Source organism: Micromonospora sp. R311 (assembly GCF_056780015.1).
This window is the reverse complement of the sequence record NZ_JBSWCE010000029.1, coordinates 55,585-106,668: the sequence shown is the minus strand read 5'-3', so window position 1 is coordinate 106,668 and position 51,084 is coordinate 55,585. Positions and strand designations below refer to the sequence as shown.

51 protein-coding genes, 1 pseudogene and 1 riboswitch (1 of these 53 only partly in view) are annotated in these 51,084 nt (G+C 74.5%); of the genes and pseudogenes, 25 read left to right on the top strand and 27 right to left on the bottom strand.

Annotated elements, in window-relative coordinates; all coding sequences use genetic code 11:
* Positions 1–87 precede the first annotated feature (87 nt).
* Together AC1WTP_RS24030 and AC1WTP_RS24025 are read left to right on the top strand one after the other, a co-directional pair.
* Positions 88–891 carry an ABC transporter ATP-binding protein gene (locus AC1WTP_RS24030; protein ID WP_481651527.1) on the top strand — a complete coding sequence of 268 codons (804 nt, stop codon included), beginning with the start codon at positions 88–90 and terminating at the stop codon, positions 889–891.
* 389 nt (positions 892–1,280) lie between these two features.
* Positions 1,281–1,498 (top strand): annotated as a pseudogene (locus AC1WTP_RS24025) (transposase); the annotation flags it as partial.
* A 132-nt stretch (positions 1,499–1,630) separates the two neighbouring features.
* Here AC1WTP_RS24025 and AC1WTP_RS24020 read toward each other — a convergent pair.
* From AC1WTP_RS24020 to AC1WTP_RS24005, 4 genes are all read right to left on the bottom strand, one after another.
* Positions 1,631–2,614: a hypothetical protein gene (locus tag AC1WTP_RS24020; RefSeq protein WP_481651526.1), complete on the bottom strand. Its 984-nt coding sequence runs from the start codon at positions 2,612–2,614 to the stop codon at positions 1,631–1,633.
* Entirely contained in the window at positions 2,608–4,011 is a 1,404-nt protein-coding gene (locus AC1WTP_RS24015) for a M48 family metalloprotease (RefSeq protein WP_481651525.1), read from the bottom strand. Before AC1WTP_RS24015 ends, AC1WTP_RS24020 begins: the two co-directional genes overlap by 7 nt.
* A 257-nt stretch (positions 4,012–4,268) precedes the next feature.
* Positions 4,269–5,060 carry a potassium channel family protein gene (locus AC1WTP_RS24010; protein WP_481651524.1) on the bottom strand — a complete coding sequence of 264 codons (792 nt, stop codon included), beginning with the start codon at positions 5,058–5,060 and terminating at the stop codon, positions 4,269–4,271.
* A 403-nt stretch (positions 5,061–5,463) separates the two neighbouring features.
* Positions 5,464–5,928 carry a hypothetical protein gene (locus AC1WTP_RS24005; RefSeq protein ID WP_481651523.1) on the bottom strand — a complete coding sequence of 155 codons (465 nt, stop codon included), beginning with the start codon at positions 5,926–5,928 and terminating at the stop codon, positions 5,464–5,466.
* 82 nt (positions 5,929–6,010) lie between these two features.
* On the opposite strand from AC1WTP_RS24005, the gene yidD reads away from it, so the two are divergent.
* Entirely contained in the window at positions 6,011–6,298 is a 288-nt protein-coding gene (yidD, locus tag AC1WTP_RS24000; protein WP_481651522.1) for a membrane protein insertion efficiency factor YidD, read from the top strand.
* Between the two features lies 1 nt (position 6,299).
* Complete coding sequence (locus AC1WTP_RS23995) at positions 6,300–6,458, top strand: hypothetical protein (RefSeq protein ID WP_481651521.1); 159 nt, start codon at positions 6,300–6,302, stop codon at positions 6,456–6,458.
* Between the two features lie 79 nt (positions 6,459–6,537).
* Here the strand turns inward: AC1WTP_RS23995 and AC1WTP_RS23990 are convergent, their stop codons facing one another.
* Positions 6,538–6,951, bottom strand: a complete 414-nt coding sequence (locus AC1WTP_RS23990; RefSeq protein ID WP_481651520.1) for a four-helix bundle copper-binding protein — start codon at positions 6,949–6,951, stop codon at positions 6,538–6,540.
* Positions 6,952–7,130: 179 nt separating this feature from the next.
* Between AC1WTP_RS23990 and AC1WTP_RS23985 the strand changes: the two genes are divergently transcribed.
* Both AC1WTP_RS23985 and AC1WTP_RS23980 read left to right on the top strand, forming a co-directional pair.
* Positions 7,131–7,634: an ATP-binding protein gene (locus tag AC1WTP_RS23985; RefSeq protein WP_481651519.1), complete on the top strand. Its 504-nt coding sequence runs from the start codon at positions 7,131–7,133 to the stop codon at positions 7,632–7,634.
* 60 nt (positions 7,635–7,694) lie between these two features.
* On the top strand, positions 7,695–8,219 hold the full coding sequence (locus AC1WTP_RS23980; RefSeq protein ID WP_481651518.1) for a DUF421 domain-containing protein: 525 nt from the start codon (positions 7,695–7,697) through the stop codon (positions 8,217–8,219).
* Positions 8,220–8,227: 8 nt separating this feature from the next.
* Here AC1WTP_RS23980 and AC1WTP_RS23975 read toward each other — a convergent pair whose 3' ends face one another.
* Positions 8,228–9,136 (bottom strand): LLM class flavin-dependent oxidoreductase, encoded by a 909-nt coding sequence (locus AC1WTP_RS23975; protein WP_481651517.1) that lies wholly within the window; start codon positions 9,134–9,136, stop codon positions 8,228–8,230.
* Positions 9,137–9,365: 229 nt separating this feature from the next.
* Here AC1WTP_RS23975 and AC1WTP_RS23970 point away from each other — a divergent pair, with 229 nt between their 5' ends.
* From AC1WTP_RS23970 to AC1WTP_RS23955, 4 genes are all read left to right on the top strand, one after another.
* Positions 9,366–10,484, top strand: coding sequence for an L-dopachrome tautomerase-related protein (locus AC1WTP_RS23970; protein WP_481651516.1), 1,119 nt, complete (start codon positions 9,366–9,368; stop codon positions 10,482–10,484).
* A gap of 104 nt (positions 10,485–10,588) precedes the next feature.
* Positions 10,589–11,422 carry an MEDS domain-containing protein gene (locus AC1WTP_RS23965; protein ID WP_481651515.1) on the top strand — a complete coding sequence of 278 codons (834 nt, stop codon included), beginning with the start codon at positions 10,589–10,591 and terminating at the stop codon, positions 11,420–11,422.
* Positions 11,419–12,381, top strand: coding sequence for an anti-sigma factor RsbA family regulatory protein (locus AC1WTP_RS23960; RefSeq protein ID WP_481651514.1), 963 nt, complete (start codon positions 11,419–11,421; stop codon positions 12,379–12,381). The genes AC1WTP_RS23965 and AC1WTP_RS23960 overlap by 4 nt, the downstream gene beginning before the upstream one ends.
* A 71-nt stretch (positions 12,382–12,452) precedes the next feature.
* A complete protein-coding gene (locus AC1WTP_RS23955) occupies positions 12,453–12,974 on the top strand; it encodes a hypothetical protein (protein ID WP_481651513.1) in 522 nt (173 codons plus the stop codon).
* On the opposite strand, the gene AC1WTP_RS23950 is transcribed toward AC1WTP_RS23955, so the two are convergent.
* The 5 genes from AC1WTP_RS23950 to hflX form a co-directional block, all read right to left on the bottom strand.
* Positions 12,914–13,741, bottom strand: a complete 828-nt coding sequence (locus AC1WTP_RS23950) for a cytochrome c oxidase assembly protein (protein ID WP_481651512.1) — start codon at positions 13,739–13,741, stop codon at positions 12,914–12,916. The genes AC1WTP_RS23955 and AC1WTP_RS23950 overlap by 61 nt on opposite strands.
* Positions 13,738–14,178 carry a DUF2243 domain-containing protein gene (locus AC1WTP_RS23945; protein WP_481651511.1) on the bottom strand — a complete coding sequence of 147 codons (441 nt, stop codon included), beginning with the start codon at positions 14,176–14,178 and terminating at the stop codon, positions 13,738–13,740. The genes AC1WTP_RS23950 and AC1WTP_RS23945 overlap by 4 nt, the downstream gene beginning before the upstream one ends.
* A gap of 164 nt (positions 14,179–14,342) precedes the next feature.
* The gene (locus tag AC1WTP_RS23940; protein ID WP_481651510.1) at positions 14,343–14,663 is read right to left on the bottom strand and encodes a TraR/DksA family transcriptional regulator; all 321 of its coding nucleotides are present in this window, start codon (positions 14,661–14,663) and stop codon (positions 14,343–14,345) included.
* Between the two features lie 487 nt (positions 14,664–15,150).
* Positions 15,151–16,398, bottom strand: a complete 1,248-nt coding sequence (locus AC1WTP_RS23935) for a PucR family transcriptional regulator (RefSeq protein WP_481651509.1) — start codon at positions 16,396–16,398, stop codon at positions 15,151–15,153.
* Between the two features lie 95 nt (positions 16,399–16,493).
* Positions 16,494–17,645, bottom strand: a complete 1,152-nt coding sequence (gene hflX / locus AC1WTP_RS23930) for a GTPase HflX (protein ID WP_481651508.1) — start codon at positions 17,643–17,645, stop codon at positions 16,494–16,496.
* A gap of 178 nt (positions 17,646–17,823) precedes the next feature.
* Here hflX and AC1WTP_RS23925 point away from each other — a divergent pair, with 178 nt between their 5' ends.
* The 4 genes from AC1WTP_RS23925 (at position 17,824) to AC1WTP_RS23910 (ending at position 21,426) form a co-directional block, all read left to right on the top strand.
* The gene (locus AC1WTP_RS23925; RefSeq protein WP_481651507.1) at positions 17,824–19,062 is read left to right on the top strand and encodes a DUF2786 domain-containing protein; all 1,239 of its coding nucleotides are present in this window, start codon (positions 17,824–17,826) and stop codon (positions 19,060–19,062) included.
* A gap of 104 nt (positions 19,063–19,166) precedes the next feature.
* A complete protein-coding gene (locus AC1WTP_RS23920; protein WP_481651506.1) occupies positions 19,167–19,532 on the top strand; it encodes a YciI family protein in 366 nt (121 codons plus the stop codon).
* Positions 19,529–20,794: an RNA polymerase sigma factor gene (locus tag AC1WTP_RS23915; protein ID WP_481651505.1), complete on the top strand. Its 1,266-nt coding sequence runs from the start codon at positions 19,529–19,531 to the stop codon at positions 20,792–20,794. The genes AC1WTP_RS23920 and AC1WTP_RS23915 overlap by 4 nt, the downstream gene beginning before the upstream one ends.
* The gene (locus AC1WTP_RS23910; RefSeq protein ID WP_481651504.1) at positions 20,791–21,426 is read left to right on the top strand and encodes a dihydrofolate reductase family protein; all 636 of its coding nucleotides are present in this window, start codon (positions 20,791–20,793) and stop codon (positions 21,424–21,426) included. The genes AC1WTP_RS23915 and AC1WTP_RS23910 overlap by 4 nt, the downstream gene beginning before the upstream one ends.
* A 183-nt stretch (positions 21,427–21,609) precedes the next feature.
* Here the strand turns inward: AC1WTP_RS23910 and AC1WTP_RS23905 are convergent, their stop codons facing one another.
* From AC1WTP_RS23905 to AC1WTP_RS23890, 4 genes are all read right to left on the bottom strand, one after another.
* Positions 21,610–21,783 (bottom strand): CsbD family protein, encoded by a 174-nt coding sequence (locus AC1WTP_RS23905; protein WP_481651503.1) that lies wholly within the window; start codon positions 21,781–21,783, stop codon positions 21,610–21,612.
* Between the two features lie 75 nt (positions 21,784–21,858).
* Positions 21,859–24,114, bottom strand: a complete 2,256-nt coding sequence (locus tag AC1WTP_RS23900) for a heavy metal translocating P-type ATPase (RefSeq protein WP_481651502.1) — start codon at positions 24,112–24,114, stop codon at positions 21,859–21,861.
* A gap of 10 nt (positions 24,115–24,124) precedes the next feature.
* Positions 24,125–25,117: a hypothetical protein gene (locus AC1WTP_RS23895; protein WP_481651501.1), complete on the bottom strand. Its 993-nt coding sequence runs from the start codon at positions 25,115–25,117 to the stop codon at positions 24,125–24,127.
* A 34-nt stretch (positions 25,118–25,151) separates the two neighbouring features.
* The gene (locus AC1WTP_RS23890) at positions 25,152–25,361 is read right to left on the bottom strand and encodes a heavy-metal-associated domain-containing protein (protein ID WP_447136453.1); all 210 of its coding nucleotides are present in this window, start codon (positions 25,359–25,361) and stop codon (positions 25,152–25,154) included.
* Between the two features lie 148 nt (positions 25,362–25,509).
* Between AC1WTP_RS23890 and AC1WTP_RS23885 the strand changes: the two genes are divergently transcribed.
* Positions 25,510–25,806: a metal-sensitive transcriptional regulator gene (locus tag AC1WTP_RS23885; protein ID WP_088997186.1), complete on the top strand. Its 297-nt coding sequence runs from the start codon at positions 25,510–25,512 to the stop codon at positions 25,804–25,806.
* A gap of 87 nt (positions 25,807–25,893) precedes the next feature.
* Here the strand turns inward: AC1WTP_RS23885 and AC1WTP_RS23880 are convergent, their stop codons facing one another.
* The 3 genes from AC1WTP_RS23880 to AC1WTP_RS23870 all read right to left on the bottom strand — a co-directional run bounded on the left by AC1WTP_RS23880 (position 25,894) and on the right by AC1WTP_RS23870 (position 29,250).
* Positions 25,894–26,520, bottom strand: coding sequence for a DUF305 domain-containing protein (locus AC1WTP_RS23880; protein WP_481651500.1), 627 nt, complete (start codon positions 26,518–26,520; stop codon positions 25,894–25,896).
* 75 nt (positions 26,521–26,595) lie between these two features.
* Positions 26,596–27,108, bottom strand: a complete 513-nt coding sequence (locus tag AC1WTP_RS23875) for a hypothetical protein (RefSeq protein ID WP_481651499.1) — start codon at positions 27,106–27,108, stop codon at positions 26,596–26,598.
* 9 nt (positions 27,109–27,117) lie between these two features.
* On the bottom strand, positions 27,118–29,250 hold the full coding sequence (locus AC1WTP_RS23870) for a heavy metal translocating P-type ATPase (RefSeq protein WP_481651498.1): 2,133 nt from the start codon (positions 29,248–29,250) through the stop codon (positions 27,118–27,120).
* 325 nt (positions 29,251–29,575) lie between these two features.
* Here AC1WTP_RS23870 and AC1WTP_RS23865 point away from each other — a divergent pair, with 325 nt between their 5' ends.
* Complete coding sequence (locus AC1WTP_RS23865; protein ID WP_481651497.1) at positions 29,576–30,934, top strand: YibE/F family protein; 1,359 nt, start codon at positions 29,576–29,578, stop codon at positions 30,932–30,934.
* A gap of 166 nt (positions 30,935–31,100) precedes the next feature.
* A riboswitch (cyclic di-AMP (ydaO/yuaA leader) is annotated at positions 31,101–31,231 on the top strand.
* A gap of 4 nt (positions 31,232–31,235) precedes the next feature.
* The gene (locus AC1WTP_RS23860) at positions 31,236–32,252 is read left to right on the top strand and encodes a coiled-coil domain-containing protein (protein ID WP_481651496.1); all 1,017 of its coding nucleotides are present in this window, start codon (positions 31,236–31,238) and stop codon (positions 32,250–32,252) included.
* 242 nt (positions 32,253–32,494) lie between these two features.
* On the opposite strand, the gene AC1WTP_RS23855 is transcribed toward AC1WTP_RS23860, so the two are convergent.
* On the bottom strand, positions 32,495–33,202 hold the full coding sequence (locus tag AC1WTP_RS23855) for a carbonic anhydrase (protein ID WP_481651495.1): 708 nt from the start codon (positions 33,200–33,202) through the stop codon (positions 32,495–32,497).
* 307 nt (positions 33,203–33,509) lie between these two features.
* Here AC1WTP_RS23855 and AC1WTP_RS23850 point away from each other — a divergent pair, with 307 nt between their 5' ends.
* Both AC1WTP_RS23850 and mycP read left to right on the top strand, forming a co-directional pair.
* Positions 33,510–33,848 (top strand): helix-turn-helix transcriptional regulator, encoded by a 339-nt coding sequence (locus AC1WTP_RS23850; protein WP_481651494.1) that lies wholly within the window; start codon positions 33,510–33,512, stop codon positions 33,846–33,848.
* Between the two features lie 127 nt (positions 33,849–33,975).
* On the top strand, positions 33,976–35,223 hold the full coding sequence (mycP, locus tag AC1WTP_RS23845) for a type VII secretion-associated serine protease mycosin (RefSeq protein WP_481651493.1): 1,248 nt from the start codon (positions 33,976–33,978) through the stop codon (positions 35,221–35,223).
* A gap of 189 nt (positions 35,224–35,412) precedes the next feature.
* On the opposite strand, the gene AC1WTP_RS23840 is transcribed toward mycP, so the two are convergent.
* From AC1WTP_RS23840 to eccCa, 7 genes are all read right to left on the bottom strand, one after another.
* Positions 35,413–36,717, bottom strand: coding sequence for a WXG100 family type VII secretion target (locus AC1WTP_RS23840; protein WP_481651492.1), 1,305 nt, complete (start codon positions 36,715–36,717; stop codon positions 35,413–35,415).
* Between the two features lie 16 nt (positions 36,718–36,733).
* A complete protein-coding gene (locus AC1WTP_RS23835; RefSeq protein WP_481651491.1) occupies positions 36,734–37,288 on the bottom strand; it encodes a hypothetical protein in 555 nt (184 codons plus the stop codon).
* 33 nt (positions 37,289–37,321) lie between these two features.
* Positions 37,322–38,920: a S8 family serine peptidase gene (locus AC1WTP_RS23830; protein WP_481651490.1), complete on the bottom strand. Its 1,599-nt coding sequence runs from the start codon at positions 38,918–38,920 to the stop codon at positions 37,322–37,324.
* Between the two features lie 82 nt (positions 38,921–39,002).
* Positions 39,003–39,281 carry a WXG100 family type VII secretion target gene (locus tag AC1WTP_RS23825; RefSeq protein WP_250796035.1) on the bottom strand — a complete coding sequence of 93 codons (279 nt, stop codon included), beginning with the start codon at positions 39,279–39,281 and terminating at the stop codon, positions 39,003–39,005.
* A 28-nt stretch (positions 39,282–39,309) separates the two neighbouring features.
* Positions 39,310–39,618: a WXG100 family type VII secretion target gene (locus tag AC1WTP_RS23820; protein WP_447136465.1), complete on the bottom strand. Its 309-nt coding sequence runs from the start codon at positions 39,616–39,618 to the stop codon at positions 39,310–39,312.
* A gap of 179 nt (positions 39,619–39,797) precedes the next feature.
* Positions 39,798–40,049, bottom strand: a complete 252-nt coding sequence (locus tag AC1WTP_RS23815; protein ID WP_481651489.1) for a hypothetical protein — start codon at positions 40,047–40,049, stop codon at positions 39,798–39,800.
* Positions 40,050–40,099: 50 nt separating this feature from the next.
* The gene (gene eccCa / locus AC1WTP_RS23810; protein ID WP_481651488.1) at positions 40,100–44,062 is read right to left on the bottom strand and encodes a type VII secretion protein EccCa; all 3,963 of its coding nucleotides are present in this window, start codon (positions 44,060–44,062) and stop codon (positions 40,100–40,102) included.
* A 168-nt stretch (positions 44,063–44,230) separates the two neighbouring features.
* Between eccCa and eccD the strand changes: the two genes are divergently transcribed.
* Complete coding sequence (gene eccD, locus AC1WTP_RS23805; protein ID WP_481651487.1) at positions 44,231–45,628, top strand: type VII secretion integral membrane protein EccD; 1,398 nt, start codon at positions 44,231–44,233, stop codon at positions 45,626–45,628.
* A 40-nt stretch (positions 45,629–45,668) separates the two neighbouring features.
* Here the strand turns inward: eccD and AC1WTP_RS23800 are convergent, their stop codons facing one another.
* Positions 45,669–46,847, bottom strand: coding sequence for a type VII secretion protein EccE (locus tag AC1WTP_RS23800; protein WP_481651486.1), 1,179 nt, complete (start codon positions 46,845–46,847; stop codon positions 45,669–45,671).
* 152 nt (positions 46,848–46,999) lie between these two features.
* Here AC1WTP_RS23800 and eccB point away from each other — a divergent pair, with 152 nt between their 5' ends.
* The 5 genes from eccB to AC1WTP_RS23775 form a co-directional block, all read left to right on the top strand.
* Positions 47,000–48,475, top strand: coding sequence for a type VII secretion protein EccB (gene eccB / locus AC1WTP_RS23795; protein WP_481651485.1), 1,476 nt, complete (start codon positions 47,000–47,002; stop codon positions 48,473–48,475).
* 98 nt (positions 48,476–48,573) lie between these two features.
* A complete protein-coding gene (locus AC1WTP_RS23790; RefSeq protein WP_481651484.1) occupies positions 48,574–48,942 on the top strand; it encodes a hypothetical protein in 369 nt (122 codons plus the stop codon).
* Positions 48,935–50,173: a WXG100 family type VII secretion target gene (locus AC1WTP_RS23785; RefSeq protein ID WP_481651483.1), complete on the top strand. Its 1,239-nt coding sequence runs from the start codon at positions 48,935–48,937 to the stop codon at positions 50,171–50,173. Before AC1WTP_RS23790 ends, AC1WTP_RS23785 begins: the two co-directional genes overlap by 8 nt.
* A gap of 160 nt (positions 50,174–50,333) precedes the next feature.
* Positions 50,334–50,711, top strand: a complete 378-nt coding sequence (locus AC1WTP_RS23780) for a hypothetical protein (RefSeq protein ID WP_481651482.1) — start codon at positions 50,334–50,336, stop codon at positions 50,709–50,711.
* A 161-nt stretch (positions 50,712–50,872) separates the two neighbouring features.
* Positions 50,873–51,084, top strand: partial view of a hypothetical protein gene (locus AC1WTP_RS23775; RefSeq protein WP_481651481.1) — the 5' portion only. The gene runs 589 nt beyond the window's last position; the window shows 212 of its 801 coding nt (coding positions 1–212); the start codon lies at positions 50,873–50,875; the stop codon falls past the right edge of the window.

The window sequence follows — 51,084 nt, the reverse complement described above, 5'->3', positions numbered from 1 at the left end:
CAACAAGACCGGCGCACCCGTCACCCGGTCACTGATCGCCTACGACCACTGACCGGGATTCGGAACTACTCGTCTAGGAGGTAGGCAATGCTCGAGGTGCGCGGCCTGCGAAAGGTCTACGGCGGCCACGGCCGAACCGTCGAGGCTGTCCGAGACCTGACGTTCGAACTGAAGGCGGGGGAGCTGGCCTGCCTGGTCGGCCCGTCCGGCTGCGGCAAGACGACGTTGCTCAAATGCATCGCCGGCCTGCTGGCGCCAACGTCCGGTGAGGTGTCGGTGCACGGGCAGCGGGTCGCCGGGCCGCCGGCCGACATGGCGGTGGTGTTCCAGGAATACGGACGTAGCCTGTACCCGTGGATGACGGTGGGAGCGAACGTCGAGCTTCCGCTGAAGGAGAAGCGGCTTGTTCGTGCCCGACGACGTCAGCTCGTCACGGAGTCGCTAGCAGCGGTGGGCCTGCACGACGTCGAGAACGCGTACCCCTGGCAGCTGTCGGGTGGAATGCAGCAGCGTGTCGCGATCGCACGGGCGTTGGCCTACGAACCGCAGGTGCTGCTGATGGACGAGCCGTTCGCTGCGGTCGACGCCCAGACCAGGGCGGATCTCGAGGACCTTGTCCGCTCGGTGTGGCAGCAGTTCGGAATCACGCTTCTTTTCGTCACCCATGACATCGACGAGGCGGTCTACCTCGGAGAGCGGGTTATCGTGTTGTCCGCCTCGCCCACGGTAGTGCAACACCAGGTGACGGTTGACCTGCCCATCGAACGTGACCAGTTGGCGACCCGGTCACTGGCGCGGTTCGCCGAATTGCGCGCCGAGATCTACCAGCAGATCCACCAGGCCAAGGCAGCGAGCACAGCGGACCGTCTTGCAGCAGAGGCGCTCGCCTGAGGTCAAGGAGCCGGGAGGGTTCCCCCTCCCGGCTCCGAAAGACCGCGCGTAACAGCTCCCTTACCCAGCTCTTGTCATCCTGGCCGCCGAACGCCGGACCCAGGCGCTGTAAGACGATGGTCTACCTCCTGATCAAGGAGCCGCACCTCACGTCCGAACACTCGGCTGCCGCCATTGCTACCGAGACCGCCCCACGACCGGGACGGTCATTCACTCCTCAGATCCCTCGCATGCATCAGCCGCAGATGTCCGGCGTGGACGGCATGGAAAGCTGCCTGTCCGCAACGGGCCTGACCACCGGCGAGATCCGGGGTCTGTCTGGCCGAGGTCGATGGCGCTGACGTGTCGCGGTAGGGCATCTGCACGATCACCGATGAGGTCGTCGAGGGCGCTGTGCCGAGTTCACCGATGCATGGCGCGACAGGTGCAGGTACCCGGCGACAGTCAGGTCGTGGGAACAGGCGTGGCTGAGTTCGTGCCGTTTTTCGCGTTCGATGCCGAGATCCGTACCCTCGTCCTCGGCTCCACCAACGCCATCGAGTCCGTTAACGCCCGTGTCCGCCGCGCCGTCCGAGCCCGCGGCAACTTGCCAGCAGACAAGATAGCGTGAGGTCAACTCATCGGCCCTGTCCGTCGAAACGGGTCAACACCAGAGCGTTATGACCGCGCTCCGCGGCCACCCTCGGACTTCCCTCCCGCCTCGTCTGTCACCGGCGTCGATGTGACCGAGGACCAGGGTTCAGGGCTCGGCTCCGGTAAACGCCCAGACGTTGACCAGCAGTGCCGCGCCCACGACGGCGGCCAGCGGGACGGCCGTGCCGCCGCCGAGGAACAACATGCCGCATATTCCGCCGAAGGCTGCTCCTACCAGGGCGAAGCCCGCGGCGCGCCACCACCATGGCCGAGCCCGGGGCAGCGACGCCCCGGCCGGGAGGATGACGAGGTCGTCAAGCGTGTCACTGACATCGGCTCGTTCCTCCAGCACCACTCGCTTCGGCGGCCGGTGTCGTAGCCGGCCGATGGGCACCAGCCGCACCTGGCCCGGCAGTTCGATGACCACCCGGCGCTTCGACGAGACGTCACCGTGGACCGTGACGGGAACGGTGCCGCTTACCGAGTCCACGACCGGGTGCCACATGACCCGCTGCCAGCGGTCGGGACCGTGGCGTCTGTCCTTCGCGAGCGCGATCCAGGTGCTGTTGCCGACCGAGATCGGCGGGCCGTCCGGTCTGTCGCCCGCGAGCACTGACGCCACCATGGGAGAACTCGACCGGCCCGCGGCGCGTCGGAACAGGAAGCCGCGTAGCGCCCAGGCCAGCACGACGAGTACGGTCACGAAGCCCGCGATCAGGATCGGAACCAACAGGTCGTCCTCGGCGCTGGTCTCGTCCGGGTCGGCTGGGAAGCCGCGGGGTTCGGGTTCGGCCGGGTCGTACGCGACCGGAAACGGCCGGCCCTTCGTGTACCGGTCGGTGTCGTAGATCCCGAAGCGCTGCACGTGTTCCCGGCCCGCCTGGTCCACCCATCGGACACGGATGTCGTCGAGGTCCCCGATGCCGTCCTCGACGACGATGCCCTCGACCACCGCGGTGGCTCGTTCCTGCGCGCTGGCGTACCGGTACGCCTGCCAGGCGAGGACAGTCCCGAGGACGGCGAACGCGAGCATGGTGGCGGCGAGCGCCAGCAGCGCGACGCGCAGAACCGGCCGTTGTCGATTCAACACACGGCCCGCTCGGTGAAGTGCGGGAGCAGTTCCCTGATCCGGGTCGGGTCGCCGCTGTCGATGGCGTGCTCCACCAGTTCCTCGACGTCGAGCAGCGCACCGGCGGGGCCGACCAACACGCTCGCTGTCCACCGGCTGGCACGTGCCCACCCGGCCTCCAGGAGCGTCCCACTGATCACACGGTCGAGGTAGCCGACCAGAACGGCGCGTGCGGCGGCGGCCCGCATCGGTGGTGGCAGCTTCCCCGTCTCCCGGTCGAGCGCCCGAGCCAGTTGCATCCAGGTGCCGTCCGCCACCGCATCGGCTGCGGCGGCCATCGCTGCGCGTACCGAATCCTGACCTGTCACCTGTACGAGACACGACGCGACCTCCCGCGTGCTCGCTTCGAAGCGTTCCGGGGCGAGGTCGAGGAGACGAACCGGCCGAAGCTCGTCCGGAACCTCCTGCGCGCTGACGGGGTTCCGCACGCACCGTCGCTCAAGCGTGTCGGCGTCCCGCAGGGGCACCGGCGTGCTCGCGTCCCAGCCGAGGCCGAGGTGCTCGGGTAGCGCGGCGAGACGGACGGCCAGCGGAGGCTCGATCGCGATGCCCATCGGGTCCTCCTCGTCGGCGACAGCAGCAGCGGCCAGGCGGGGCGCGACGTACGGGTCGGCGAGTGCCGCGTCGAGGGCTTCGTACAGGTCCTCCGGGTAGCTTCCGTCCTCGCCCAGCACCTCCGTCCAGGTGTCACCGAGCACGTGGAAGGCCGCGTCGACGATGCCAACCTCGACGAGGACACCGCGCACGGCCGGCGTGCCGGCAACCGCGGCGGCATCGGCATCCGCAGCCAAGGCCAGCGGCCAGATGTGAGCCTGGCTCGCCCGCAGCAACCGCTCAACCAGGGCGGCCGGCGCCCGGAAGCGGTCCTCGAGGCTGGCTACCAGGGATCCCCGCGCCCGACGCAGCAGTTGGGTCCGCCGGTCCCCGGCATGCTGTTCGTCAGCGAACTCGCGCGCCACGACGGCGGCGAGCTCGGCAGCGGTGAGCCGGCGCACCAGCGGCAAACCCAGGAATAGGGTGAAGGTGCGGAATCCCGACGTCCTGGTGGGCAGGAGAGCGACATCCGGCTCGGCCACGATCCGCACGAGCAGCGGAAAGCGGAAGCCGAGGCCCTCGGCAACCTGCCGCACCAGGGTAGTCAGCTCAGGCTCATCGGCCGGACGCACGGCGTGACCGGTGAGTCGTGGCCGGTGCGTCACCAGGGGGATCACCGTGAACGCGAGTACGGGGAGCACGATCCACGCGAACGGCACCCAGGCGCGGAAGACCACCACAGCGGCGAGCACCGCCATACCGATGAGGAGGACGGCCGGATGCGCAAGGGCGGTCATGGCCGCGATGAACACCCAGTCGCGCACGGCAGACGGGCCAGCGGTGGTAGGGCTCGCGGTTGTTCCCATCTCACCCCTTGCCTTCATGGGGCGTCGAGAATACGCGGCCCGCCGCCATCGGTAAAAGGCCGCTGAGGGGCGCTCTCATCGCCTTTCAAAGCGGACCGGAGGCGGTGTGCACTGCGGGGGCCCACGCGGCCAACCGGGCCAGGCTCGTTTGTCCGGCCGACCATCTCAATGGGCAGCCGACACAGTACGGCGGGCCCCGGTAAGCAGTCGAGCGGTCATGGCGAGGGCCTCGGCGCAGGTGCTCGCCCGTCCGCATCCGTCGCTCGCGCGTCCGGAGCAGCCATGATGTGTTGGCGCAGCGCCGCGATCTCCGCCCGCAACGCCGCAACGTCCGCACTCGTCGCCGCGGTCGGCTGGTCGGAGGCTGCGGAGACCCGCTCCACGATCCAGGTCGCCAGCGAACCCGTGACGAAACCGATCAGACCGATCCCACCGATCATCAACCCGAGCGCGACGAACCGTCCCATCGTGGTCACCGGGTAGTGGTCACCGTAGCCGACGGTGGTGATGGTGACCGTCGCCCACCAGAGAGCCTCGTCGAACGACGTGATGTTCGCGTCGGGCCCCGACCGCTCGGCGTCCAGCGCCGCCAGCGCGGACACCAGCACGAGCAGCGCGGTGGTGGTGGCGACGTAGACAGCGAGCCGGCCCCGCGCCCAGACCTCCGTGCGCCGGCTGATCGTCAACACCACCATGACCAGCCGTACGGCGCGCAACGGCCGGAGCACCGGAAGCACCAGGACGGCAAGGTCGAACAGATGGCCACGCAGGAACCGACGCCGGTCGGTGGCCAGCTTGAGGCGCACCAACATGTCGACCCAGAAAAGCAGCCAGATCACGACGGACGTCACGGCGCACACGTCCCGCCACACCGGCGCCAGATCAGGACGCAGGATCGGCGCCGCGTACACCGCCAGGAAGACCACCGACAACACCGTCAGCGGCAGCGCGGTGAGCCGCTCCCAGTTCGCCGACCGGTCCACTCGCTGGACTGCTTCACCCTGCATCTTTAGCTCCGCCCGAAGATCCTGCCCGCTGCGCCGCGGCAGTGGTCACCCACCCGGCTCCGGCGAGGGTAGGTTGAGCAGGCCCGACGGTCCACCTGCTGATCTGCGGCGAACGACCACAGCAGTCGGCCGGCGCGACCGGCGCACAGAACGTTGAAATCGAGAAGCCGCAGGTCAACCGGCCTTCGGACACGGACAGGGCACCGTCTTAGGAAACCGTTGCTCTATCCCCTGAGCTACGAGGGCGCGAGGCCTCAGCGTACCTGGCAGCCGATGCGCCGGAGCGTCCAGGAGTGCCCCCTGCCGCCCCCACCCACCGGCGCTTTCCTCCGTCGCGTCGACGATGCCGTACGTCCCGGGGCGGGTGGCAGGGCCGCACGGCGATGGCCCGGCGGTCGTTCGCTCAGCCCCGGACGGGACGGGTCGCCCGGGCGTAGGACCAGCTCGTCGCGGTCAACAGTCCAAGCACGACGATCCCGAGCAGGCCGTGCTGCCACTGCCAGCCCACGCCGAGGCCGACGAACCCGTCCGCGGCCATGACGACCGCGCCGGCACCGGCCGAGGCCATCGCGCCGGCGAGCGCCAGCAGCATCAGCACCCGGGGCACCCGGCGCCCCAGGCTGGTCACCGTGGCCAGGGCGAGCAGGGCGCCCAGCAGGCCGGTCGCGACCGCGAGCCACTGCGCCAGGGCCACGTCCATCATGTCGCGGGCGTAGCGCTCGTGCTCCTCTACCGGCACCACCGGTCCACCCGGGAACCCCAGTCTGCCCTGGGCCGCGAAGACGGCCTTGCCGGCGGCGTAGCCGAGGAACAGCACGGCCATCGCGTACCCGGGCCAGCGCACCTGCCGATCGGATCTGGTTGCCATGCCCCGACCGTAGGCGGCGGGTGGCCGGCGACCGTCCCGCCGCGGAGGGATCCCGCTCCCCGAGCGGAGGGAGACCGCAGGGGTGGCGGCGACGACCCGGGCGCCGGTGCTGGACCGGGCGGGGTTGGCGGCCATCCAGGGCTACCGCCGATGGCTGTCGCCGCACTGGCCCGGCCGGTGCCGGTTCACGCCGACCTGCGGAGCGTGCGCGTTGACGGCGGCGCAGCGGTACGGGCTGGCGGTGGGGTGGCCGGATCGCCGTCTCCCGCCCGCACCGCTCGGCCACCGGGTTTGCTCCGGACGAGCCCGGGAAGCCAGCGGATTCGACGGCGTGGGCAGCGCCTCGCGCCGTGCTCGAGAGGGAGGTTGACATGGCTGACCGTACCCAGCTTCACGACCTGCGTCAGCAAGCCCACAACGCGGGTATTCAGGGCAACTCGAAGATGACCGAGGGCCAGCTGCGCAATGCCCTGAAGAAGGTCGAAAAGGGCACCGACCCGCAGACCGCCAAGCGGCAGGCCCGCAGCTGACGCGCGCACGGCGGCGCCAGCACCCGTCCGGGCGCTGGCGCCGTCGGCGTTCCGGATCCGCCGGTGGCCGAGCGTTCGGTCAGCTCATGCTGGCGAGGAGGTCCCGGCACGCCTGCTCACAGGCCCGGCAGGCGTCGGCACAGATCCGGCAGTGCTCGTGCTTGTCCGCGTGGCGGGCGCACTCGTCGCCGCAGGACCGGCAGGCCGTCGCGCACGCCTCCAGCAGACTCCGGCTGATGTTGGCGTCGTAGCCGGTGTGCCGGGAGAGCACCCGGGACGTGGTGGTGCAGATGTCCGCGCAGTCCAGATCCGTCCGGATGCACTTGGTCAGCTCGCTCACCATGTCCTCGCTGAGGCAGGCGTCGGCGCAGGCGGTACAGGCCTGGGCGCAGGCGTTGAGCGCGTCGATCGCCGCCGCCAGCTTCGCCCGGTCCAGGTTGATCGACTTCGGGTACGCCTCCAGCATGGGCTTGGTGGTGCTGGGTATGGACACGATGGTCTCCTCTCGTGGCTCGTCCTGTCGCCCTACCCGCCGGCCCGGCGGCCATGCCCGGCGGCGCGCCCCGCCCGCCGCTCGGCCGGCCCCAGCCGCCGTCCGGTCCCCGCGGCCGGATGAGCTGCTTGCCATCGCGCAACGGTCGCGCCCGGGCGCATCCCCCGTATCCTGCCCGTATGCGGCCTGGGCAGGGGGAAGGCGCCGACCTGACGGACGGCGCGCCGGTGGCGAACCGGTCGGTGCCGCTGTGGGCGCGTGCGTTCACCGCCGAGACGGCGACCGAGGTACGCCACGCGCTGACCCGCCACGTCACGGAGGCGGGACTCGCCGGTGACGACGCCGAGGACTTCGTCCTGGCCGTGCACGAGCTGGTGACCAACGCGGTGCGGCACGGCGGCGGGTCGGGCCGGGTCGAGCTGCTCCGCCAGGACGACGCGCTGGTGTGCGAGGTGCACGACCACGGCGTCGGCACGGACGCCGACGCGGTGCAGCTGCCCGCGGCGGACGTGCCCGGTGGGCGCGGCCTGTGGCTGGCCCGCGAGCTGACCGGCGCGCTGATGCTGACCCGGCGTCCGGACGGCCTGACCGCCACGGTGAGCGTCTGCCTGACCGTCGAGGACCGGTCCGCGTCACCGACGACGCCGGCCAACGCCGACCCGGCGGGCCCGCCGCACCCCTGACCGTCCGCCCGGGCGGCGGCCGCCGGGGATTGCGCACCGTCCCGGCGGGTAGGTGCCGCCGTGACCGACTGGGAAACCGTGTTCCGCCCGGACACGCCGCTGCCGGAGATCTTCGCCCGGGGCAGTGTGATGTACCTGTCGCTGTTCGTCCTGCTCCGGGTCATTCTCAAGCGGGAGAGCGGCACCACCGGCGTCACCAACCTGCTGGTCATCGTGCTGCTCGCCGACGCCGCGCAGAACGGCATGTCGGACGACTACCGCTCCGTCACCGACGGGGTGCTCCTGGTCGCGGTGATCATCGGCTGGTCGTACCTGCTCGACGCGCTGGCCTACCGGTGGCCGCTGGCGGCCCGGCTGATCCGGCCCAGCTCGCTGGTGCTGGTGCGGGACGGGCGGATCCTGCGCCACAACCTGCGCCGGGAGTTCATCACCGACGAGGAGCTCCGCGCCGAGCTGCGGGAACAGGGCATCGCCGAGCTCAGCGAGGTACGCGAGGTCCGGATGGAGCCCGACGGCCAGTTCAGCGTCATCACCGCCACCGGTCACAAGCCGCAGAAGAAGCCGGGCCGACGCCGCGCGATGTGAGGCCTCCGTCAGCCGGCGCGGCGGGCGCGCTCCCCGGCGACCAGTTCCCGGGTGGCCGGGGCGACCTCGGCCGCGAACCGCTGGATGGTGGCGGCGTCGTCGGCGGCGAGGATGAAGGCGCTGACACCGTGGTCGAGGGTCAGCCCGGCGAGGTCCTCCGCCCACTGCTCCGGCGGCCCGTCGAGCAGCGCCCGTCCGGTCTCGGCGAACCGTCCCGCGATGTTGAGCAGCCGGCGTACCGCCGCGGGCTCGCGGCCGGCGGCGGCGGCGCTGTCGTCGATGGCCCGGTTCATCTCGACCAGGTCGGCCGGCCCACCCGGCAGGTACGCCAGGCTGGGCAGCCAGCCGTCCGCGAGCCGCCCGGTCAGCCGCAGCATCCGCGGCTTGTACGCGCCCACCCAGACGCCGATCCGGTGGGCCGGCGCCGGTCCCCGCTTGGCACCGTTGACCTGGTAGTACTCCCCCTTGACCCGGACCGCGCCGGGCTGGTCCGCGGCCCAGATCCCACGGATGACCTCGATCGCCTCGCCCAGCGCGCCGATCGCCTCACCCGGCCCGAGTCGCCGGCCGCCCATCGCCTCGATGGCCTCCCAGAACGCGCCCGCCCCGATGCCGAGCTCGAACCGGCCGCCGCTGAGCAGGTCGAGGCTCGCGGCGCTGCGGGCGAGCACCGCCGGCTGGCGCAACGGCAGGTTGATCACGTTGCCGCTGAGCCGGACCCGCTCGGTCCGCGCGGCCACGTAGCTCAGCAGGGTCCAGGTGTCGTGGAACCGGGGCTGGTACGGGTGGTCCTGGAAGGTGACCAGGTCGAGCCCGGCCCGGTCGGCCACCACGGCGAGGTCGACGGCCTGGTGGGCGGGGTGCGCGGTGGGCGTGATGAAGGTGCCGAACATCAACTCGTGCCCGTAGTCGGTCATGACGCCATCCTCGCGCGCGGACCGGTCGCGGCGGGCCGGCATGCCGCGGGGACCCGGCGCACCGGCGCCCGCGCGCTCCGCCGGCCCGCGCCCGCCTCCCACCCCCGCCCGGCGGCGGGTTTCGCCCGGGCGGCGCCGGGAAGTCGCCCCGGAACCTGCAGCGGGCACCCGGAGGGATCACCATGCGGATGGGGCAGGACGGTGGAGGACCGAAGGCACCGGCGGGTGGGTGGCCGGACGGTACGGCGTGAACGGCCCGGTCGGCGACGAGCCGGTCGGCGTGCTGGAACTGGTGCACACGTTCACCGGGCCGATGCCGACCGGGGTGACGGTCTCGCACACCGGCCGGATCTTCGTGAACTTCCCGAAGTGGGGCGACGAGGTCCCGGCCACCGTGGTGGAGTTGCGCGGCGGGCAGGAGGTGCCCTTCCCCGACCAGCAATGGAACAGCCCGGCGGGGACCGCCGACGCCGAGGCGTTCGTCTCGGTGCAGAGCGTGGTGGTCGATCCGGCCGACCGGCTCTGGGTGCTCGACACCGGCAGCCCGATGTTCCAGCCGACCGAGCCGGGCGGACCGAAGCTGGTCCGGGTGGACCTGGACACCGACACCGTCGCCCAGGTGATCACCTTCCCGGCGGACGTGGCGCTGCCGACCACCTACCTGAACGACGTGCGCTTCGACCTGCGCCGTGGGGACGGCGGCGTCGCGTACATCACCGACTCGTCGGACTCCGGCCCGAACGGGATCATCGTGGTGGACCTGGCCAGCGGCGCGTCCTGGCGGCGGCTGCACGAGCACCCCTCCACGAAGGCGGAACCGCTGGCGACGTTCCGGCCGGTGGTCGAGGGCCGGCCGTTCCTGCAACGGCCGCCCGGCGGCCCGCCGACGCCGGTGGCGATGGGCTCGGACGGCATCGCGATCTCGGCCGACGGCTCCCGTCTGCACTACTGCCCGCTCGCGTCCCGCCGCTGGTACAGCGTGGCGACCGACGCCCTGGTCGACCGCACGCTCCCGGACGCCGACGTCGCCGCGACCGTGGTGGACGAGGGCGACAAGGGCGGCGGCTCGGACGGTCTGGAGACCGACGACGCCGGGCGGTTCTACCTCACCTCCTACGAGCACAACGCGGTGCTGCGCCGCCGCCCGGACGGCGGGTACGAGACGCTCGTGCACGACCCCCGGCTGCTCTGGCCGGACACCATGTCGGTGGCCGGCGACGGGTACCTGTACGTCACGGCCAACCAGTTGCACCGGCAGCCCCCGTACCAGGGCGGCCAGGATCTGCGCCGCAGGCCGTACGCGCTGTTCCGCACCCGGATCGACGCCGGACCGGTCCGGCTGCGGTGAGCCTCGCCGGCGCGCCGCCGGCGCCCGCCACCCGTCCGGGCCGTCCGCGCACCGATGGCCGTCGTCCACGGTCGGCCTAGACTGGGCGGCGTGGGGCGACCAGCATGATCGTGAAGGAGCGGCCGGCCGGGCCGTACGGTCACGTGTGCTGGGCCTACGACGATCCCGCGGCCTTCCGCGCGTACGCCGAGGCGTACCTCGCCGAGGGCCTCGCGGCCGGCGAGCGGGTCTGGTACGTCACCCGCGACGAGCCGCAGTCCGCGCTGGCGCGGCTGCGCCGCAACCGGGGGATCGCCGACGCGCTGGGCCGCGGCGCCGCCGAGGTCGTCGCGCTCGACTCGACCTACGCCAGCGGCCGCACCGTGGACGCGGCGGCCCAGGTGGCCGCCTACGCCGCCGCCACCGACCGGGCACTGGCCGCCGGCCACACCGGGCTGCGCGTGGTCGCCGAGGCCACCCCGCTGGTGCGCACCCCGGCTCAGCTCGACGCGTTCGCCCGCTACGAGCACCAGATCGACCGCTACATGCGCACCCGACCGTTCCGGGCGATGTGCGCCTACCATCGGCCCGAGCTGGGTGACCGGGCGGTCGCCGAGCTGGCCTGCCTGCACCCCGAGAGCAACGTCGAGGACCTGCTGTTCCAGCTGTACGCGGCCGCCCCGCGCGACGGGCACGCCGCCCTCGTCGGTGAGCTGGACCCGTCCCAGCACGAGCTGTTCGGCACCGCCCTGGAACGGGCCGACCTGCGCCCGACCGACGGTGAGCTGGTGCTGCGCGCGACCGGCCTGCGGTTCATGGACCACCGCTCGCTGGTGCACCTCGACGAGTACGCGCACCGCCGCACCGCGACGGCGGTGCTGCGGACCCCGCGCCCGGCCGTGGCCCGGCTGGCCGGGCTGCTGGACCTGGCCCACCTGCGGGTGGAGGTGACCCGGTGAGGACCGGAGCCGCCGCCGGCCACCAGGGCTACTACCACGAGGCCGTCCGCTACGACACCGACGACGAGTTGCTCGCCGTCGTGCTGCCCTTCCTGGTCGGCGGCGTCGAGGCGGGCGAGCCGACCTTCGTCGCCCTCGGCGCGCGCACCGGCGGGCTGGTCCGGTCGGCGTTGCCCCCCGGGCTGAAGGTCGAGTTCCTGCCCGGCGGCGACGTGTACGCCCGGCCGACCGCCGCGATCCGGTCCTACCGACGGCTGCTGGCCGAGCAGGTGGCCGACGGCGCCGGCCAGATCCGGATCATCGGCGAGCTGCCGCGGACCGCGTTCGGCGCGACGTGGGACTGGTGGGCCCGGTACGAGGCGGCGATCAACCACGCGTACGACGAGTTCCCGCTCTGGAGCATGTGCGCGTACGACACCCGTATCACCCCGGCGTCGGTGCTGGCCGACGTCGCCCGGACCCACCCCCGGTTCGCCGCGCCCGACGGGCGGCACGTGCCCAGCGGGGCGTACACCCCGCCGGCCGCCTACCTGCTGGAGAACCGTCCGGTGACGCCGGACCCGCTCCAGGCGGGGCCGCCGGCCGTCGAGCTGGCCGACCCCACGGCGGCCCGCGCCCGCGCCGCCGTGCACGCCGTCGACCAGGGCCGGTTGCCGGCGGACGACCTCGAGGACCTGGTGGTCGCGGTGAGCGAGACGGTCACCAACGCCCAGCGCCACGGCGTTCCCCCGGTCCGGGTCCGGATCTGGCCGGGCGACGACCGGATCGTGGTGACCGTCAGCGACGGCGGTACCGGGCCCCGGGACCCGTTCGCCGGGCTGCTGCCGACCGGCGACGGCGGCCCGGGCGGGCTCGGGCTCTGGATCACCTACCAGTCCTGCAACCACGTGACCGTGCACCGGGACGGTACCGGCTTCACCCTGCGACTGACCGCCGGCAACCCGCACCACGGCGGCTGACCCCCGTCGCGAAGCAGCGCCGAAACGATCGGGCGGGTGTGCGCGTCGATTCCGGGGGTAGAGGCTCCGACATGCTGCTCCGTGCCGTACCGCAGGGTCTGCTCGCCGGTCTCGTCGGGGCGGCGGTGATGACCGCCGGGGAGAAGCTGGAACAGCGGGTCACCGGCCGGCCCGACTCGTACGTCCCGGCCCGGACACTGGAACGGCTGACGGGGCTGCCGGAGCGTCCCCGCGAACAGCCGCCCGGGCTGAACCTGCTCATGCACTACGGTCAGGGCGCGCTGCTGGGTGTGCTGCGGGCGGTGATGGCCAATGCCGGGCTGCGCGGCCCGGTCGCCTCCGGGATGTTCACCGTGATCCGGCTGACCAGCGACCAGATTCTGGAGAACGCGACCGGCACCGGCGCGCCGCCGCAGACCTGGCCACGCCGGGAACTCGTGATCGACGTGCTGCACAAGACCGTCTACGCGCTCGCGGCCGGCATGGTGGCCGACGTCCTGGCGGCGCGGCACGGCCCCGCCCCCGGCCAGCGTCACGCCGCGGTGCGCCCCGGCCGGCACAGCGACGTCGGCCCGCTTCCCCGGACCGCCTGAGCGGGCGCCGTCGGGCGGCCGGCGCGCCGGCGGTACCAGCCGGCGAAGAGGGCGGTGGCCAGCAGCAGCTCGGCCAGGTCACCCCCGTGGTACATCAGCCGGGCCGCGGCCCGCAGCGCGTCGACGTCCCGGTCGTCCAGGCCCGGCGGCAGGGTGGCGGCGTGCGCGTAGAGGTACTTGGCGAGCACGGAGTGCCCGGCCGCCGCGCCGAGCAGGGCGCCGACCCGCACGGCCAGTCCCGGCCGGCGGGGTGCCGGGTCGGGTCCGGCGATCGCCCAGGCGAGCAGGTAGCCGGCGGCGAGGTAGTGCCCGTGCAGCCCGAGATGCAGCCAGGTGTGCCGCTCGGCCGCCGCGTAGAGCGGGGTGAGCAGCACCAGGGCGAGCCCGCCGGTGCTGATCAGCGCGGCCGTCACCGGGTGGCCGAGCAGGTGCGGCGGCCGGGACCGCAGCACCCGGCCCACCGCCCGGCGTGCCCGGGGCGGGGCGACCCGCAGCAGCAGCGTCACCGGGGCGCCCAGCACCAGCGCGAGCGGGGCGAACATGCCCAGCAGCAGGTGCTGCGCCGCGTGGGCGCGCGGACCGCCGCCCGCCACCGGGCCGAGGGCGACCGCCAGCAGCGCGCAGCCGGCCAGCCAGGCGACCGTACGCCGGCGGCGCCAGCCCCGCCGGTCCCGGCCGACCGCGTAGAGGTAGCCGGCGGCGAGCAGGGCGACCGCGGCGAGCGGCAGCACCTCCGCGCCGGACCCGGCGGGCTGGGGCGTCGTCACCGGACCCGGACCGGCCGCGCCCGCCGGAGCACCACGGCGCCGAGCAGCAGCAGCACCACGGCGGCGGCGTTCCACACCAGGTCGTACGGGAGCAGGTGCACCCCGTACCGGATCTGGTGCAGCCGCAGCACCTTGTGGTCGACGATCCCGTCGAAGAGCTGGAACGCCCCGGCTCCCAGCAGGAACCCGCCCCACGCGGCGCGGCCGACCAGGACGCCCCGGCGGCGCAGGTCGGCGTACCAGAAGAAGCCGCCGACCAGGGCGAGCAGCTCGGCCGCGTGCAGCAGCCCGTCGGAGAGCAGCGCGACCGACGGGGTGGACCGGTCGTAGAAGTGGTGCCAGCCGAGCAGCTGGTGGAACACGATCTCGTCGACGGCGGCCATCACCGCGACGCCGATCAGCGCGCCGGCTCCCGCCGACCGGCGGTCGACGTTCACCGCGGTTCCGCCATCACTGACCTCGCCTACCTCGGGTGTGTCCTCCCCTACCCGGAAACCGCCGAGGCATGCCGCCTCGGGGCGTGGTGTCGGTGCCGGGCGGCCGGCCGGGCGATCCTCGCCGGCGCCCGGAACCACCCCGGCCCGGGGCGCGGCGGGTGCGGTCAGTTGCCCTGCCGCTGCTGGCAGGGCACGCAGAAGCGGGCCCAGGGCAGGATCTCCAGGCGGGCCAGGGGGATCTCTTCCCCGCACCGCTCGCACAGGCCGTAGCTGCCCTCGGACATCCGCCGCAGCGCCTGCGCCGTGTCGGCGACCCCCTGGCGGGCGGTCTCCATCAGGCCGCGCAGCGTGTCGGGGTCGTGGCCGCCCCGCTCGGGCTCCCGGCTGTGGATGGTCAGTTCCGCTAGCTGGTCGGTGTGGCTCTGGAACTGCCGTTCCAGGAGTTCGCGCAGGGCCTCGGTGCGGTTGCGGACGGTGTCCGTCATGATCGTGTCTTCCTTCCGGTGGTGCGCGGGACCCCCGGAACTGCCGGGGTGAGCCGCGGGGTGGATGTGGGGCGGCCGCCGCGCCGGGCGGCCCGCGGGTGGGATCGGGTACGAAGGGGCCGGGAGCTTCCGGGCCGGGAGAGGACTGCGCGTCGGCCGCCGCGGCACAGCGCGGCGGCCGGGAAGGGCTGGTCGTCCGGCGGAGCGTCAGGTCCCGGATCGTCGAGGCGATCCCGTGGCCCCGGTCGGCGGACACCCGGCCGGGCCGGCGATCAGGCTCCTCCGGGGGCCGGCGGTCGGCACCGGCGGTCGACCGGGTGGCGAGGGTGGCACCGCCATCGCGCTGGTCGTCATCACCGCCTCCTCGCCGGTCGGGAACACCTCGGACCTCCAGAGTCGGCCGAAATCGGCGGCCGGACAGTGCCCACGGCCGGCCAACAACCCGCCCCGAGGTTGCCGGCCGCCGGACAGGTCGCCCTCCTGCCGTTCAGGACGCGGGGCCGGGCAGCGGCTGCGCCGGCCAGTCCAGCGCCCGGGCGCCGAAGACCGCGGCCTGGAGGGTGAACCGGTCACCGGCGTTGGTCGGGTCGTGGCCGGTGAGCGACCTGACCCGGGTCAGCCGGTAGGTCACCGTACGGACCGACACGTGCAGCCGGCGGGCCGCCTCGGTGGCGACCCCACCGGTGGCGAAGTACGCGTCCAGCGTGTCCAGCAGTGGCTCCGCGCCGCCCCGGCTGCGGCCCAGCGGGCTGAGCACCGCCCGTACCAGGTCGACCATGGCCGGCTGGTCACGCAGCAGGACCCGGTAGATGAGCAGGTCGTGGGCGTCGACGACGGCGGTGTCGGCGTGCAGCCGCTGCGCCATGGTGAGCGCCTCACGGGCCTCCTCGTAGGAGCGGGCGATGCCGTACAGGCCCGGGTGGGGGCGGCCGACCGCCACCTGCCAGGGGCGGCCGCGCGGCAGCCGGTCCAGCTCGGCGTGCATCAACCGGCCCAGGTCGGCGGCCGGGGCACCACCCCCGGCCGCCCGGTCGGCGGCCACCGCGTCGGCGGGGGCGATCACCACGAGCAGTCCCTCCTTGGTGGCGACCAGCACGTCCCGGTCGCCCAGCCGGTCGAAGATCACCGCCTCCAGGGCGCTGATCGCCGCGTCCGTGTCGGGCAGCCGCCGGCGGGGCGCGGCCAGCGCCACCTGGTGCACCCGCGCCAGGTCCAGCCCGAACGGCTCGGCGCGCTCCACCAGGCCGCCGAGGTCCGAGTCGCCACGCAGCAGGTCGTCGACGAGTTCCCGGCGCAGCGCCTCCTCCCGCCGGACCAGTTCCCGGCGGGCCACCGCGAAGCCCTCGGCCAGGGTCGCCACCGCGGCGTCGACCACGTGCAGCACCGCCTCGGCCGCCGCCCGCACCACCTCGCTGTCGGTGGCGTGCGCCAGCTGCGGCGACTCCTGCCACAGCCGCCGCGCCGCCGACAGGTACAGCTGCACCGCCCGACCCGCCGACACGCCCTGCTCGGCGGCCCGCCGGCCCAGCGCGCCGACCGCGTCGAGTTCACCGCGCCGGGGACGCCGCCCGGTCACCGCCGCCTCGGCGAGCAGCGGCAGGTAGTCGCCGAGCAGCTCCACCGGCACCCCGCCGGCGTCCGCGCTGGCGCCCCGCGCCACCTCCGCCAGCCAGGCGTCGTCGCGACCCGCGCCGGCGTACCGTCCCGGGCCGGGCCGCCGGACTGCGCCGGTCATCCACCGACTCCCTCGGACCTGGTCTCGACGCCCACCGCCGATCCGGACACCCTAACCCGGCGCCCGCCCGGGCTCCCGGAGGAAGCGGGCCGGGCTCAGCGCCGGGCCAGCCGGCGGGCCAGGGTGACGCGCAGCTCGTCCATGCCGGCGCCGGTGAGCGCCGAGACCGCGACCGCGCCGTGGTGCACCCGCAGCAGCGCGTCGAGCCACTCCACCGGAGTCACGTCGATCTTGTTGAGGACCAGCAGCTCCGGCACGTCACCGGCGCCGATCTCGTGCAGCACCCCGTGCACGGTGGTGATCTGGTCCAGGGCGTCCGGCGCCGAGGCGTCCACCACGTGCAGGGCCAGGTCGGCCCGGCTGACCTCCTCCAGCGTCGAGCGGAACGCGTCGACCAGCTGGTGCGGCAGGTGCCGGACGAAACCGACCGTGTCGGTGACGGTGAACAGCACGTCGTCGGCGCGTACCCGGCGCACCGTCGGGTCGAGGGTGGCGAACAGCACGTCCTGCACCTGCGCGTCGGCGCCGGTGAGCCGATTGAGCAGAGCCGACTTGCCGGCGTTGGTGTAGCCGGTGATGGCCACCGAGGGCACCTGGTTGCGGGCCCGCCGCTCCCGGTTCCGGTCCCGGCGCCGGGCCAGCTCCGAGGCGTTGCGGCGCAGCCGGGTGGCGCGCTGGCGTAGCCGGCGCCGCTGCGTCTCCAGCCGCATCTCACCGGGACCACGCACACCCATGCCGGCGCCGCCGGCCATCCGGCCACCACCGACCCGGGACATCGAGCGCCCGTCGCCGCGCAGCCGCGGCAGCTGGTACGCGATCTGCGCCAGCTCCACCTGCACCCGGCCCTCGCTGGTGCGGGCGTGTTCGGCGAAGATGTCCAGGATCAGGGCGGTCCGGTCGACCACCCGCACCCCGACCCGCTCCTCCAGGTTGCGGACCTGACCGGGGGTCAGGTCGCCGTCGGCGATCACCAGTTCGGCGCCGGTCCGCTCGGCCAGCGCGGCCAGCTCGTCGACCTTGCCGGACCCGACGTAGGTGGCCGGGTCGGGGCGGGGCCGGTTCTGCACCACCTCGTCGACCACGGCCAGCCCGTCGGTGTCGGCGAGCCGGCGCAGCTCGGTCAGCGACACCGCGGTGCCCGGGCCGGTGTCCCCCGCCTCGTCCTCCCGGTGCACCGCGACGAGCAGCGCCGTCGGCCGTCGCGCCGCCGTGCCGGCGCCGTTGCCCAGCAACCACGATCCCGCCATCGCGTACCTCGCCTCGCTCGCGTCGGCCCTCGATCTACCCGGCGGCGGGCGAAGCATGCGACGGGCCGGTGTCGCCCGTCACGACCGACGGACGACGGCCCGGGCCCGGCGGTACGTTCGGCGGGCGGGCGACGGTCACCTCCGGGCACCCGGGCGACAGAGCGAGGGGGACGCGACCGTGCCGGACGCCGAGGAACTGGTCACCGACGCGGTGGCGGCGGCGCGCGGCACCGACGTACGGCTCGCCGAGCGGCAGCTGGACCGGCTGGTGGTCGGCGCCGGCGCCGCGGACGTCGACGCGGCCCTGCTCCGCCGCCTGGTCCACCGGGTCGGGCTGCTCGCGGCGCGCGGCTGGCAGCCGGTCGACCTGGCCCGGATCGCCACCCGCCGGCTCGGCGCGCGGCCGGCCCGGCTGGTGCGGGACGCGCTCGCCGCCCAGCGGCGTGACCACCCCGGGCCGGTGCCCGGGTGGTGGGATGCCCAGCTCGACGACCTCGGGGCGCGGGTGTGGTGGCCGGACGACGGCCACTACCTGGCCGGGTGGGCGGGCCGGGAAGGGCTGGACCGGATCACCGCGCTCCGGGAGGCGGTGGACGTGCTGGCGCTCGCCGAGGGGCTGCCCCCGATCGCCGTGCTCCGCCCGCCGCCCGGCGTGGCCGCCCCGCCGGGCGCGGGCCGCGGTCGCGGCGACGGCGCCTCCCGGATGCTCGACCGGGTCCGGGCGCTGCTGGCCAAGGCCGAGTCGACCACCTTCCCGGCCGAGGCCGAGGCGCTGACCGGCAAGGCCCAGGAGCTGATCGCCCGGCACAGCGTCGACCAGGCGCTGCTCGCCGCCGGCGCGGACCGCGACGACCTGCCCGGCGGGGTGCGGCTCGGCACCGACCCTCCGTACCCGGGCGCCAAGGCGCTGCTGGTGCAGGAGGTGGCGGCGGCCAACCGGTGCGAGGCGGTCTGGTCCGACGAGCTGGGCTTCACCACCGTGCTCGGCTGGCCGGCCGACCTGGAGGCGGTCGAGCTGCTCTACACCTCGCTGCTCGTGCAGGCCACCACCGCGATGCTGCGCGGCCGGGGCGAGCGCCGGACGAGCTCCGCCGGCCGGCGGACCCGGGGCTACGACGAGTCCTTCCTGAACGCCTTCGCCCTGCGGATCGGCGAGCGGCTGCGGGCCGCCACCGAGGCGGCGGACCGGCAGGCCGCCGACACCGCGGGGCCGGACCGGCTGCTGCCGGTGCTCGCCGCCCGCTCCGAGGCGGTGCGGGAACGCCTCGACACGCTCTTTCCGGGCGTCACCCGGCACCGGCTCGCCGTCCGCGACGCCGAGGGCTGGTCGTCCGGCACCTCCGCCGCCGACCGGGCGTCGCTGGACCCGGGCGGGCCGACCCGGGCGACCCGGCAGGTACGCGGCCGCCGGCGCTGACGCCGGAAATTTCTTCCCGCCGGCTGTCGGGTACCGGGGGGTCGGCTCCGACCTACCGGCGAGAAGCGCCACGATGGGCGCGGCACCGACGCGAGGAGCATCCGATGAAGTACATGCTGCTGATCTGGAACCGCCCGGGGTTCGCCGAGTCACTCTCCGAGCCGGAGCGCACCGCGCTCTTCGGCGAGGTGGACGAGATCATGAAGGAGCTGACCGAGTCCGGTGAGCTGGTCGGCGGGCAGGCGCTGGCCGACCCGTCGCAGACCCGTACGGTCCGGCTCGACGGGGACCGGCCGGAGGTCACCGACGGGCCGTTCATGGAGAGCAAGGAGCAGTTCGCCGGCTACCTGATGGTCGACTGCGACAGCCCCGAGCGGGCCGTCGAGATCGCCCGGCGCTGGCCGGACGTGCGGCTGGGCGGCGCGCTGGAGGTGCGCGCGGTGATGGACGAGGCCGGGACGGAGATGTGACGGACCGGGCCGGCGAGGACCTGCTGCGCACCCTCGCGCCGCAGGTCCTCGGCCTGCTGGTGCGCCGGCACGGCCAGTTCGACCGGTGCGAGGACGCCGTCCAGGAGGCGCTGCTGGCCGCCGCGACGCAGTGGCCCGAGCAGGGCGTGCCGGGCAATCCCCGCGCCTGGCTGCTGACCGTCGCCACCCGCCGACTCACCGACGAGTGGCGCAGCGAGCGGGCCCGCCGTGACCGCGAGGTCGCGCTGGCCGTCCGCGAGCCGGCGTACGCGGCGGTCGCCCCGCCGGCCGACGAGGAGCCACCGGCCGAGGACGACACGCTGACCCTGCTCTTCCTCTGCTGCCACCCGGCGCTGGCGCGGTCGGCCCAGGTGGCGTTGACGCTGCGCGCGGTCGGCGGTCTGAGCACGGCGCAGATCGCCCGGGCCCACCTGGTGCCCGAGGCGACCATGAGCCAGCGCATCCGCCGGGCCAAGCAGCGGGTCGAGGCCGCCGGGGCCCGGTTCGCCATGCCGTCGGCGGCCGAGCGGGGCGAGCGGCTGCGGACCGTGCTCCAGGTGCTCTACCTGATCTTCAACGAGGGCTACACCGCCTCCAGCGGCCCGGACCTGCACCGGGCCGACCTGACCAGCGAGGCGATCCGGCTCACCCGCACCCTGCACCGGCTGCTGCCCGACGACGGCGAGGTGGCCGGGTTGCTGGCGCTGATGCTGCTCACCGACGCGCACCGGGCGGCGCGTACCGGGTCGGACGGCGAGCTGGTCCCGCTGGCCGAGCAGGACCGCGGCCGCTGGGACCGGGCCGCCATCGAGGAGGGGATCGCCCTGGTCACCGCGGCGCTGACCTGGTCGCCGCCGGGGCCGTACCAGGTGCAGGCCGCGATCGCCGCGGTGCACGCCGAGGCGCCGTCGGCCGAGCGGACCGACTGGCCGCAGATCCTGGCGCTCTACCGGCTGCTGGCCCGGCTCGCGCCGAATCCGATGATCACGCTCAACCAGGCGGTCGCGGTGGCCATGGTCGACGGGCCCCGGGCCGGGCTGGCCCTGCTCGCCCCGCTCGACTCCGACGAGCGCACCGCCGGGCACCACCGGCTGGCCGCCGTCCGCGCCCACCTGCTGGAGCTGGCCGGCGAGCCGGCTGCCGCGCGGGAGGCGTACCTGGCGGCGGCGCGGGCGACGACCAGCCGCCCCGAACAGCGCTACCTGGAGCTGCGCGCGGCCCGGCTGGCCGCGCCGCCCGACCCGACGAAGGAGCGACCGTGAGCACAGTGACCTGCCAGATCTCGATCTCCCTGGACGGCTACGTGGCGGGACCCGAGCAGAGCCTCCAGGACCCGCTCGGCAAGGGCGGCGAGCGGCTGCACGAGTGGGCCTTCCCCGCCGACGGCGGGCGGGACCGCCCCGGGCCGGCCGACGACGGGTCCGACGTGGACGCCCGGCTGATCGACGAGATGACCCGCGACGTCGGGGCGTACGTGATGGGGCGCCGGATGTTCGGCGGCGGCGACGGACCGTGGGACGCGTCCTGGCGCGGCTGGTGGGGCGAGGATCCCCCGTTCCACACCCCGGTGTTCGTGCTGACCCACCATCCGCGGGAGCCGCTGCCGATGGCCGGCGGGACGGAGTTCCGGTTCGTCACCGACGGCATCCACTCGGCGCTGGCGCAGGCCCGGGCGGCCGCCGGTGACCGGGAGGTGGCAATCGCCGGCGGCGCGAGCACCGTGCGGCAGTACCTCGCGGCCGGCCTGCTCGACTCGCTCCACCTGCACATCGTGCCGATCGTGCTGGGCGCCGGGGAACAGCTCCTCGTCGACGTCGGCGACCCCCGGCTGGAGCAGGTGGCGGTGGTCGCCGGTCCGACGGTCACCCACGTGCGGTACCGCGTGCTGCGCTGACCTCGCCGCGCGGCGGCTCGGCAGGTGCCTCCGCACCAGATGACGGAGAGATCTTGGTAGGAAATGGCCCCTGGAGGGGTCATTTCCTACCAAGATCTCAAAGCGCCCGGTCGACGACCAACCCGAAAGCGGCGAAACCGCCGGGCCCGGCGGCGCCGGGCCCGGCGGTTTCGCGTACGCCGGTCAGCTCTTGAAGACGTCCTTGATCTTCTCGCCGGCCTGCTTCAGGTTGGCGGACGCCTGGTCGTTGCGGCCCTCGGCCTCGAGACGCTCGTCGTCGGTGGCCCGGCCGGCGCCCTCCTTCAGCTTGCCGGCGGCGTTCTCGGTCGCATTGTTGATCTTGTCGTCGACACCCATGTCAACCTCCCGCTCAGCGTTCCGGTTACGTCCCGGATGTACCCCGCGGCCCGGTCGGTCAACCGCCGCCGCCGGTCAGGCCACCGGTCGGAAGCCGCGCAGCCGGAGGCTGTTGGCCACCACGAAGACCGAGGAGAAGGCCATCGCGGCACCGGCGATCATCGGGTTGAGCAGGCCGGCCGCGGCCAGCGGCAGGGCGGCCACGTTGTAGGCGAAGGCCCAGAACAGGTTGCCCTTGATGATGCCGAGGGTGCGGCGGGAGAGCCGGATCGCGTCCACGGCGGCGGTCAGGTCGCCGCGGACCAGGGTCAGGTCGCTCGCCTCGATCGCCACGTCGGTGCCGGTGCCCATGGCCAGCCCCAGGTCGGCCCGGGCCAGCGCGGCGGCGTCGTTCACCCCGTCGCCGACCATCGCGACGACCTTCCCCTCGGCCTGGAGCCGGGCGACCACGTCCACCTTGTCCGCCGGCAGCACCTCCGCGATCACCTGGTCGACACCGACCTCGGCGGCCACCGCCTGCGCGACCGTGGCGTTGTCGCCGGTGAGCAGCACCGGGGTCAGGCCGAGCGCGCGGAGCCCGGCGATGGCCGCGCGGCTGGTCGGCTTGACCACGTCGGCCACCGCGAGGACCCCGCGGGCCCGCCCGTCCCAGCCGGCCAGCACGGCCGTCCGGCCCCCGGCCTCCGCCGCGGTCGCCGCCCGCTCCACCTCCTCCGGTACGTCGAGCCCGCGCTCGCGCAGCAGCCGAAGCCGGCCCACCAGCACCTCGCGGCCCTCGACGGTGCCGGTCACCCCGAGGCCCTCGACGTTGCCGAAGCGGGTCACCGGGGGCAGCGCCCCGGCCTCGGCGGCGCCGGTGGCGACCGCCCGGGCGATCGGGTGCTCGGAGGCGGCCTCCAGGGCGCCGGCCAGCCGGAGCAGCTCGGCACGCTCCTCGCCGGCCGCCGGGAGCACGTCCACCAGGGTCATCCGGCCGGTGGTGACCGTGCCGGTCTTGTCCAGCACCACGGTGTCCACCTGCCTGGTGGACTCCAGCACCTCCGGGCCCTTGATCAGGATGCCGAGCTGGGCGCCGCGGCCGGTGCCGACCAGCAGCGCGGTCGGCGTGGCCAGCCCGAGGGCGCACGGGCAGGCGATGATGAGCACCGCCACCGCGGCGGTGAACGCGGCGGTCGGCCCCGCCCCGGTGCCCAGCCACCAGCCCAGCGTGCCGGCGGCCAGCGCGATCACCACCGGGACGAAGAACCCGGAGATCCGGTCGGCGAGCCGCTGCACCGCGGCCTTGCCGGTCTGCGCCTCCTCGACCAGCCGGGCCATCTGCGCCAGCTGGGTGTCGCCGCCGATCCGGGTGGCGGTGACCACGAGGCGGCCGCCGGCGTTGATGGTGGCGCCGACCACGGTGTCGCCCGGGCCGACCTCGACCGGCACGGACTCGCCGGTCAGCATGCTGGCGTCGACCGCCGAGGTGCCCTCGTCGACCACGCCGTCGGTGGCGATCTTCTCGCCGGGCCGGACCACGAACCGGTCGCCCACCGCGAGCTGGTCGACCGGGATCCGGGTCTCCGTGCCGCCGCGCAGCACCGCGACGTCCCGGGCGCCGAGTTCGAGCAGGGCCCGCAGGGCGGCGCCGGCGGTCCGCTTCGAGCGGGCCTCGAAGTAGCGGCCGGCGAGGATGAACACCGTCACCCCGGCCGCCGCCTCCAGGTAGATGTTGCCGGCGCCGTCGCTGCGGCTGATGTCGAAGCTGAACGGGTGGGTCATCCCCGGCATGCCGGCGCTGCCGAGGAAGAGCGCCCAGACCGACCAGCCGAACGCGGCCAGCGTGCCGAGGGAGACCAGGGTGTCCATGGTCGCCGCGCCGTGCCGGAGGTTGATCCAGGCCGCCCGGTGGAAGGGCAGGCCGCCGTAGACCACCACCGGGGCGGCCAGGGTCAGCGACAGCCACTGCCAGTAGTCGAACTGCCAGGCCGGCACCATGGCCAGCACGATCACCGGCACGGTCAGCACGACCGAGACCCAGAGCCGGGTACGCAGGCCACGCAGTTCGTCCACCGGCTCGGCGGCCGGTTCCGTACCGGCCGGGGCGGGCGGGGGCGGGACGACGGCCGTGTAGCCGGTCTTCTCCACCGTGGCGATCAGCTCCGCCGGGGTGACCTCGTCGGCGTACTGGACGGTGGCCTTCTCGGTGGCGTAGTTGACCGTGGCGGTGACCCCGTCCATCCGGTTGAGCTTCTTCTCGATCCGGGCGGCGCAGGAGGCGCAGGTCATCCCGCCGATCGCCAGCTCGATCCGGTTCGGTGCCATCGGTAGGGGCTTGCTGGTGGTGGTCATCACGGTCCCGTCAGTCGTGCCCGTGGCCGGGGCTGCCGTGGTCGGCGCCGGCCGTCGGTGCGGGTGCGCTCGTGCTGGTGGGCGCGGGAACGGCCGGCGCGCCGCCGGCCGGGACGCCGGGGCTGCCGGCGACGACGGTGAACTCGGCGGTGTGCACCGCGCCACCGTGCTTGAAGTCCAGGTAGAGCCGGTAGGCGCCGGCCGACGGCACCTCGGCGAAGAAGGTCACCTCGGGGCCGGGCCGGGTGCGCCCGTCGCCCGGCGCGCCGTCCGGGTGCACGTGCAGGTACGCCAGGTCGCCCTGGCGCAGCGCCACCAGGTGCCCGTACGCCCCGAGGTAGGGCTCCAGGTCGTTGACCGGCGCGCCGTCGCGGCTCACGGTCAGGGTCAGCTCGGCGGTGCGGCCGGGCTCCGGGGTGCCGGCGAGGGTGACGGTGTAGCCGTCGACCGTGGTGCTGGTCGCCGGCGCCGGCAGCGGGGTCTCGGTCAGCATCCCGGGCACGGTCACGTCCACGCCGAGCGTGAGCGGCTCCCCGCCGGTGGGTGTGAAGTCGGCGAACGCCCGCCAGACGCCCGGCCCGGCCAGCGGCGAGGCGACCCGCCAGGTGCCGTCCGGCGCCATCTCGGGGTGCACGTGCCGGAAGCCGGAGAGATCGCGGCGGGCCACGATCAGGTGCATCCGCTTGTCGTGCGCCACGTCGTACGCGGTGACCGCCCGCCCGTCCGGACCGGTGACCCGGAAGGCGAACTCGCCCGCCGGGGCGGCCACCGGGACGAGGGTGTAGCCCCGGTCGGAGACGAGCAGACCGCCGGGAAGATGGGCCCCGCTCTCCTCGCTCCCGTGCCCGGAGGCACCGGTGTCGGAGTGTGCGCCGTCGCCGACGTCGTGACGGATGTCGGCCGCGGGCGAGACGGGGCCGGCCACCTGGCCGACCCCGTACGCCGCGCCGAACACCGCCGCGAGGCCGAGGGCGAATCCGCTCAGCTTCGTCGCCGTGTTCATGCTGGTTACCTCGATTCCCTCGGCCGGCGACCGGTCACGCGTCGACGAGGTCGTAACCGGCCTCGTCGACCGCCGCGCGCACGGTGTCGGTGTCCAACGGCTGCTCGCTGGTGACGGTGACCCGGCCGGTGGCCAGGTCGACCTGGACGTCGGTGACGCCCGGCACGGCGCCGACCTCGGCGCTGACCGAGCTGACGCAGTGCCCGCAGGTCATGCCCTGCACCTGGTACGTCGTGGTGACCATCGGAACTCCCCTCTCACCGCCTCCACCATATACCCCTGGGGGGTAAGGCGGAGGCAAACGGCTGCCGATCCTGGTACCGGTACCCCGTGGGGGTACCGGACATCTGGCACCGTACCATACCCCCCAGGGGTACGCTATCCTTGTCGTCATGACCTCACCTACGCCCGTCCGGGGCTACACCGCCAGCAAGGACCAGCTGCTCGCGCGGCTGCGCCGCGTCGAGGGCCAGGTGCGCGGCATCGAGAAGATGGTCGACGAGGACCGCTACTGCATCGACGTGCTCACCCAGATCTCCGCCATCCAGGCCGCGCTGGACAAGGTCGCCCTCGGCCTGCTCGACGGGCACGCCCGGCACTGCATGCACGAGGGCGCCGCCGAGGGTCGCGCGGACGAGATGGCCACCGAGATGATGGCCGCCGTCGGCCGCCTGATGAAGCGCGGCTGACCCCGGCACCGGACGTCGCCCGGCCCGGCCGGGAGCCCGGACCCGCCACCGCGGTGGCGGACGGGCCCGGGCGTCGCCCCGACGGTGTCAGAGTCGGGCCAGGACCTCCTTCATCATGGCGATCTCGGCCCGCTGGGCGGTGCTGATCTCCTTGGCGAGTGCCTTCGCCTCCGCGTTGGCGCCGTCGGCGAGCTCGTCCTCGGCCATCGTGACCGCACCCTCGTGGTGGGCGATCATCATGGTCAGGAACCGCCGGTCGAAATCCGGGCCCGAGGCCGTCGCCAGCCCCTGCATGTCGGCGTCGGACATCATGCCCGGCAAGCCGTGATCCAGGTGCGGCATCCGGGCACCGGCGGACGGCGCCGGGTGCCCCCAGGCGGCCAGCCATCCGGTCATGGTGGCGATCTCCGGCGCCTGGGCGGCCCTGATCTGCCCGGCGAGCCGCTTCACCTCCGGCTCGGCGGCCCGGGCGTCGGCCAGGTCGGCCATCTCCACCGCCTGCCGGTGGTGCGGGATCATCATCTGGGCGAACATCACGTCGTCCGGGTCGAACGCCGCCGCGCCGGTCGAGGCGCCGCCGGTCGCGGTGGCGCCGGGCATGTCGTGACCCACGCCCGACGGTGAGTGGCCCCCGCCGCAGGCGGCCAGGGCGAGGACGCCGGTGACAGCGACGCCGGCCAGGGCGGCACGGCGCGCGATGGTACGAGTCAACACTGTTCAGCCTTTCGGTGTCGGTGGTTGCGCAGCAGGACGGAGGCGCGGAGCAGCCCTCTTCCGCGCCGGGTCGTCCTAACTGCGCAGCACCGCGACCGTGGCGAGCCGCAGACCGACCGGCCGCGGCGGTGGGGCCCGGGACGCCGCCGCGGACCGGCGCACCGGCCGGATGTCGACCCCCGGGACCCGCGCCGACGCCAGCAGCAGCACGGCGACCAGCACCGACACCCCGAGCGCGCCGAGCACGGCCAGACAGACGCCCCACCCGGGCAGTTCACCGCCCCCGGACCCGCCCGAGGGCAGCACCCGCCCGGTCGGGCAGCCGTCCGGACAGCCGCCGGAGCCGAGGGCCGGAACGACGACCGCGGCCGCCGCGGTGGCGAGGTGCGCGGCGACCGCGCTGACGCCGTCAACGACGACCCCACCATGGTGGTCGGCGAGGGACGAGCCGTGGCCGGCGACGGAGGAGCCGTGGCCGGCGTGCACTCCGTGGCCCAGGGTGTGCATGGCGGCCAGCCCGAACAACGTGCTGAACAGCAGCAGCAGCCGGGCCCACTGCCCGGCCGACACCGCCCGCGCCGTTCGCACGCTTCCACGCTAGCCGGCCCCCCGGTCCGCCGGGCCGGCCCTGGCCGGTTCGTCGGCGGGTCGGACCGGCTCCACGGGGCCGAGCCGTACCCGGCGCAGCAGTTGGGCGTTGAGCGCCACCACGATGGTGGACGCGGACATCAGCACCGCCGCGAGCGCCGGGCTCAGCGCCAGCCCCGCCCAGGCCAGCACTCCGGCGGCCAGCGGCAGCGCGACCACGTTGTAGCCGGCCGCCCAGCCCAGGTTCTGCAGCATCTTCCGGTACGACGCGCGGGAGAGCCGGATCACGCCGGTGACCCCCCGCGGGTCGGACGAGGCGAGCACCACCCCGGCCGACTCGATCGCCACGTCGGTGCCCGCGCCGATCGCGATGCCGACGTCGGCCCGGGCCAGCGCCGGCGCGTCGTTCACCCCGTCACCGACCATCGCCACCGTCAGCCCGCGCCGCTGCAACTCGGTGACCTTGCCGTCCTTGTCGGCCGGGAGCACCTCGGCGAAGACCTCGTCGACGCCGGGGGTGAAGCCGAGGTCGGCGGCGACCGCCTCGGCGACCGGCCGGGCGTCCCCGGTGATCATCGCGATCGTCCGGACGCCCTGGGCACGCAGTTCGGTGATCGCCTCCCGCGCCTCGGGGCGCACCTCGTCGGTGAGGGCGAGCGCACCCAGGGCGGTGTCCGGCAGCCGGACCAGGTACAGCACCGCGGCGCCCCGCTCCGACCACCGGTCGGTCGCCGCCACCAGCCCGTCCGGAAGCCGTACGCCCAGCTCCCGCAGCAGCGCGGGCCCGCCCACGGCGTACTCCCGGCCGGCGACGGTGGCCTGGACGCCACGGCCCGGCAGCGAGCGGAACCCGGTGGCGGGGGCCGGGCCGCCGCGCGCACCGGCCGCGGCGACGATCGCCCGGGCCAGCGGGTGCTCGCTGTCGGACTCCACCCCGGCCGCGACCCGCACCAGTTCGTCCGCGTCGGCGGACGGCGTCGCCGCCAGGTCGGTGACCACGTGTTCGCCCCGGGTCAGTGTTCCGGTCTTGTCGAACAGCACCGCGTCGACGGTGCGCATCCGCTCCAGCGCGAGCCGGTCCTTGACCAGGATGCCGGACCGCGCGGCCAGCGCGGTGGAGAGCGCGATCACCAGCGGGATGGCCAGGCCCAGCGCGTGCGGGCAGGCGATCACCAGCACGGTGACGGTACGGACCACCGCCTCGTCCCGGTCGCCGAGCACGGTCCAGACCAGCACGGTGACCGCGGCGGTGGCGGTGGCGACGTAGAACAGCCCGGCGGCGAACCGGTCGGCCAGCACCTGGGCCCGCCCGCTGGACTGCTGGGCCTGGGCGACCATGCGCTGGATGCCGGCGAGCGTGGTCTCCTCGCCGAGCGCCTCGACCCGGACCCGGATCGCCGAGTCGGTGGCCACCGTGCCGGCCACCACCCGGTCGCCGGCCGACCGCGGCACCGGTCGGGACTCCCCGGTGATCATCGACTCGTCCAGTTCGGCGGCGCCGTCGACCACCCGCCCGTCCGCCGGCACCCGGCCGCCGGGCCGGACCAGCACCACGTCGCCGACCCGCAGCTCGGCCACCGCGATCCGCTCCACCCGGCCGTCCCCGGCGACCCGTTCGGCGTCGTCGGGCAGCAGGGCGGCCAGCGCGGCGAGCGCGCCACGCGCCTGCCCGATCGCCTTCATCTCCTGCCAGTGCCCGAGCAGCATGATGGTGACCAGAGCGGCCAGTTCCCACCAGAAGTCCAGGTCGAAGGCGCCCACGCTGGTGGCCAGCGAGGCGACGTAGGCGACCGTGATCGCCATGGCGACCAGCAGCATCATCCCTGGCGCCCGGTCGCGCACCTCCCGCACCGCGCCGGCCAGGAACGGCCAGCCGCCCCACCAGAAGACCACCGAGCCGAGCACCGGCCCCACCCAGGACCGGCCGGGGAACTCCAGCGAGTAACCGAACCAGTCCATCACCATGTGGCTGGTCGCCACCACCGGCAGGGTGAGCAGCAGGCAGAGCCAGAACCGGCGGCGGAACATCTCCGGGTCGTGCCCGGCGTGCTTGTCGTGCCCGCCGTTCCCGCCGTGCCCGCCGTGCCCATCGTGCTCGCCGTGCGCCGCGCCTTCCCGGCGGGACGGGGTGTGCTCAGCCATGCCTCCAACATCCCCGAACGGAGACGCCCGCGCGGGCCAACCGCCGGGTGAGGTGCCCGACACCAGCCCACGCGACCTGCGTCCGGATACCGGGATGGTTACGATTCGGCACGATGGCCCTCCGGATCTCGCACCATTCGTCCCGCGCCCACCGGGCACCGGCGCCGCCGGCGGCCCGTGGACGGCCGGCCAGCGGGTCGACGGTACGTGGTCGCGTCGCCACCCTCGGGCGAACCCGCCCGCGATCCGGGCCGGCCCGCCGGCGCCACTGAACCGACCGGCCCGCCGACACGTACCCTGCCCCGGATTCGTTGGGAGACACTCAATGGGCGCCGACCACACCCGTCCCGCTCCGTCCGCCCCGCCCCGGGTGCGGCGGATCCTCGTCGCGGCCGTGGTCCCGCTCGTCCTCGCCACCGTGGTCGCCGCCCTGCTGCTCTGGCCCCGCGACACCCCCGGGGCCGACCAGGGCACCGACCCGCCCCGCCACCACGGCACCGTCACCCGGGTGGTGACCGAGGCCTGCCCGCCGGCACCGGAGGCGCCCGATCCGGCGGCGGGCCCGTGCGGCACGGTCACCGTCAAGGTGGCCGACGGCCCGGACGCCGGCCGGGAGGTGCAGACGCCGGTGCCGACCGGGCCCGGAGCCCCGACTGTCGCGGTGGGTGACGAGATTATCCTGGTCGAGCTGACCGACCCGGCCGACCCGACCGCGAGCAGCTACAACATCGCCGAGCACCAGCGGGGCAAGCCGCTGGTCTGGCTGGTCGTGCTCTTCGCCGCCGCCATCGTCGCGTTCGGCCGGTGGCGCGGGCTCGCCGCGCTGGCCGGCCTGGCGGCCAGCTTCGCCATCCTGCTCGCCTTCGTGCTGCCCGGGATCAGCTCCGGCCGGTCGCCCCTGCTGGTGGCGATCGTCGGCGCCGCGTTGATCATGTTCGTGGTGCTGTACCTGACGCACGGGGTGACCGCGCAGACCTCGGTGGCGGTGCTCGGCACGCTCGGCAGCCTGGTGCTCACCGGAGTGCTCGGCACCCTCGCCACCGCCGCCACCCATCTCACCGGGTACGGCTCCGAGGACGCGACCACGCTGTCGATGTTCCAGGCCGACGTCGACCTGCACGGGCTGCTGCTGGCCGGGATCATCATCGGCTCGCTCGGCGTGCTCGACGACGTCACGGTGACCCAGGCGGCGACGGTCACCGAACTGGCGCACGCCAACCCCGGCCTGTCCCGGCTCCAGCTCTACCGCGCGGCGACCCGGGTCGGCCGGGCGCACATCGCCTCGACGGTCAACACCATCGTGCTGGCGTACGCCGGCGCCTCGTTGCCGCTGCTGCTCCTGCTCACCGCGGACTCCCGGTCGGTGACCCAGATCCTGACCAGCGAGTTCCTGGCCCAGGAGATCGTCCGCAGCGCCGTCGCCACGCTCGGGTTGATCGCCGCCGTGCCGCTGACCACCGCGCTCGCCGCGCTGGTGACCACGGCCGGCCGCGCCAAGCGCCCCGCCGGCGACGAGGACGGCGACGGCGACGGCGAGCCGTCGGGCACCCCTCCGGTTTCCCGGCCGGCCACGGACCGGGCCGACGCGCTGCGGGCGCTCGCCGCGCCGCGCGCCGGAAACACCTCCTCCGCCACCCCCACCGGGTGGCCCGATCCGGACAGGAGCACGGACACCGCATGGTGAGACTCCGCAGCGTGACCGTCCAGACCGGTGAGCTTGATAAACGCATCACCTGTCACCCTCCGCCATTACGAAATAACGCATTTAGTCGGCTTCGGGACGTAGATCCACCGGTGGACTCTCGGGTAACCTCGCTGCCGGTCACCGCCGAAGGCGCGCAGCGGCGCCTGCGGTGCCGCCGCCCAATCGCCGCGAGGCGAGCCGGGGACCCAGGTACGTGGGGTGAGTCCGCGACAGCGGTAGGGGCCACTTCCGCCCCGAACCCGTCAGCTAACCCGGTCGGCGGTCGACGGAAGGGAACACTGTGACGGCACCCCTACGCCGCTGGGTGACTCCTGTGGTGGCCGTGTTCGCGGCCCTGGCCGTGCTCGCCGGGCCGCTCCCGGCCTCGGCCGCACCCAAGCCCCCCACCCCCTCAGGGCACGAGGACGACGACTCGAAGCTGATCACGGACGTCATCGAGTCGACCAACCGGAACTACTCGCAGGCGAAGTCCCGGCTGGCGAAGTCCAAGAAGCGTCAACTGGAACTCGCGCTGGAGGTCAACCGGGCGGAGGCCGAGCTGAACGCGCTCGCCCCGCAGGTCAGCCAGATCGCCGCCCAGTCGTACCGGACAGGTCGGATCGGCGCCGTGGCCATGCTGCTGGAGGCCGACAGCCCCGACTCGTTCGTCGAGCGGGCCACCGCCCTGGACGAGCTGAACATGGTCAATGCCAAGCGGCTCGCCAAGATCAACGCCGTCAAGAACCGCGCCGAGCAGGCGAAGTTGGCGCTCGAAGCCGAGATCCGCGAGCAGCAGAAGCAGACCAACCTGATGGCCAAGAACAAGCGGGACGCGGAGAAGGCGCTGGCGCTGGTCGGCGGGCTGGGCTTCACCGGCGGCCTGGTGTCGGCCACCTCGCCGGTCGCCCGGGTCGCCCCCGGCCGCACCGCCGACGGCGACTGGAAGGCCGAGTCCTGTAGCGAGAACGACCCGACCACCTCCGGCTGCATCACGCCGCGGACGCTGCACATGTACAAGGAGGTCAAGCGGGCCGGCTTCAACCGGTTTGTCGGCTGCTACCGCCCCGGTGGGCCCTGGGAGCACCCCAAGGGCCGGGCCTGCGACTGGTCGTTGCAGCGCAGCGGCTTCGCCCCCTGGCACAACAAGGACACCCGGATGTACGGCAACAACCTCGCCGCGTTCCTGATCCGCAACGCGGACCGGCTGGGCATCTACTACGTGATCTGGAACCGGCAGATCTGGTTCCCGGCGACCGGCTGGAAGTCGTACAGCGGGCCGTCGAACCACACCGACCACGTCCACGTCTCGCTGCTGTAGCGACATCCGCGCCGGCGCGACACGAGGGCCGTTCCCCGGGCGGGACGGCCCTCGCGCCGTCTTCGGCGGTGCCGCCGCAGTGGCGGTCAGGCGACGGTCGCGGGGGTGGCGGTCAGGCGACGGTCGCGGGGGTGGCGGTCAGGCGACGGTCGCGGGGGTGGCGGTCAGGCGACGGTCGCGGGGGTGGCGGTCAGGCGACGGTCGCGGGGGTGGCGGTCAGGCGACGGTCGCGGGGGTGGCGGTCAGGCGACGGCCGCGGCCGGGTCCACCACGGGGTCGGCCAGGTCGCCGGGCACCGCGGCCACCGTCCGCACCTCGCCGGCGGCCAGCCGGTACGACATCCCGACCACCGCGCAGCGCCCGGCGGCCACCTCTGCAGCCAGCACGGGCGAGCTGTCCAGCATCGCCTCGACGGTGCACGCGATGTGGATGTCCACGATCCCGTCGACGTCGGCCACGCCCTCGGCCTCGGCCCGGCGCAGGCTGGGCATGACGGCGTCCACCACCGCCCGCAGGTGACCGGCCGGCGGCGCGTTCGTCTCCACCGCCGCCTTCGCCGCCTGCACCGCGCCGCACGAGTCGTGCCCGAGCACCACCACCAGCGGCGTGCCGAGGACGGTCACCGCGTACTCGACGCTGCCGAGCACCTCGGGGCCGGTGGTGTGCCCGGCGGTCCGGACCACGAAGAGGTCGCCGAGGCCCCGGTCGAAGATGATCTCGGCGGCCAGCCGGGAGTCGGAGCAGCCCACGATCACCGCGAAGGGATGCTGCCCGTCGGCGACCGCGGCGCGGTGCCCGGCGTCCTGGTTGGGATGGCGCGGGACGCCGGTGACGAACCTCCGGTTGCCGGCGGACAACTCGGCGAGCGCCTGTGCCGGCGTGCTCGGCACCGCCGCCGCCGACTCGCGCGACGAGCCCGGCTGCACACCGGGCGAACCGGGACGGCTCATCCCCTCACCTCGTCCTTCGACGTAAGCGACCTGGTCAACCCCGGCCGGAGGTCGGGCGCGGGCTGCCACCACGGTCACACCGAGCGCAAAGGTACGTCAAGATATGCGTGATATGCATTTCATGTATCACCGAACGCTTGCCCGCCCCGGCCGGCCTGCTCCATCGACGCCGCCCGACCCTGGCGACGCCCCCGATCGCGGGTGCCGCCCCGGGGCGGCGGGGTCCACGGCGGCGTGCCGGCCCGCCGGTGTGCGGCCGGTCGGTGGGGACGAGGCGAGACGGAATTTCGGCGCGGCGGGCCATACCATGGCGGGCATGGCGATGACGAGTGGCGAGAACGGGAACACCCGGAACTGGACGTTCCTCACCAACCACGGGCACGTGCTCCTCGCCATCGCCCGCAACCCCACCGCCCGGCTGCGTGACGTCGCCGACGAGGTGGGCGTCACCGAGCGGGCCGCCCAGGCGATCGTGGCCGACCTGGAGGCGGGCGGCTACCTGCGGCGCACCCGGGTGGGCCGGCGCAACGAGTACACCCTCAACCCGGCCGGGCGGTTCCGCCACCCGGCCGAGGCCGATCGCCAGGTCGGCGACCTGCTGGCGGTCTTCACCGAGGATCGGGTGACCGGCGGTGACCGCGGTTGACCCCCTCCTGACCGGCACGGCCGGTCGCCGGCGCGGCTCGGGTGCCGGCGCTCCTGCGCGACCGGCTGCCGGGCATCCGGGTGCTCCCGTCACCGCACGGCGGGCGGCGCGGCGGTAGTCTCAGCGCGTGCGCGAGAGCTTCCGACCGGATGGGACAGCGCCGGTCCGCCGTACCGGGCGCGGGGTCCGCGCGATCCTCTGTGGAGTGGCCGCGATCCTGCTCGGCACCGTGGTCGTACCACCCGCCCCGGCGGCCGCGGCGCCGCGTTGCGGCCCCGCCGGGCAGGCCGCCCCCGCCCAGGCTCCCTGGCCGCTGCGCCGGCTGGAGCCGTCGGCGGCCTGGCGCCTCTCCCGGGGCGCCGGCGTCACGGTCGCGGTGATCGACTCGGGGGTCTCGGCGATCCACCCCGTCCTCAAGGGACAGGTCCGCGCCGGCCGTGACTTCAACGGGCTGCAGCAGCAGCAGGGCCAGTGCGACCAGGCCGGGCACGGCACGATCGTGGCCGGCATCATCGCCGGCCGGGACGGCACCGGGCAGCCGTTCAGCGGCATCGCGCCGCAGGCCCGGATCCTCCCGGTGCGGGTGCTGCCGGACACCCGGCGCACCAACGACGAGGCCCTGCCCGGTCAGATCGCCCAGGCGATCCGGTGGGCGGTGGACACCGGCGCCGACGTCATCAACCTGTCCCTGGTGACCCTGCCCCGGCCCGAGCTCGCCCAGGCCATCGAGTACGCGCTGGAGAAGCGGGTGGTCGTGGTGGCCGCCGCCGGCAACCGGCAGGAGCAGCAGCAGGACCAGCCGGCCTACCCGGCCGCCTATCCCGGGGTCATCGCGGTGGCCGGGGTGGACGAGCAGGGCGGCCACGTGGGCAGCTCGGTGAGCGGCGACTACGTCGACATCGCCGCCCCCGGGCTGAACATCGTCGGCCCGGCGCCGGGTGGCGAGGGCTGGCTCGCCGAGCCGCAGGGTGGCACCAGCTTCGCCGCCGCGTACGTCTCGGGGGTGGCCGCGCTGGTCCGGGCCGCCTATCCCGACCTGGGCCCGGAGCAGGTCGCCGAGCGGCTGACCCGCACCGCGGACAGCCCGCCGGAAGGCCACAACGCCCAGGTGGGGTACGGCGTGGTCAACCCGTACCGGGCGGTGGCGAGCCTGCTCGGCACCCGGAGCAACCCGCCGGCCGGCGCGCTGCCGGCGCCCCCGCCCACCGACGACCCGCTCGGCTGGCAGCGCACCGTGGCGATCTGGGTCGCCGCGGTCGGGGCGCTGCTGGCCACGGTGCTGCTCGCGGTGAAGCCGATCCTGGTCCGCGGCCGGCGGCGGGGCTGGCGCCCGGGCCGGCGGCCCACCGGCGCCGACCCGGCCGCGACCGCCTGACCGCTCGGCACCCCGACCGGCAACCCGTCGTTCGCCCGGGCGCGGCGTCACCGGCTGGCCGCTGCACCGAGCGGCACCGCGAACCGGCCGCCCGGCCACCGGAACGACCCAGGGTCGGACCGGCGCGCCGGGCGGAAAGCCGAGCGCCGCCCAGCCGCCGGGTGGCGGTGGACGGCGCTCGGGCTGAGGTCAGCGCAGCACGCCGGGCGCGCCGTCGCCGTCCGCACCCCAGACGTCCTCGTCCTCTTCCAGCCAGGAGTTGCGCGGAGCCTCCTCCTCGCCGTAACCGGCCCCGCCGGCGCCGCCCATTCCGGCGACCCCGGCACCGCGGACGCCCGCGCCGCGCGCCCCCGCACCGGCGGCGCCGGCACGACCGCCGCCGCGCCCGCCACCGGCCGTACCGCCGCCCATGGCGGGCGCCATCCCGAGGCCGCCGCCCAGCTTGCCACCGGCACCGAGCCGCCCACCGCGGCCACCGCCGCGGCCGGCGCCGGCCGCGCCGCCACCCATCATCGGCGGCATGCCGGCGGTGACCGGCCGGCCGAGCGCGCCGCCGCCGGGGATCATTCCGCCGCCGCCCAGGCCGGCACCGCCGCCACCGCCCCCGCCGAGGCCGGACGTGCCGGGCAGGCCACCACCACCGAGGCCGCCGCCCAGGCCGGGCGTCGTCGCGGTGCCCGCGCCGGCCAGACCGCTGCCGTAGTCGTCGGCGAGGCTGCCCGAGCCCGGGTAGCCGCCGGCGCCCGAGCCGTAGCCGCCGGAGAGGTCCGGGTGCGCGCCCGAGCCGATGCCGGGGGAACCGGTGTCGGGCATCCCGCCGGCGTTCAACGACGGCGAGCCGCCGAGACCACCGGTCGACGGGGAGCCGCCGATGCCCGGCACACTGCCGGTGCTGCCCGCCCCGGGGCCACCACCGAGATCCGGCGTCTTCACGTCCGGGTTGGTGAGCTCCGGCGGGGTGGCCCGACCCGGGGTGCCGGAGTCGATGGTGGAGTATTCCCCGCTGACCTGGTTGTAGACCTGGGCCGCTTCCTCGGACCTGTCGTTGATCCAGTCGGCGAGCGCGCTGATCGGGTCGAGCCAGCCGAGGAAGTCCGGCTTCACCTTCATCTCGAAGAAGCCGGCGCTGATCACCAGCCGCCCGTTGCGGGCCTCCAGCACGTCGTTGACGCAGGTGGCCGGGATCGGGAACTCGCGCTGCGCGGCGGTGAGCTTGTCCGCCGCGTCGTTCAGCGACCGGACGATGCCGTTGTGGTTCTCGGCGTCCTCGACCAGCTGACCGGCCTGCTTCGCGATCCCGGTGATGTGCGTCTTGAAGGCCTCGTACGCCGGGCCCTTCCACACCTCGCCGAGATCCTTGACGTTGGTCTCCAGGCTCTCCTTGACGTTGTTGACGTTCTTCAGCAGCTGTTCCCAGCCGAGCGCGGCACTGGCCACGTCACCCGGCCGACCGTCGATGACGATCTGCTGACACATCTCTTCCCAGCTCGGCACCGGTCACCCTCCCCGTCTACGACTTGCCCCGGTTGCTGGAGGCGCTGCTGAAGGCACGCTCCATCTCGGCGGCCGACATCGCGTTCGCGTCCTCGGCCGTCTCGTAGTTCTCCTTGACCTTGCGCAGTGCGTTCGCCGCCTTGTAGAGGTTCTCCGCGAGCGTGCGGATGCCCTCCTGCGTGGTGGTGAAGAGGCTGCTGTGCTTCCGTGCCAGGTCGCCGGCGCGGTCGAAGCTGCCGAGCGGGTTCTTGCCGCCCGGGACCGCGCCGCCGCCGGCGGCCACGCCGCCCATCTTGTCGGAGATCTCCACCATCTTGTACGACTGCTTGTTCAAGAAGTCGCCGGTGGACTCGAGCCACTCGATGGCCTTGTCCAGGCTGGAGGCGTCCCACTCGGTCTTGGCGCCGGCATCACCGGCCCCCGGAACCAGGCCGGACGGCACCTGAGCCCGGTTGACGTTCTCCATCGTGAAGCCGCTCACCCCCACGGTGGGCGCGATGGTCGGCATGATCGGCACAGTCGGTGTGTCGACCCTCAACTCGTCCGGCTGGCCGGTCCTGTCCTCCGTCATCGGTTCCTCCCCGTCGCCGACTGACAATCTGTCCTACTGCTGGTGTCCGCCCGGTGCGGGGGGCGGTGGTACCGCCGGAGCCCCGCCCGGCGGCGGTGGACCGGCCGGGGCCGGACCCGGCGGTGGCCAGGCGGCGTTGCCGGGCTGCGGCGGGTGACCGCCGGGCAGCGGGCCGCCCGGCGGCGGAGCATAGGCACCGGGCCCCGGTACGCCCGGCGGCGGAGCGTAGGCACCGGGCGTCGGCACGCCCTGCGGCGGGACGTGCGGGCCACCGGGGTGTGCCGGGCCGGACGCGGGCGCGCCGAACGGCGGAGCCCCGGGCCCGCCGGGCGGCGGCGGAAAACCGGGCCCGCCGGGCGGCGGCGGAAAGCTGGGTGCGCCGAGCGGCGGCGGAAAGCCGGGCGCGCCGGACCGCGGCCCGCCCGGAGCGACCGGTGGGCGGCGGCGGGACCGGCGCACCAGGACGATCACCACGATCAGCACGACCAGTGGCACGGCCACGCAGAGCACCACCTGGATGATCGCCCCGGTCCTGTTAGTCGTGCCGATGGTGACCGCCGGGCCGTCGTCCTCCTCGGCCGTGCCGGCCGGCCCGGGTGCCGACGCGCCGGGCGCGGCGCCCGCCTCGGACAGCAGCGGGTGCGCCGTGACCGGCGGCACCGAACGGGTCAGCGCGCCGACCGGGTCGACCGCGCCGAAGCCGTACCGGTCGTCGCGGCCGGTGGGACCCTCGTCCCGGGCGGTACGGAGGAGCCGGTTCACCACGTTGGCGGCGTCGAGGTCGGGGTATCTGGCCCGCACCAGGGCCACCACGCCGGCCACGATCGCGGAGGATTCACTGGTACCGCTACCGACGCTGTAGCCGTTGGAGGAGACCGACGTCGGCCGGGGAGTGATGATCTCCTCCATCGGCGCGGCCAGCACGGCCCGGGAACCGCTCGCGCTGCCGGTGAAGAAGTCGCCGTTCCTGGCCAGCCCGGTCACGGCGATGACGCCCGGAATGTTCGCCGGGTGAGCGATGTCCGCGTCGCCCTGCTTGCGGTTGCCGGCCGCGGCGACCAGCACGACGTTCTTGTCGAGGGCGTACCGGACGGCGGCCCGCTCCTCGGGGTCGGGCACGCCGGGACCGCCGAACGACATGTTGATCACATCGGCGCCGTTGTCGGCGGCCCACCGGATCGCCTCCGCCACCTCCGCGTTGGTCTGGTCGGCGCCGAGCGAGACCGGCAGGATCTTCGCCTCCGGGGCGATGCCGAGCTGCCGCATGGCGCCGCCGCCCCGACCGGCGATCAACCCGGCCATCCCCGTGCCGTGGGCGATCTCGTCGTCGCTGCCCCGGCCGTCGGCGGTGGCGTCGCCGCCGATCCCGCGCCCGGGCAGGACCTGACCGCGCAGGTCGGGCACGTTCGGGTCGACGCCGGAGTCGATGACGGCGACGGTCACGCCCCGGCCCTTGGTGATCTTGTGAGCCTGCGGGATCTTCAGCGTGTCGAGGTACCACTGCAGACCGCGTACGGTGTCGGCGGCGCGCGCCGGGGCGGGCGTGGCGAGCGCCCCCGAGCCGACCACCGCGGCCAGTGCCAACGCGGCGGCGGACCGCCACCGCGGGCGGAGACGAGTCTCCGTGTTCATCGCTCTCCCAGGACCTCGACGGCTGACAACGCGGCGCGGCTCCGGCCCGGTCGAGCCGGACCGGAGCCGCGTCGGTGGTCGATCAGCCCCACACCTTGGCGTTGCTCATCTCGGTGCTGACGTAGTTCTCGCGGGCGATGCCCACCGCGCCACCGATGTCGTTCAGGATCTTGTTGATGTCCCGCACGGCGGCGTCCCACTGCGCCTGGTGCTGCTCGTAGGCGGCGCGGTCCTGGCCGTCCCACTGCAGCTTGCTCAGCATCGAACGCAGCGTGTCCAGCTTCTCGTCGATGGTCCGCGAGATGGCCAGCATCTGCTGGTTGCTGCTCTCGAGGACCGCGTAGTCGACCTTGATGCTCATGAGTTCCTCCCCTGCTCGTCTCGGCGGATCACGGGTTGAGTGCAGAGTGGAACTTGTCCAGCATCTGCTGCTGCTCTTCGTCGTTGACCTGGTGCGTCGTACCCGACTTGTCGAGCAGGTCGGCGATGTTGTCCATCGCCGTCAGCAGCTTGGCCGTGTCCTCGTTCCAGCGCTGCATGAGCTGCTGGAAGCCCGTGGACGCCTGGCCCTTCCAGGCGATGGCCAGGTCGTCGACCACGTTCCACAGCTTCTTCAGCTCGCCGTCGACCTCGCTGCGCGTGGACCGCACGTCACTCGCGGCGGTATGCAGAGTCGCTGCTTCGACCTCGAACGCCATGCTTCACACCCTTCCGTCTCCTTGTGGCGGCGGATCTGCCGCGCCCTCCCCCGCGGCAAGGCAAACACCCCACCGACGGACACTCCTCTGAAGACCGTAGCGGACCGCATCCAGCGAGCGCAGCCCTGTCTCGCCCACTGTGACGGCATCGCGACCGGCCCGGAAACCGGGCGAGCCGATCACGAAGAGCGTGAATACGATCGCCCGTGCAGGACCAGCCCGACGAGGAAGGTGACGGCGAGCAGCACGACCAGGCCCCACCGCACCGGGCTGGCGCCGGCCGTGGCGGCGAGCGCCGCGACGGCGCTGAGGACGACGATCTCCATGGCCCGCTTCGCCCCCGGCGCGCCGCTGAACTGCGCGACCAGCCCGAGGACGAGGAAGACGGGAATGGTCGCGAGCGCGTACCCAAAGGACCAGAACTCCCACACGCGACCAACCCACCTCTCACTCGACCCGGTCACGGCCGGTGGACGCCGGATCAGGCCGGCTCCGACCAGGCGGTCTGGATCAGCTGCTGGCCGTCGCGGCGGCGCACCAGGGTGCCCCGGCCCGGCGGCTGCGGGCTCGGCCGCAGGGTGCCGAAGACGGCGCCCTCCTCCCGGTTGCCGGACATCAGCAGGCCGGGCGAGTCCAGCTCGCGCAGGCGTTGCAGCACCGGCTCGTAGAGCGCCCGGGCGACGCCACCGACCCGCCGCGTGATGATCAGGTGCAGGCCGATGTCGCGGGCCTGGGGCAGCAGTTCGTGCAGCGCGCTGAGCGGGTTGCTGCCGCCCGAGGCGACCAGGTCGTAGTCGTCGACCAGGATGTAGAGGTCCGGCCCCTTCCACCAGCTGCGGTCCCGCAACTGGGCGGTGGTGACGTCCGGCCCGGGCAGCCGGTTGGACAGGGCGCTGCGGATCGAGCCAAGCCCCTGCGCGAACGCCTGGTTGGACGGGGCGTAGTCGAGCAGGTGGTCGCCCTCCACGGCGCCGAGCAGCCCGCGCCGGTAGTCGGCGATCACCAGCCGGGCCTGGGCCGGGGTGTACCGCTCGGTGATGCCCCGGGCGATCAGCCGCAGCAGGTTCGTCTTGCCGCACTCGGCGTCGCCGAAGACCGTCAGGTGCGGCTCGTTGGCCAGGTCGAGGTAGACCGGCGCGAGCGCCGACTCGTTGACGCCGATCGGCAGGCCGGGCGCCGAACGGTCGACGACCCGGGCCAGGTCGGCGACCGGCAGCTTGCGCGGCAGCAGCCGCACCTTCGGCGCCGGGCGGCCGGGCCAGTTGGCCGCCACGTGCCCGGCCAGGGCCGCCGAGGCCTCGGTGAGGTCGTCGATGTCCCGGCGCCCGTCGATCCGCGAGATGGCGGCGAGGAAGTGCAGCTTGTCGCGGGTCAGGCCGCGCCCCGGGGTCTTCTCCGGGACGTTCGCCGCCGCCCGGCGGTCGATCTCCGACTCGGCCGCGTCGCCGAGCCGCAGCTCCAGCTTGGTGCCGAGCAGGTCGCGCATGTTGATCCGGATCTCCGCCCACCGCACGGCGGTGACCACCACGTGTACGCCGAAACCGAGCCCCCGGTTGGCCAGGTTGGTGATGGTCTGCTCCAGCTCCTCGTACTCCTGGCGCAGCGTGTTCCAGCCGTCCACCACGAGGAAGACGTCGCCGAACGGGTCGTCGGCGAACTCGCCGGCCGCCCGGCGCCGGCGGTAGCTGGCCACCGAGTCGATGCCGTGCTGGGCGAACCGCGCCTCGCGGTCGTCGATGACGGCCACCACCTCGGCCACCGTACGGCGCACCGCCTCGGTGTCCCGCCGGCCGGCCACTCCCGAGACGTGCGGCAGCCCCTCCAGGCTGCGCAGCGCCCCGCCGCCGAAGTCGAGGCAGAAGAACTGCACCTCGCGCGGGGTGTGGGTGAGCGCCAGCGAGGCGAGCATCGAGCGCAGCATGGTGCTCTTGCCGCTCAGCGAGGCGCCGACGATCACCACGTTGCCGCCGGCGCCGGCCAGCTCGACCATCATCGGGTCGCGGCGCTGCTCGTACGGCCGGTCGACCACGCCGACCGGCACGGTGAGCCGGCCCCGGCCGGGCCAGGACGCGGTGCACAACCCGTAGGTCGGGTCCGCGCTCAGCGGCGGGAGCAACTCGCCCAGGCTCGGCGGTTCGGCCAGCGGCGGCAGCCACACCTGGTGCGCCGGGCGGCCCCGCCCCTTGAGCCGCTCGATCAGCACGTCGAGCATGGCCACGGCCTTGCCGTCGGCCGGCTGCTCCGGCTCCGGCGTGGTCTCCACCGGCACCTGCGGCTGCCGCACCGGCACGAAGTTCACCCCGTACGGCACGATCCGGCGCTGCACCATCGCCTGCGACGCCGACGCCTGCTCACCCGGCGCCCGGTAGGGCCCCGACACGTACGCGGCGCGGAACCGGAGCATGGTGCTGGTGTCGGTCTTCAGGTAGCCGTGGCCCGGGGCGCTGGGCAGCTCGTACGCGTCCGGCACGCCGAGCACGATCCGGCTCTCCACCGCCGAGAAGGTGCGCAGACCGATCCGGTACGACAGGTGGGTGTCCAGCCCGCGCAGCTTGCCCTCCTCGAGGCGCTGGCTGGCCAGCAGCAGGTGCACGCCGAGCGACCGGCCCAGCCGGCCGATCATCACGAAGAGGTCGATGAAGTCGGGCTTGGCGGCCAGCAGCTCGCTGAACTCGTCGCAGATGATCAGCAGGCTGGGCATCGGGTCCAGCGGCTCGCCGGCCGCCCGGGCCTTCTCGTAGTCGAAGCGGGAGACGTAGTTGCCGGCCGCCCGCAGCACCTCCTGCCGGCGGTTCATCTCGCCGGCGAGCGCGTCCCGCATCCGGTCGACCAGCGGCAGCTCGTCGGCCAGGTTGGTGATCACCGCGCTGGTGTGCGGCAGCGCCTCCAGCGAGGCGAAGGTGGCGCCACCCTTGAAGTCGACCAGGACGAAGTTGAGCTCCTCGGAGGAGTGCGTCACGGCCAGCGCGGCGACCACCGTACGCAGCAGCTCGCTCTTGCCGGAACCGGTCGCGCCGATGACCAGGCCGTGTGGACCCATGCCCTCGTGCGCGGACTCCTTGAAGTCCAGCTCGACCACGTTGCCGTCCGGCCCGAGGCCGAGCGGGATGCGCAGCCGGTCCCGGTGGCCGCGGGGCCGCCAGGTCTGCTGCACGTCGACCGCGGCGGCGTCGCCGACGCCGAGCAGGTCGGGCAGCTCCATGCTGCGCGACAGCGGCTCCTCGCTGCTGGTCTGCTGCTGGGAGAGCCGGAAGGGGGCGATCTGCCGGGCCAGCCCCTCGGCGGCGGCGGCGCCGAGCCGGTCGGGGCGGCCGAGCCGCGAGGTGGACGCGCCGCGGACCAGGTCGAGCGAGCTGCCGTCACCCGCGTCGAGGCAGAGCAGCCAGCGGCCGGCGTCCCGTGGCACGGTCCCGGAGAGGTCGACGACGGTGGCGCCGAGCAGCCCCGGCCCCATCAGCTGGCAGGTTGGCGAGACCTCTCCGCCGTCGATCACCACCACCACGTGCGGCATGGTGGTCAGCGGCTTCGCCTCCGGGGCGAACCGGGGCCGGCCGGCCAGCTCGCCGGCGAGCGCCTCCTCCGCCTCGGCGAGGTGGGCGAAGACCAGCCGGCGGGCGCCGGCGGCGTCGGTGCGGGAGCCGTGCTGGGTGTGCGGCAGCCACTTCACCCAGTCCCAGGCGGCCTGCCGGTCCACCGCGGCGACCACCGCGATGACCAGGTCGTCCGGGGCGTGGAAGGTGGCCAGCTGGCCGAGCGCGGCCCGGGCCAGGTCGAGCACCGGCTCCCGCTCGCCGCGCAGCACCACCCGGCTGAACGCGCGCACCGACAGCGCGGTCGGCAGGTCCGGCACGGTCGAGTGCGCGCGGACGAAGCGCCGCAACGCGATCGCGCTCATCGGCTCCAGGTCCTCGACCGGCTTGGTGTCCGGCGGCACGATCTCCACCGCGAGACGCTGCGGGCCGGTGGCGATCCGGGTCTCGCCGAAGTCGTCCTCGGTGATCCGGCGCTCCCAGAGCCGGCGGGACGCGGCGATCGACCAGAGCGCGTCCGGCTCGGGGTGGCGCCAGGTCATCGCTGCCCGCTGCTGCTCGGCCGCGCGCCGGGTCCGCTTGCGCATCTGGGCCAGGTAGCGCATGTAGTCGCGCCGGTCGGCGTTCAGCTCGGCCTTGTCGTTGTTGCCGTGGCTGAGCGAGCCGATCGCCATGCCGAGCATCGACACGCCGAAGAGCCCGCCGGCGACGTACGTCATCATGCCGCCGCCCCGGCCGGCGTAGAGGAACGCCATCGCGCCCACGCCGCAGACCATCGGCAGGATCATCAGCAGCTGCCCCATGCCGCGGGGGGTCGGCTCCGGAAGCTCCGGAGGGGACTCCAGCAGCAGCTCACCCCGCGGTAGGGCTGGTCCCGGCTGACGCGGGAGCCGGCGGAACACCACCGTGCTCACGGCTGTCTCCTCCCCAGAAGCGGCCCTGACGAAGCACCTGCCAACGACGGGAGTCGTCGGGTGGGCATCGTACGTGCCCGCCATCGTAGGTAATCTCCCGTGGGCGTCAGGGACCCACGGGGCGACGTGCCGGCCGGGGTCATCGTAGAAGAGCGCGAGGAGGCCACTGTGGCGACGAAGACGGCGACCGGTGGCCTGAGCCGGATCACCATCGTGGCCCCCCGCACCCGGATGGACCTCGCGCTCCCCTCCGACGTGCCGTTGGCCGACCTGCTGCCCACGCTGCTGCGCTACGGCGGCGAGGACCTGGCCGACGAGGGCGTGCGGCACGGCGGGTGGAGCCTGGCCCGGCTCGGCGGGCAGCCGCTCGACGGCGGCCGCACCCCCGCGCAGCTCGGCATCCGCGACGGCGAGGTGCTCTACTTCAACCCGCGCGCCGCCGCCGCGCCGGAGATCGTCTTCGACGACGTGGTGGACGCGGTGGCCACCGCCACCAACCAGCGCCCGGGCGCCTGGCAGGTCGGCACCACGCGGTCGTTCGCGGTGCTGTTCGCCGCGGCGGCGCTCGGGGCGGGCGCGCTGGCCGCGCTCTTCGTCGGGCCGCCGCAACTGCCCGGCGCGCTGGCCGCGCTGCTGGTCGCGGTGGCGCTGCTGGTCACCGCCGCGGTGCTGTCCCGGGCGGCGGGCGACAGCGGCACCGGCGCGGTGCTGGGGGTGGTGGGCCTCGGTCACGCGGCCGTCGGCGGCCTGCTGCTGCTCGCCGGCGACCGGCGACTGTCCGAACTGGCCGCTCCGCACGTGCTGCTGGCCGCCACCGCGGTGGTGGTCTGCGCCGCGGTGGCGGTGCTGGCGGTCGGCGACCGGCTGCCGCTCTTCTTCGGCGCGGTCGGGGTCGGCGCCGCGGTCGGCTTCGGGGCGCTGCTCTGCCTCGCCTTCGGCATCGGCGCGCCGGCCGCCGCGGCGGTGGTCGCCGCGGTCGCGTTCGGCGCGGTGCCGGCGCTGCCGATGTTCGCCTATCGGCTGGCCCGGCTGCCCGTCCCGTCCATTCCCACCGGCCCGGACGACCTGAAGACCGATGCCGAGTCGGTGGACGGCCGCCGGGTGCTCCAGCTCAGCGAGCGGGCCGACGCGTTCCTGACCGGTCTGTTGTGGACGGTGTCGCTGCTGGTGCTCGGCGCCCAGGTGGTGCTCGCCCTCGACGGCCGGCTGTCGGCGGTGCTGCTCTGCCTCGTGCTGGCGCTGCTGTCGCTGCTCCGGGCCCGGCCGTTCCTCGGCCGCGCCCAGCGCGTCCCGGTGCTGGTCACCGGCACCGCCGGGCTCGGCCTGGCCGCCGCCGCCGCGTTCGCCGGCGGCTCGCTGGCGGTCCGCCTCGGGCTGGTCCTCGGCGGGCTGCTGCTGGCGGCCGTGGTAAGCCTGATCTACGGGCTGACCGTGGCCGGCAAGCGGATCTCGCCGGTCTGGGGCCGGCTGCTGGACATCGTCGAGATCATGCTGATCATCGCGCTGGTCCCGCTGGCCGTCTGGGTGCTCGGCCTCTACGGCTGGATCGTCAACCTCCGCCCCTGACCCGATCCGGCGCACCCACCGGAAATCGTCCGGAGTGGGGTCAGCGGGTGGCCGGAGCGGTGGTGACGGTGCGGGCGACCGGGGCGGTGGCGTAGACGCCGGGGCCGTGCTGGCCGTCCACCGGGCGACCCGGCGCGCCGCACCGGCGGGCGACGTCCCGCACCACCTTGACCAGCGCCTCGACGTGGTCGTCCAGCGCCGCGACGCGGAGCAGCGGCACGGTGCGCCCGCCCGGCAGCACCGCGGCGGCCAGCGTGTGCGACGGCGCGGAGGTCGCGGTCACCGCGTCCACCAGCGCACCGAACGGGGTGCCGGCCCGGGCCCGCAGGGCGAGGCAGCGCTGCGTCCAGCCACCGCCACGCAACCCGGTCCAGGTCTCGGCGGGCGGCGCCGGGGCGAGGTCCAGCCCGGCGGCCGAGACCACCGCCGCCCGCAGTTCGTCGCGACCGAGCGCGCGGTGGGCCAGCCCGGCGGCGGTCAGCGCCTTGCCGAGCCGGCCGATGCCGGCCGCCAGGGTGCGGTGCACACCGGGCATCCCGCCGCCCCGGCTGACCGTCTCCACCCGGGCGTCCGGCACGGAGAGCCGCAGCGCCACCCAGACCGTGCGGTGGGCCGCCGGCGGGGCGCCCGGCGCCGGGTACCAGACCAGGGTGTGCGACACCACCTGGGCGAGACTGACCGGCCCGGTGAAGTCGGCGAGCACCCGCAGCGCCCGGTCCACCACCGACGCCTCCGCCGAACCGGCGGGCGCGCCGGGGCGGCCCTGCACCGCCACCGCCGCGAACCAACCCTGCCCGTCCTGCCCGATGCCGAGCCGGGTGCCGCGGTCCGTGAGTTCGATCACACTCAATTCGGGAGCGAGCACGGCCAGCCGCGGGTCGGCGCCGCCGTCCGCCGCCACCGTGCTGCGGGCCTGCTCCCGGCGGCGCCGCAGCCGGCGCCGCAGCAACAGGTCCTCGTACCACCAGCGGCCGCCCCGGCGGGCGAAGGCGGCGACCACGACCAGCACGGCCACGGCGGCCACCGTGCCGGCCAGCCAGCCGGGCCCGCCCAGCGCCGCCCAGACGGCCAGCGCGCAGAGTTCCACCAGCACGAGCTGCCCGACGACGACCGGGCCGATCCGTCCGCGTTCGCGCCGGTCGGCCGGGGTGACCGGCCGCTCCGCGACGCCGGACGGGTCCGTGGCCGTACGGCCGGGTGGCGCCTGAACCTGCGTCATCGGTGGCAGTCCCTTCTGGACGGTGGGGCATCCCGTCGCGACCGGGGCGCGGGCGCTGGTCCCGGTGACCCGTCGACGGCCCCTTATCGTAGGGAAGCCCGCGACACGACTCGGACCTGATCGTCGCGGACCCACCCCGCCGGAGGTAAGTCATGCGGACCCGCCGCGATCAGGTGCAGGCGTACCGCTTCGTCACCCGCCGGATCGTCTCGGCGTTGCTGTCGGGCGACCCCGAGACCAGCAACCTGCCCATGCGGCGGCTCGGCATGGCGGTCTTCGGCAGCGTGATCGCCGCGGCGGTGGTGCTCGGCGGCGCCGGCGCGTACGGGCAGCTCACCGGCAACACCGCGCCGCTGGAGCCGAACACCCTGGTGATCGAGCGGGAGACCGGCGCGACGTACGTCTACCTCGACGACGGGCAACTGCACCCGACGCTCAACTACGCCTCGGCCCGGCTGATCCTCAACGAGGCGGACCCGCCGGTCCGGACGATGTCCCAGGCGTCGATCCGGGACCGGTCGCGCGGACGTACCGTCGGCATCGTCGGCGCCCCGGACGCGCTGCCCGACCGCAAGTCGCTGACCGGTCTGCCCTGGTCGGTCTGCGACGTCCCCGATCCGGCCGGCCCCCGCCGGTCCAGCACCCGGGTGGTGATCGACCGGCCGCTCGCCGGCGGCGTGCCGCTGGGCGACCGCGCGGTCCTGGTGTCGGTCGACGACCAGCGACACCTGCTCACCAACGACCTCCGGCTCCAGGTGGTGGGGGGCGACCCGGCGATCGCCGCGCTGCGGATGGCCGGCGCGCCCACGCTCACCGTCGGCCACCAGCTGCTCAACGCGGTCCCGGCGGGTCCCGCGCTGCGGGAGCCGGCCATCGACGGCGAGGACGAGAGCAGCGACGTCGCCGTCGGCGACGCTCCGGCCCGGATCGGGCAGGTCTTCCGGGCCGCCGGCCGGCACTACGTGCTCACCCGCGACGGCCTGGCCTCGATCGGCGAGCTCAGCGCGCTGTTGCTGCTGCGCGACGGCGGCACGGTCACCGACATCACCCCGGACCAGGCCGGCCGGCTCCTCAGCGAGCAGCGGGTGGAGGAGAACGGGATGCCGCAGACGCTGCCCGCCCTGTACCCGGTCCGCCCGGGTCAGACGGTGCTCTGCGCGACCTACCGGGCGGGGGCGGGCGGTGGGCCGCCCACCACCACGCTGGAGGTCTTCGACCGGGCCCCGGCCGAGCTGACCGCGGCGGCGAGCGCGGCCGGGCCGCTGCCGGTCCGGCAGAGCGCCCGCGACACGGTGCGTACGGCCGACGCCGTGCTGCTCGCCGGCGGCAAGGGCGTGCTGGTCCAGGCGACGACGGGCGCCGGGGAGAGCGGTACGGCCGCACCCGGCTCGACGGTCTACCTGATCAGCGCCCAGGGCGTCCGCTACCCGCTGGGCACCCGGTCGGGCGACGCGATGACCGCCCTGGGCTACGGGGGTGTCACCCCGCTGGCGGTGCCCTCGTCGCTGCTGGCGCTGATCCCCACCGGGCCCACCCTGGAGCGGGGGGACGCACTGTCCATTTTCGAGCCCGCCGCGGCGGTGCCGGCCGGGCCGGCGGCGTCCGGGTCACCGGCCGCCGGCGGGTAGGCCGGTCCACGGCGCGAACAGCGGGTCGCCCGGCTCGCGGCCGTCGACTAACCTGAGCATCGGCAACGGTTATCGACCAGACGTACGGGGATGCTGCCATGACCGGGCGCACGACAGTCGACCTGATGTCCCTGGAGGACTTCCACCAGCGGTTGGCCGGCCGGCTGACCCAGGCGGAAACGGTGCTGAAGAAGCTCAACACCGAGATGCAGTGCCGGCCCCCGGCGCTGGGCACCTTCACCGACGCCACCAGCAACGCCCGCAGGTACTCCGACATCCACCTGTCCTATGTGGAGCAGGTCGGCCGGTTGCGTCGGGCCGTCGAGGCGGCGCAGAGCGCCACCGCCACCATCCTGGCCAACTACCGGACGGCCGAGGCGCGCAACGCGGCCAACGCCGCCGACATCGCCGCCGCGCTGACCGGCGTCGACGACGCGCTGAAGCGGCAGGAGGCCCCGCGTGTCTGAGTACACCGCGCGCTACCAGAGCGTCAGCCACGAGGAGCTCTACAACGGCGTGATGGCCGGCAAGCCGGGCCAGATCGACGACCTGGCCGCCCAGTGGACCTCGCTCAAGGGCATCCTCGACAACCTCGGCAAGGAGCTCGGCGGCGATCTCGACAAGCTCGCCAACACCTGGACGGGCGAGGCCGGGCAGGAGTTCCAGCGCCGGCTGAAGTTCATCGTCAGCTACTCGGACACCCTCGGCGAGGGCATGGCCGACCTCAGCCGCGCGCTGACCCTGATGGCCGACCAACTGCGCACCGCACACCAGCAGGCGGAGAGCCCGGAGGAGACCGACGACCACGACAAGGCCGCCTCCGGTGCGATGAAGGGCGCGGTCTTCGGCGTGCCGGGCGTGATCGTCGGCGGGCTGCTCGGCCACCAGCAGGACAAGGCCGAGCAGGAGAAGGCGCACCAGCGCATGGTCAACGTGGTGGCCGAGCTGGCCGCCGGCTACGACCTCTCGGCGTACGGCCGGCTGGTCCCGCCGCCGCCGCCTCCGCCGGAGACCCCGGACACCGTCAGCGGTGACTCCTCGACGCCGCGCGGCGGTCCCGGCGCGAGCACGCCGACGGCCGCACCGACCAGCACCGGCCTCAGCCCGCAGACCGGTGGCAACACCGTGGCGGGTCCCGACCGGCCCGCGCCCGGCCCGGGCGGCGGATCCGGTGGCGGCGCCTCCACCGGCGGCGCCCCGGGCACCATCGACGGCACGACCGGCACCGATCTCGGCACCTCGCTCGCCGGGGCCAACCCGCTGACCAGCGGTTCGCCGCTCGGTGGCGGGCCGGCCGTCGGCCTCGGCGGCGGCACGGCGGCGGCCTCGGCCGGCACCGGGCCGGGCCTGCTCATCGGTGGGGCGGGCGCCGGGCTGATCGGCACCGCCGCGCTGGCCGGCTCGAGCGGCGGCACCCCGACCACCTCGGTCCGGCCCACCGGCGGCACGGCGGCCGCCGAGACCAGGTCGGCCAGCGGGGTCGGGCGCAGCATGGGCGGGCGGGGCGCCGACAGCGCGGCCCGGAACGCCGCCACCGCCCGACAGGGCCGGGCGGCCAACCGGGCCGGCGTGCTGGGCGGCCGCGGGCAGCACGACGACGACACCTCGGACGACCGACTGACCTGGCTCACCGAGGACGACATGGTCTGGCAGGACGGCGCGGACGCCGCGCCGCCGGTGCTCGGCACCGATCGCTGACCGGCGCCACACCGACGACGGCCCATCCGGCGGGCGACCACCGGGCGGGCCGTCGTCGTTCCGCCGGATGGGCGGCGACCGTCCACACCGCACCCGTGGCGTCGGTCACCGTCCCCGTCGCCGTGCTGCGATCACCGGAATCGGACGATAGGTTGGTGACGTGCCGTCCGTAGCGTCCGCCCACCCGTTGTGGTCGGTCACGCTGCGCGCGCTACGGGCGATGACCCGCCTGGCGGCGACGGCGCTGGTGCTCGTCGTCGGCCTCGGCGGCGTGACCGCCGCGACCGCCACCGAGCCGGCCAGCACCGCCGCGCAGCTCCGGCCGGTCGCCGTGACGAGCCGGGTCGACGAGCTGCGTCCCGAGGCCGCGCCGACCGCGGCGGCACCGACCATCGACGCCACCACCACCACGCAGCCGGGGGCCGCCGAGCGTGCCACCCCGGTGATCGCCGACGCGGCGGGCACCGCCCGGCCCGACGGGCCGGTGGCCGGTCCCGGCCGTGGCGAGCCGGCGCGGCGCGGTCCGCCCACGGCCTGACCGTCAGCCCCGTCGCCGCGTTGGTGCCCGCCCGGCCGACGGGCTGAGGTGCGCGACGCGCCCCGGCGCACCGGCCCCCGCCGATGCCGCCCCACCGCCCGCACCCGCACGACCGGGCCCCGTGACCGTCGATCCCTCCCTGCCGCCGTGAGGTGCTGCTGATGCGAACCGTGCTCTCCGCCGTCCTACCCGACGTCCCCCGGGCCGCCGCGATCTGGTTGAGCCTGCTCGGCGTGGTGGCCGTCATCGTCACCGGCCTGCTGCTGCGACCGGGTCGCCTCCGCTCCGACGCCGGCGCCCGCATCCGGCAGGCGGCGATGCCGATCCAGCTCGAACTGGCCGAAGAGGAGCGCGAGCGGGCCCGCTACGCGGC

Coding starts and splice junctions, on each gene's coding strand:
- AC1WTP_RS23940 (WP_481651510.1), bottom strand. CDS start 14,663: ATGACGGACACCGTCCGCAACCGCACCGAGGCCCTGCGCGAACTCCTG.
- AC1WTP_RS24005 (WP_481651523.1), bottom strand. CDS start 5,928: ATGGCAACCAGATCCGATCGGCAGGTGCGCTGGCCCGGGTACGCGATG.
- AC1WTP_RS23820 (WP_447136465.1), bottom strand. CDS start 39,618: ATGGCGTTCGAGGTCGAAGCAGCGACTCTGCATACCGCCGCGAGTGAC.
- AC1WTP_RS23935 (WP_481651509.1), bottom strand. CDS start 16,398: ATGACCGGCGCAGTCCGGCGGCCCGGCCCGGGACGGTACGCCGGCGCG.
- AC1WTP_RS23890 (WP_447136453.1), bottom strand. CDS start 25,361: ATGGTCACCACGACGTACCAGGTGCAGGGCATGACCTGCGGGCACTGC.
- AC1WTP_RS23985 (WP_481651519.1), top strand. CDS start 7,131: ATGCGGCCTGGGCAGGGGGAAGGCGCCGACCTGACGGACGGCGCGCCG.
- AC1WTP_RS23975 (WP_481651517.1), bottom strand. CDS start 9,136: ATGACCGACTACGGGCACGAGTTGATGTTCGGCACCTTCATCACGCCC.
- AC1WTP_RS23955 (WP_481651513.1), top strand. CDS start 12,453: ATGCTGCTCCGTGCCGTACCGCAGGGTCTGCTCGCCGGTCTCGTCGGG.
- eccB (WP_481651485.1), top strand. CDS start 47,000: ATGCGGACCCGCCGCGATCAGGTGCAGGCGTACCGCTTCGTCACCCGC.
- AC1WTP_RS23895 (WP_481651501.1), bottom strand. CDS start 25,117: ATGAACACGGCGACGAAGCTGAGCGGATTCGCCCTCGGCCTCGCGGCG.
- AC1WTP_RS24030 (WP_481651527.1), top strand. CDS start 88: ATGCTCGAGGTGCGCGGCCTGCGAAAGGTCTACGGCGGCCACGGCCGA.
- AC1WTP_RS23965 (WP_481651515.1), top strand. CDS start 10,589: ATGATCGTGAAGGAGCGGCCGGCCGGGCCGTACGGTCACGTGTGCTGG.
- AC1WTP_RS23870 (WP_481651498.1), bottom strand. CDS start 29,250: ATGGCTGAGCACACCCCGTCCCGCCGGGAAGGCGCGGCGCACGGCGAG.
- AC1WTP_RS23800 (WP_481651486.1), bottom strand. CDS start 46,847: ATGACGCAGGTTCAGGCGCCACCCGGCCGTACGGCCACGGACCCGTCC.
- AC1WTP_RS23830 (WP_481651490.1), bottom strand. CDS start 38,920: ATGAACACGGAGACTCGTCTCCGCCCGCGGTGGCGGTCCGCCGCCGCG.
- AC1WTP_RS23920 (WP_481651506.1), top strand. CDS start 19,167: ATGAAGTACATGCTGCTGATCTGGAACCGCCCGGGGTTCGCCGAGTCA.
- AC1WTP_RS23995 (WP_481651521.1), top strand. CDS start 6,300: ATGGCTGACCGTACCCAGCTTCACGACCTGCGTCAGCAAGCCCACAAC.
- AC1WTP_RS23885 (WP_088997186.1), top strand. CDS start 25,510: ATGACCTCACCTACGCCCGTCCGGGGCTACACCGCCAGCAAGGACCAG.
- AC1WTP_RS23855 (WP_481651495.1), bottom strand. CDS start 33,202: ATGAGCCGTCCCGGTTCGCCCGGTGTGCAGCCGGGCTCGTCGCGCGAG.
- AC1WTP_RS23850 (WP_481651494.1), top strand. CDS start 33,510: ATGGCGGGCATGGCGATGACGAGTGGCGAGAACGGGAACACCCGGAAC.
- AC1WTP_RS23825 (WP_250796035.1), bottom strand. CDS start 39,281: ATGAGCATCAAGGTCGACTACGCGGTCCTCGAGAGCAGCAACCAGCAG.
- AC1WTP_RS24010 (WP_481651524.1), bottom strand. CDS start 5,060: ATGCAGGGTGAAGCAGTCCAGCGAGTGGACCGGTCGGCGAACTGGGAG.
- AC1WTP_RS23865 (WP_481651497.1), top strand. CDS start 29,576: ATGGGCGCCGACCACACCCGTCCCGCTCCGTCCGCCCCGCCCCGGGTG.
- AC1WTP_RS23900 (WP_481651502.1), bottom strand. CDS start 24,114: ATGACCACCACCAGCAAGCCCCTACCGATGGCACCGAACCGGATCGAG.
- hflX (WP_481651508.1), bottom strand. CDS start 17,645: ATGGCGGGATCGTGGTTGCTGGGCAACGGCGCCGGCACGGCGGCGCGA.
- AC1WTP_RS23790 (WP_481651484.1), top strand. CDS start 48,574: ATGACCGGGCGCACGACAGTCGACCTGATGTCCCTGGAGGACTTCCAC.
- AC1WTP_RS23905 (WP_481651503.1), bottom strand. CDS start 21,783: ATGGGTGTCGACGACAAGATCAACAATGCGACCGAGAACGCCGCCGGC.
- AC1WTP_RS23835 (WP_481651491.1), bottom strand. CDS start 37,288: ATGACGGAGGACAGGACCGGCCAGCCGGACGAGTTGAGGGTCGACACA.